The organism is Thiomonas sp. OC7, from assembly GCF_900634595.1.
Classification (GTDB): domain Bacteria; phylum Pseudomonadota; class Gammaproteobacteria; order Burkholderiales; family Burkholderiaceae_C; genus Thiomonas; species Thiomonas arsenitoxydans.
The window spans coordinates 3,638,956-3,692,721 of record NZ_LR131953.1; the positions used below are offsets into that span (position 1 = coordinate 3,638,956).

Annotated in this window: 63 protein-coding genes and 2 pseudogenes (2 of these 65 cut by a window edge); 34 read left to right on the forward strand and 31 right to left on the reverse strand. The window is 63.5% G+C overall.

Features of this window, described 5'->3' with window-relative positions:
- From BIO17B3_RS17550 to BIO17B3_RS17560, 3 genes are all read left to right on the forward strand, one after another.
- Window positions 1-304, forward strand: partial view of a DUF302 domain-containing protein gene (locus BIO17B3_RS17550; RefSeq protein ID WP_013106960.1) — the 3' portion only. 92 nt of this gene lie to the left of the window's left edge; the window shows 304 of its 396 coding nt (coding positions 93-396); its start codon lies off the left edge, out of view; its stop codon occupies window positions 302-304.
- Window positions 305-370: 66 nt separating this feature from the next.
- Window positions 371-622 (forward strand): SHOCT domain-containing protein, encoded by a 252-nt coding sequence (locus BIO17B3_RS17555; RefSeq protein WP_013106959.1) that lies wholly within the window; start codon window positions 371-373, stop codon window positions 620-622.
- Window positions 623-630: 8 nt separating this feature from the next.
- Window positions 631-1,197 carry a hypothetical protein gene (locus tag BIO17B3_RS17560; protein WP_013106958.1) on the forward strand — a complete coding sequence of 189 codons (567 nt, stop codon included), beginning with the start codon at window positions 631-633 and terminating at the stop codon, window positions 1,195-1,197.
- Window positions 1,198-1,252: 55 nt separating this feature from the next.
- Here the strand turns inward: BIO17B3_RS17560 and BIO17B3_RS17565 are convergent, their stop codons facing one another.
- Together BIO17B3_RS17565 and BIO17B3_RS17570 are read right to left on the reverse strand one after the other, a co-directional pair.
- A complete protein-coding gene (locus tag BIO17B3_RS17565; protein WP_013106957.1) occupies window positions 1,253-2,653 on the reverse strand; it encodes a heavy metal sensor histidine kinase in 1,401 nt (466 codons plus the stop codon).
- On the reverse strand, window positions 2,643-3,326 hold the full coding sequence (locus BIO17B3_RS17570) for a heavy metal response regulator transcription factor (RefSeq protein WP_041609312.1): 684 nt from the start codon (window positions 3,324-3,326) through the stop codon (window positions 2,643-2,645). Before BIO17B3_RS17570 ends, BIO17B3_RS17565 begins: the two co-directional genes overlap by 11 nt.
- 177 nt (window positions 3,327-3,503) lie before the next feature.
- On the opposite strand from BIO17B3_RS17570, the gene BIO17B3_RS17575 reads away from it, so the two are divergent.
- From BIO17B3_RS17575 to BIO17B3_RS17590, 4 genes are all read left to right on the forward strand, one after another.
- Window positions 3,504-5,225 (forward strand): copper resistance system multicopper oxidase, encoded by a 1,722-nt coding sequence (locus BIO17B3_RS17575; RefSeq protein ID WP_013106955.1) that lies wholly within the window; start codon window positions 3,504-3,506, stop codon window positions 5,223-5,225.
- Between the two features lie 27 nt (window positions 5,226-5,252).
- Window positions 5,253-6,359: a copper resistance protein B gene (locus BIO17B3_RS17580; protein ID WP_013106954.1), complete on the forward strand. Its 1,107-nt coding sequence runs from the start codon at window positions 5,253-5,255 to the stop codon at window positions 6,357-6,359.
- 57 nt (window positions 6,360-6,416) lie between these two features.
- Entirely contained in the window at window positions 6,417-7,070 is a 654-nt protein-coding gene (locus tag BIO17B3_RS17585; RefSeq protein WP_013106953.1) for a plastocyanin/azurin family copper-binding protein, read from the forward strand.
- A 95-nt stretch (window positions 7,071-7,165) separates the two neighbouring features.
- A complete protein-coding gene (locus tag BIO17B3_RS17590; protein ID WP_156054965.1) occupies window positions 7,166-7,318 on the forward strand; it encodes a hypothetical protein in 153 nt (50 codons plus the stop codon).
- Between the two features lie 22 nt (window positions 7,319-7,340).
- On the opposite strand, the gene BIO17B3_RS17595 is transcribed toward BIO17B3_RS17590, so the two are convergent.
- The 10 genes and pseudogenes from BIO17B3_RS17595 to BIO17B3_RS17640 form a co-directional block, all read right to left on the reverse strand.
- Window positions 7,341-7,502, reverse strand: coding sequence for a peroxiredoxin (locus BIO17B3_RS17595; RefSeq protein WP_232054333.1), 162 nt, complete (start codon window positions 7,500-7,502; stop codon window positions 7,341-7,343).
- Window positions 7,486-7,668 (reverse strand): hypothetical protein, encoded by a 183-nt coding sequence (locus BIO17B3_RS17600; RefSeq protein ID WP_013106952.1) that lies wholly within the window; start codon window positions 7,666-7,668, stop codon window positions 7,486-7,488. The genes BIO17B3_RS17595 and BIO17B3_RS17600 overlap by 17 nt, the downstream gene beginning before the upstream one ends.
- Window positions 7,655-8,230, reverse strand: coding sequence for a hypothetical protein (locus BIO17B3_RS17605; RefSeq protein ID WP_013106951.1), 576 nt, complete (start codon window positions 8,228-8,230; stop codon window positions 7,655-7,657). Before BIO17B3_RS17605 ends, BIO17B3_RS17600 begins: the two co-directional genes overlap by 14 nt.
- A 70-nt stretch (window positions 8,231-8,300) precedes the next feature.
- Entirely contained in the window at window positions 8,301-8,795 is a 495-nt protein-coding gene (locus BIO17B3_RS17610) for a protein-disulfide reductase DsbD N-terminal domain-containing protein (protein ID WP_013106950.1), read from the reverse strand.
- Between the two features lie 10 nt (window positions 8,796-8,805).
- Complete coding sequence (locus tag BIO17B3_RS17615; protein WP_013106949.1) at window positions 8,806-9,978, reverse strand: protein-disulfide reductase DsbD; 1,173 nt, start codon at window positions 9,976-9,978, stop codon at window positions 8,806-8,808.
- 14 nt (window positions 9,979-9,992) lie between these two features.
- Complete coding sequence (locus BIO17B3_RS17620; RefSeq protein WP_013106948.1) at window positions 9,993-10,493, reverse strand: TlpA disulfide reductase family protein; 501 nt, start codon at window positions 10,491-10,493, stop codon at window positions 9,993-9,995.
- A 182-nt stretch (window positions 10,494-10,675) separates the two neighbouring features.
- Entirely contained in the window at window positions 10,676-11,098 is a 423-nt protein-coding gene (locus tag BIO17B3_RS17625) for a hypothetical protein (protein WP_094161296.1), read from the reverse strand.
- 239 nt (window positions 11,099-11,337) lie between these two features.
- Window positions 11,338-11,691, reverse strand: a pseudogene (locus tag BIO17B3_RS17630) (IS5 family transposase); the annotation flags it as partial.
- A gap of 8 nt (window positions 11,692-11,699) precedes the next feature.
- Complete coding sequence (locus BIO17B3_RS17635; RefSeq protein WP_094159374.1) at window positions 11,700-12,734, reverse strand: IS630 family transposase; 1,035 nt, start codon at window positions 12,732-12,734, stop codon at window positions 11,700-11,702.
- 52 nt (window positions 12,735-12,786) lie between these two features.
- Window positions 12,787-13,217: pseudogene (locus tag BIO17B3_RS17640) on the reverse strand (IS5-like element ISThsp20 family transposase); the annotation flags it as partial.
- A 298-nt stretch (window positions 13,218-13,515) separates the two neighbouring features.
- On the opposite strand from BIO17B3_RS17640, the gene BIO17B3_RS17645 reads away from it, so the two are divergent.
- The 15 genes from BIO17B3_RS17645 (at window position 13,516) to BIO17B3_RS17715 (ending at window position 26,045) form a co-directional block, all read left to right on the forward strand.
- Window positions 13,516-13,782 carry a thioredoxin family protein gene (locus tag BIO17B3_RS17645; RefSeq protein ID WP_094161303.1) on the forward strand — a complete coding sequence of 89 codons (267 nt, stop codon included), beginning with the start codon at window positions 13,516-13,518 and terminating at the stop codon, window positions 13,780-13,782.
- A gap of 79 nt (window positions 13,783-13,861) precedes the next feature.
- Entirely contained in the window at window positions 13,862-14,287 is a 426-nt protein-coding gene (locus BIO17B3_RS17650; protein ID WP_094161304.1) for a heavy metal-responsive transcriptional regulator, read from the forward strand.
- A complete protein-coding gene (locus tag BIO17B3_RS17655; RefSeq protein ID WP_094161305.1) occupies window positions 14,287-14,547 on the forward strand; it encodes a thioredoxin family protein in 261 nt (86 codons plus the stop codon). The genes BIO17B3_RS17650 and BIO17B3_RS17655 overlap by 1 nt, the downstream gene beginning before the upstream one ends.
- Window positions 14,548-14,550: 3 nt before the next feature.
- Window positions 14,551-15,246 carry a cytochrome c biogenesis CcdA family protein gene (locus tag BIO17B3_RS17660; RefSeq protein WP_094161306.1) on the forward strand — a complete coding sequence of 232 codons (696 nt, stop codon included), beginning with the start codon at window positions 14,551-14,553 and terminating at the stop codon, window positions 15,244-15,246.
- Between the two features lie 207 nt (window positions 15,247-15,453).
- Window positions 15,454-15,873 (forward strand): Hg(II)-responsive transcriptional regulator, encoded by a 420-nt coding sequence (gene merR / locus BIO17B3_RS17665; RefSeq protein ID WP_013106941.1) that lies wholly within the window; start codon window positions 15,454-15,456, stop codon window positions 15,871-15,873.
- 141 nt (window positions 15,874-16,014) lie between these two features.
- Window positions 16,015-16,371: a mercuric ion transporter MerT gene (merT, locus tag BIO17B3_RS17670; protein WP_013106940.1), complete on the forward strand. Its 357-nt coding sequence runs from the start codon at window positions 16,015-16,017 to the stop codon at window positions 16,369-16,371.
- Between the two features lie 11 nt (window positions 16,372-16,382).
- Window positions 16,383-16,661: a mercury resistance system periplasmic binding protein MerP gene (merP, locus tag BIO17B3_RS17675; RefSeq protein ID WP_013106939.1), complete on the forward strand. Its 279-nt coding sequence runs from the start codon at window positions 16,383-16,385 to the stop codon at window positions 16,659-16,661.
- A 115-nt stretch (window positions 16,662-16,776) separates the two neighbouring features.
- Window positions 16,777-17,187 carry an organomercurial transporter MerC gene (gene merC, locus BIO17B3_RS17680; protein WP_197737930.1) on the forward strand — a complete coding sequence of 137 codons (411 nt, stop codon included), beginning with the start codon at window positions 16,777-16,779 and terminating at the stop codon, window positions 17,185-17,187.
- Window positions 17,188-17,227: 40 nt separating this feature from the next.
- Complete coding sequence (gene merA, locus BIO17B3_RS17685; protein WP_156054966.1) at window positions 17,228-18,892, forward strand: mercury(II) reductase; 1,665 nt, start codon at window positions 17,228-17,230, stop codon at window positions 18,890-18,892.
- A gap of 428 nt (window positions 18,893-19,320) precedes the next feature.
- The gene (ltrA, locus tag BIO17B3_RS17690) at window positions 19,321-20,799 is read left to right on the forward strand and encodes a group II intron reverse transcriptase/maturase (RefSeq protein WP_041609308.1); all 1,479 of its coding nucleotides are present in this window, start codon (window positions 19,321-19,323) and stop codon (window positions 20,797-20,799) included.
- A gap of 101 nt (window positions 20,800-20,900) precedes the next feature.
- On the forward strand, window positions 20,901-21,926 hold the full coding sequence (locus BIO17B3_RS17695; protein ID WP_094161309.1) for an IS30 family transposase: 1,026 nt from the start codon (window positions 20,901-20,903) through the stop codon (window positions 21,924-21,926).
- A 204-nt stretch (window positions 21,927-22,130) separates the two neighbouring features.
- Window positions 22,131-23,171 carry a hypothetical protein gene (locus tag BIO17B3_RS17700; protein ID WP_094161310.1) on the forward strand — a complete coding sequence of 347 codons (1,041 nt, stop codon included), beginning with the start codon at window positions 22,131-22,133 and terminating at the stop codon, window positions 23,169-23,171.
- A 44-nt stretch (window positions 23,172-23,215) separates the two neighbouring features.
- A complete protein-coding gene (locus BIO17B3_RS17705; RefSeq protein ID WP_141202420.1) occupies window positions 23,216-23,671 on the forward strand; it encodes a DUF302 domain-containing protein in 456 nt (151 codons plus the stop codon).
- A 288-nt stretch (window positions 23,672-23,959) separates the two neighbouring features.
- Window positions 23,960-24,355 (forward strand): metalloregulator ArsR/SmtB family transcription factor, encoded by a 396-nt coding sequence (locus BIO17B3_RS17710; protein WP_172978988.1) that lies wholly within the window; start codon window positions 23,960-23,962, stop codon window positions 24,353-24,355.
- A gap of 655 nt (window positions 24,356-25,010) precedes the next feature.
- Window positions 25,011-26,045: an IS630 family transposase gene (locus tag BIO17B3_RS17715; RefSeq protein WP_094159374.1), complete on the forward strand. Its 1,035-nt coding sequence runs from the start codon at window positions 25,011-25,013 to the stop codon at window positions 26,043-26,045.
- A 45-nt stretch (window positions 26,046-26,090) separates the two neighbouring features.
- On the opposite strand, the gene BIO17B3_RS17720 is transcribed toward BIO17B3_RS17715, so the two are convergent.
- Window positions 26,091-26,471 carry a transposase gene (locus tag BIO17B3_RS17720; RefSeq protein ID WP_079668510.1) on the reverse strand — a complete coding sequence of 127 codons (381 nt, stop codon included), beginning with the start codon at window positions 26,469-26,471 and terminating at the stop codon, window positions 26,091-26,093.
- On the opposite strand from BIO17B3_RS17720, the gene BIO17B3_RS19300 reads away from it, so the two are divergent.
- Both BIO17B3_RS19300 and BIO17B3_RS17725 read left to right on the forward strand, forming a co-directional pair.
- Window positions 26,472-26,744 carry a hypothetical protein gene (locus tag BIO17B3_RS19300; protein WP_050985956.1) on the forward strand — a complete coding sequence of 91 codons (273 nt, stop codon included), beginning with the start codon at window positions 26,472-26,474 and terminating at the stop codon, window positions 26,742-26,744.
- Window positions 26,662-27,021 (forward strand): LysR substrate-binding domain-containing protein, encoded by a 360-nt coding sequence (locus tag BIO17B3_RS17725; protein WP_231836537.1) that lies wholly within the window; start codon window positions 26,662-26,664, stop codon window positions 27,019-27,021. Before BIO17B3_RS19300 ends, BIO17B3_RS17725 begins: the two co-directional genes overlap by 83 nt.
- A 189-nt stretch (window positions 27,022-27,210) precedes the next feature.
- Here the strand turns inward: BIO17B3_RS17725 and BIO17B3_RS17730 are convergent, their stop codons facing one another.
- The 3 genes from BIO17B3_RS17730 to BIO17B3_RS17740 all read right to left on the reverse strand — a co-directional run bounded on the left by BIO17B3_RS17730 (window position 27,211) and on the right by BIO17B3_RS17740 (window position 27,989).
- On the reverse strand, window positions 27,211-27,477 hold the full coding sequence (locus tag BIO17B3_RS17730; RefSeq protein ID WP_013106931.1) for an AbrB/MazE/SpoVT family DNA-binding domain-containing protein: 267 nt from the start codon (window positions 27,475-27,477) through the stop codon (window positions 27,211-27,213).
- Window positions 27,477-27,662 carry a hypothetical protein gene (locus BIO17B3_RS17735; protein WP_156054967.1) on the reverse strand — a complete coding sequence of 62 codons (186 nt, stop codon included), beginning with the start codon at window positions 27,660-27,662 and terminating at the stop codon, window positions 27,477-27,479. The genes BIO17B3_RS17730 and BIO17B3_RS17735 overlap by 1 nt, the downstream gene beginning before the upstream one ends.
- Window positions 27,663-27,773: 111 nt before the next feature.
- Window positions 27,774-27,989: a hypothetical protein gene (locus BIO17B3_RS17740; RefSeq protein ID WP_156054968.1), complete on the reverse strand. Its 216-nt coding sequence runs from the start codon at window positions 27,987-27,989 to the stop codon at window positions 27,774-27,776.
- A 315-nt stretch (window positions 27,990-28,304) separates the two neighbouring features.
- Between BIO17B3_RS17740 and BIO17B3_RS17745 the strand changes: the two genes are divergently transcribed.
- Window positions 28,305-29,585 (forward strand): ATP-binding protein, encoded by a 1,281-nt coding sequence (locus BIO17B3_RS17745; RefSeq protein ID WP_156054969.1) that lies wholly within the window; start codon window positions 28,305-28,307, stop codon window positions 29,583-29,585.
- A gap of 42 nt (window positions 29,586-29,627) precedes the next feature.
- Here BIO17B3_RS17745 and BIO17B3_RS17750 read toward each other — a convergent pair whose 3' ends face one another.
- From BIO17B3_RS17750 to BIO17B3_RS17775, 6 genes are all read right to left on the reverse strand, one after another.
- Window positions 29,628-31,796 carry an ATP-binding protein gene (locus BIO17B3_RS17750; protein WP_156054970.1) on the reverse strand — a complete coding sequence of 723 codons (2,169 nt, stop codon included), beginning with the start codon at window positions 31,794-31,796 and terminating at the stop codon, window positions 29,628-29,630.
- Window positions 31,797-31,847: 51 nt separating this feature from the next.
- Window positions 31,848-32,624 (reverse strand): hypothetical protein, encoded by a 777-nt coding sequence (locus BIO17B3_RS17755; RefSeq protein WP_094161316.1) that lies wholly within the window; start codon window positions 32,622-32,624, stop codon window positions 31,848-31,850.
- 248 nt (window positions 32,625-32,872) lie between these two features.
- On the reverse strand, window positions 32,873-33,748 hold the full coding sequence (locus BIO17B3_RS17760; RefSeq protein ID WP_013106927.1) for a nucleotidyl transferase AbiEii/AbiGii toxin family protein: 876 nt from the start codon (window positions 33,746-33,748) through the stop codon (window positions 32,873-32,875).
- A complete protein-coding gene (locus BIO17B3_RS17765) occupies window positions 33,745-34,350 on the reverse strand; it encodes a type IV toxin-antitoxin system AbiEi family antitoxin domain-containing protein (protein ID WP_013106926.1) in 606 nt (201 codons plus the stop codon). The genes BIO17B3_RS17760 and BIO17B3_RS17765 overlap by 4 nt, the downstream gene beginning before the upstream one ends.
- 97 nt (window positions 34,351-34,447) lie before the next feature.
- Entirely contained in the window at window positions 34,448-35,452 is a 1,005-nt protein-coding gene (locus BIO17B3_RS17770; RefSeq protein ID WP_013106925.1) for a site-specific integrase, read from the reverse strand.
- 155 nt (window positions 35,453-35,607) lie between these two features.
- Window positions 35,608-36,000: a lytic transglycosylase domain-containing protein gene (locus tag BIO17B3_RS17775; protein WP_156054971.1), complete on the reverse strand. Its 393-nt coding sequence runs from the start codon at window positions 35,998-36,000 to the stop codon at window positions 35,608-35,610.
- A 91-nt stretch (window positions 36,001-36,091) separates the two neighbouring features.
- Here BIO17B3_RS17775 and BIO17B3_RS17780 point away from each other — a divergent pair, with 91 nt between their 5' ends.
- From BIO17B3_RS17780 to pilO2, 4 genes are read left to right on the forward strand one after another with little or no spacing between them, the layout of a single operon-like run.
- Window positions 36,092-37,159 carry a toxin co-regulated pilus biosynthesis Q family protein gene (locus BIO17B3_RS17780; protein WP_197737912.1) on the forward strand — a complete coding sequence of 356 codons (1,068 nt, stop codon included), beginning with the start codon at window positions 36,092-36,094 and terminating at the stop codon, window positions 37,157-37,159.
- Window position 37,160: 1 nt separating this feature from the next.
- Window positions 37,161-37,589 (forward strand): lytic transglycosylase domain-containing protein, encoded by a 429-nt coding sequence (locus tag BIO17B3_RS17785; protein ID WP_156054972.1) that lies wholly within the window; start codon window positions 37,161-37,163, stop codon window positions 37,587-37,589.
- On the forward strand, window positions 37,586-39,325 hold the full coding sequence (locus tag BIO17B3_RS17790) for a pilus assembly protein PilN (RefSeq protein ID WP_156054973.1): 1,740 nt from the start codon (window positions 37,586-37,588) through the stop codon (window positions 39,323-39,325). Before BIO17B3_RS17785 ends, BIO17B3_RS17790 begins: the two co-directional genes overlap by 4 nt.
- The gene (gene pilO2 / locus BIO17B3_RS17795; RefSeq protein WP_156054974.1) at window positions 39,322-40,404 is read left to right on the forward strand and encodes a type 4b pilus protein PilO2; all 1,083 of its coding nucleotides are present in this window, start codon (window positions 39,322-39,324) and stop codon (window positions 40,402-40,404) included. The genes BIO17B3_RS17790 and pilO2 overlap by 4 nt, the downstream gene beginning before the upstream one ends.
- A 67-nt stretch (window positions 40,405-40,471) precedes the next feature.
- On the opposite strand, the gene istB is transcribed toward pilO2, so the two are convergent.
- The 6 genes from istB to BIO17B3_RS17825 form a co-directional block, all read right to left on the reverse strand.
- A complete protein-coding gene (gene istB / locus BIO17B3_RS17800; RefSeq protein ID WP_156054975.1) occupies window positions 40,472-41,275 on the reverse strand; it encodes an IS21-like element ISThsp10 family helper ATPase IstB in 804 nt (267 codons plus the stop codon).
- Window positions 41,265-42,791: an IS21-like element ISThsp10 family transposase gene (gene istA, locus BIO17B3_RS17805; RefSeq protein WP_156053024.1), complete on the reverse strand. Its 1,527-nt coding sequence runs from the start codon at window positions 42,789-42,791 to the stop codon at window positions 41,265-41,267. Before istA ends, istB begins: the two co-directional genes overlap by 11 nt.
- Before the next feature lie 102 nt (window positions 42,792-42,893).
- Complete coding sequence (locus tag BIO17B3_RS17810; protein WP_197737913.1) at window positions 42,894-43,655, reverse strand: hypothetical protein; 762 nt, start codon at window positions 43,653-43,655, stop codon at window positions 42,894-42,896.
- On the reverse strand, window positions 43,652-44,305 hold the full coding sequence (locus tag BIO17B3_RS17815; RefSeq protein ID WP_156054976.1) for a hypothetical protein: 654 nt from the start codon (window positions 44,303-44,305) through the stop codon (window positions 43,652-43,654). The genes BIO17B3_RS17810 and BIO17B3_RS17815 overlap by 4 nt, the downstream gene beginning before the upstream one ends.
- Window position 44,306: 1 nt before the next feature.
- Window positions 44,307-45,056 carry a hypothetical protein gene (locus BIO17B3_RS17820; protein ID WP_156054977.1) on the reverse strand — a complete coding sequence of 250 codons (750 nt, stop codon included), beginning with the start codon at window positions 45,054-45,056 and terminating at the stop codon, window positions 44,307-44,309.
- An 11-nt stretch (window positions 45,057-45,067) separates the two neighbouring features.
- The gene (locus BIO17B3_RS17825) at window positions 45,068-45,703 is read right to left on the reverse strand and encodes a hypothetical protein (protein WP_156054978.1); all 636 of its coding nucleotides are present in this window, start codon (window positions 45,701-45,703) and stop codon (window positions 45,068-45,070) included.
- Window positions 45,704-46,065: 362 nt separating this feature from the next.
- Between BIO17B3_RS17825 and BIO17B3_RS17830 the strand changes: the two genes are divergently transcribed.
- Window positions 46,066-46,413 (forward strand): hypothetical protein, encoded by a 348-nt coding sequence (locus tag BIO17B3_RS17830; RefSeq protein WP_156054979.1) that lies wholly within the window; start codon window positions 46,066-46,068, stop codon window positions 46,411-46,413.
- Window positions 46,410-48,671: a TraI/MobA(P) family conjugative relaxase gene (gene traI, locus BIO17B3_RS17835; protein WP_156054980.1), complete on the forward strand. Its 2,262-nt coding sequence runs from the start codon at window positions 46,410-46,412 to the stop codon at window positions 48,669-48,671. Before BIO17B3_RS17830 ends, traI begins: the two co-directional genes overlap by 4 nt.
- 471 nt (window positions 48,672-49,142) lie before the next feature.
- Here traI and BIO17B3_RS17840 read toward each other — a convergent pair whose 3' ends face one another.
- Both BIO17B3_RS17840 and BIO17B3_RS17845 read right to left on the reverse strand, forming a co-directional pair.
- A complete protein-coding gene (locus BIO17B3_RS17840) occupies window positions 49,143-49,466 on the reverse strand; it encodes an XRE family transcriptional regulator (RefSeq protein ID WP_156054981.1) in 324 nt (107 codons plus the stop codon).
- An 87-nt stretch (window positions 49,467-49,553) separates the two neighbouring features.
- Window positions 49,554-49,925, reverse strand: coding sequence for a type II toxin-antitoxin system RelE/ParE family toxin (locus BIO17B3_RS17845; RefSeq protein WP_156055324.1), 372 nt, complete (start codon window positions 49,923-49,925; stop codon window positions 49,554-49,556).
- A gap of 335 nt (window positions 49,926-50,260) precedes the next feature.
- Between BIO17B3_RS17845 and BIO17B3_RS17850 the strand changes: the two genes are divergently transcribed.
- The 3 genes from BIO17B3_RS17850 (at window position 50,261) to trbB (ending at window position 52,117) form a co-directional block, all read left to right on the forward strand.
- Window positions 50,261-50,596, forward strand: coding sequence for a hypothetical protein (locus BIO17B3_RS17850; RefSeq protein WP_156054982.1), 336 nt, complete (start codon window positions 50,261-50,263; stop codon window positions 50,594-50,596).
- Between the two features lie 298 nt (window positions 50,597-50,894).
- Window positions 50,895-51,170 (forward strand): hypothetical protein, encoded by a 276-nt coding sequence (locus tag BIO17B3_RS17855; protein ID WP_156054983.1) that lies wholly within the window; start codon window positions 50,895-50,897, stop codon window positions 51,168-51,170.
- Window positions 51,167-52,117, forward strand: a complete 951-nt coding sequence (gene trbB / locus BIO17B3_RS17860; protein ID WP_156054984.1) for a P-type conjugative transfer ATPase TrbB — start codon at window positions 51,167-51,169, stop codon at window positions 52,115-52,117. Before BIO17B3_RS17855 ends, trbB begins: the two co-directional genes overlap by 4 nt.
- Before the next feature lie 279 nt (window positions 52,118-52,396).
- On the opposite strand, the gene BIO17B3_RS17865 is transcribed toward trbB, so the two are convergent.
- Window positions 52,397-53,766 carry the 3' portion of an AAA family ATPase gene (locus BIO17B3_RS17865; RefSeq protein ID WP_232054335.1) on the reverse strand. It continues 1,162 nt past the right edge of the window, so the window shows 1,370 of its 2,532 coding nt (coding positions 1,163-2,532); its start codon lies beyond the right edge, outside the window — the gene reads right to left on this strand; its stop codon occupies window positions 52,397-52,399.

Below are 53,766 nucleotides of genomic sequence, written 5' to 3' on the forward strand. Positions count from 1 at the left end.
TGTGCTGACCACAATCGATGTGGCGGCGACGCTCAAGGCCAAGCTTGGGATCGATGAGCGCCCCTATCGCATCCTGGGCGCCTGCAATCCCCACTATGCCCACCAGGCATTGAAAGTGGAGCCCGACATTGGCGCGCTACTGCCGTGCAATGTCGTCGTGCGAGAGGAACCAGACGGAAAGGTCAGCGTGGTATTCATGGATCCGGCCGCCGTGCTCGGCATGGTCGGGCAGTCTGAAATCGACCGGCTCGGAGGGGAAGTGCGCACCAAACTGCTGCGTGTCGCCCAGTCCCTGCAGTCGTAAGTACAGCGCCGCCAAGTTTTTGGCTCGTTGTGGGGGCTCTCGCATTCGGATTGAAGGAGCGTCATCGTGGGATATGGCTATGGAATGATGGGTGGTTGGGGTGGATTCGGCCTGGGGTGGGTGTTCATGGTGCTGTGGTGGGTCGTGATCCTCGCGCTCGTGGTGGGCTTGATCCGATGGCTGTTTACGGGCCACGCAAACAGTTCAGAGTCACGCCCGGTAGACAAAAAGCACATGGACATCCTCAAGGAACGTTATGCCCGCGGGGATATTGACCGCGAAACCTATGAGCGGATGCGGCGCGAGCTGGAAAGTTGAGGTGCATCATGAGCAAGATTTCAAAGTGGGTGCTCGCGCTTGGCATCGTGCTGTTCGCCTACTACTTGGCGCTGGTTCCAGAATTCGGTCCGTTTCCCTTCTGGGGGCAGCGATGGGAAGTCGGCGTCGCACAGGCGCCGTGGCATGAAAATGGGCCTTGGCCCTACGGCATGGGCATGATGGGTGGTGCCCTCCGGTATTGGGAGCGTCCAGCCCCTCGCGACAGACCGTATGGCGGGTACGGCATGATGGATGGAGCTGCACCATGGGCTGGACGGGCCTGGCAGGCAAATCTGACGCTTGCGCAGCAGGTCCGCATTGGACAGATCCAGGCAAGCGCTCTGCGTCAGGAAGGTGCGTTGCAGGCGCAGCTCTACGCCGCAAGAGCAAATTTGCTGGCCTTGAATTCAGCAGCCAAGCCCGACCCGAAGGCTCAATCTCAGGCAGCGACAAGCGTCGCGGATACGTTACGCCAGCTTGTTCAGATCCGCCTGCAGGCAGAGCAACAGATTCAGACGGTTCTCGCGTATCCTTCGAAACCCCCATCGACAACGGCCTCTGGCACTGCGCCGTAGACTGAAAGCCGCGACGCACTGACCGCGACCTGGATACTTTCGGAGCTGACGGGTTTCACAGAATGTGCCCGGCCGGCAGGTCGACGCTGAAACACGTCATTCCGGATGTAGAGGTGACCGAGACTTTCCCAGCGTGGGCCTCGATGATCGACTTGACGATGGCAAGTCCGAGGCCTGCACCCTCGCCGCGTCGCTGGCGCGAGGGATCCACGCGGTAAAAGCGATCGAACAGATGCGGCAAATGTTCTGATGGAATGCCAATCCCGGGATTACAGACCTCGATCGTGACCCATCGCTGATTCCGCGACAGGCGTACGTCGACGGATTGGTCGCGTTGCGTGTAGCGGACGGCATTGGCGATCAGGTTGCTGAGTGCGCGGCGCAACATCTCTCGATCACCCTCGACTCGACCGACTTGCCCGTTCAGTTCGAGCGAGACCCCACGGTCCTCCGCCCAGGCTTCGAAGTAGTCGAACAGGCTGCGTATTTCCGCATGCAGGTCAATTCCCCCGGCGTCGCGTCGCATCGGCCCCTGCTCGGCTTGCGCCAGGAACAGCATGTCGCTGATCATCGCGCCCATACGCTCGAATTCTTCAAGGTTCGAATACAGGATTTCCCGGTAGGCATCCACGTCCCGGGCCTTTGACAGCGCGACCTGGGTCTGCGTCGTGAGATTGGTCACAGGGGTGCGCAGCTCGTGAGCGATGTCGGCCGAGACGTTACGCAAACGCGCGAAGCCTTGCTCGATCCTGGTCAACATGGCGTTGAAGGCGGCCGCCAGATCCACGAGTTCGACTGGAACGTGCTTTGGATCGAGGCGTGTGTGCAAGCGCTCAGTTGTCATTTCTCGCATGCGCGCGCTGATGCGGCGCAGCGGCGCGTGCCCTTGGCGTACGGCTAAGGCTGCAACAAGAACGCTGATGAGGCTTGCCATCAACGTCCCCGCCCAAAGAGCATTCTGCAATTCCCGCAAATACTGGAGGTGGAAGTCGATCGCAGTGGCGACGACGACCGTTTTGTCGCCACTGCGCAAGACCGCTCCTCGGTAGACGTGGTGATCGGTTCGCCAGATATGGAGCGTATCTAAAGCCAAATGCGTGGTGGCTGGCACCTTTTCGCCCAAGGCATCGAGATCTGGTGCAGTCGTTCCGTACAGCCGCCGGCCATCAGCATCACGGACGACAAAGTACACATCGTGGCCTCCCGCGATCGCGTCGGCGAGCTCGTGGGACTGTGCTGCCCCAGACGAAGAAGCCCCATCTCGACGAAGCGCTGCATCCACCGATGCCCAAGCTGATTGCAGTTCGGCCAGATCCATCCGGGAAAAATGCCGCTCGATCGAATATTCGATGCCCCATGCAGAGAGTACGAATATCGCCGTTGTCACCAAGCCGACCAGACTTGTGACGCGAACCGCCAGCGACATGGGGCGGCGTGTTCGCTTCTCAACGCCCATCGGGGACGTCCAGGGTATAACCCATACCGCGCACGGTCTGGATCAACTTGGGCTCGAAACCATCGTCGACCTTCGCTCGCAGCCGACGAATGGCAACATCAATCACATTCGTGTCACTGTCGAAGTTCATGTCCCAAACCTGGGATGCGATCAGGGACCGAGGCAGCACTTCGCCCTGACGACGGATCAGCAATTCAAGCAAGGCGAACTCCTTGCTGCTGAGGTTGATTCGGGTGCCGGCCCGCGTAGCGCGGCGCCGCGGTAAATCGAGCACCAGATCGGCGACCTCAAGTTGATCGATTTGCGTTGGGGCGCGCCCGCGTCGCAACAGGGTGCGTACCCGTGCAAGCAACTCGGTGAAGACAAATGGTTTGACCAGATAGTCATCGGCCCCGAGTTCAAGGCCCTTGACGCGATCCTCCACCGCGTCACGCGCGGTGAGGAACAGCACCGGCGTATTGTTGCCCGACTCGCGAAGGGATCGGAGGATGCGCCATCCGTCGATGTCGGGAAGCATGACATCGAGCACGATCAGGTCATACGGCGCGATCATCGCGTGATGATGGCCATCGAGGCCGTTGCGCGCCCAATCCACGACGAACCCCGATTCTCTGAGACCCTGCTGTAGATATTCCCCGGTTTTGACTTCGTCTTCGACGATCAGAAGTTTCATCTGCGTTACCTCGCCGGCGCCCCAAGACCGAGGCATGCTCTCAATGTAGTCCGCCGAATCTGCCGCGACCATGACAGGACGATGACATCAATGTAATGCCGTGGTCATCTGCGTGAAAGCACACCCTGTCTACACTTCACATTCAAATTTTTCCATTGAACAGGAGCAGCCGAAACCATGCAACGCAACCTCCTCATCCGACCAGAAGGTGTCCATGTTCAACGGCGGCGCTTCGTGCAAGGGTTCGCTGCTGGCGGCGTCATGCTGGGGCTGGCCCCGTGGGCGGCGCGCGCGCAAACGGCGCCCACCGCAACCGGGACGGCCCCAGATCTGCGGGGTCGCGAATTCGATCTGGTGGTGGCCGAGACACCGGTCAATTTCACCGGAAAACCTCGGGTCGCGACGACGATCAACGGATCGATTCCAGGGCCGACGCTGCGTTGGAAGGAAGGCGACACGGTGACGATTCGTGTGACCAACCGTATGAGCCGCTCGACGTCGATCCACTGGCACGGCATGCTCGTGCCCTTTCAGATGGATGGCGTGCCTGGAATGAGCTTCAAGGGCATCGCGCCCGGCGAGACCTTCGTTTATCACTTCAAGGTTCAGCAGGCCGGCACCTACTGGTACCACTCGCACTCGGGCATGCAGGAGCAAACCGGCATGTACGGCGCCATCATCATCGAGCCCGCGCATGGCAAGACCATACACGCCGAGACCGATCATGTGGTGCTGTTGTCCGACTGGATGGACGAAGACCCGATGCGCGTCCTGGCCAAGCTCAAGGACGACAGCGGTTTTGACAACTACCATGAGCCGACGGCGGTGGACTTCTTTCGCGATGTCTCCCGCGAGGGACTGCGTGCGGCACTCGACAAGCGCGCGATGTGGGAGCAGATGCGCATGAGTCCGAACGACCTCTCGGATCTTTCGGGCGCGACGCTCACCTACCTGATGAACGGCGTCACCCCGGCGGGCAACTGGTCGGCGCCCATCGTGCCGGGCAAGCCCGCCAGGCTGCGCTTCATCAACGGCGCGGGCAACACGTTTTACGACGTGCGCGTCCCTGGCCTGAAGCTCACCGTGGTGGCGGCCGATGGGCAGGATGTGGAACCGGTCAGCGTGGACGAGTTCCGCTTCGGTCCCGGGGAAACCTACGACGTGCTGGTGCGCCCGCAAAACTCGGCCTACATCATCTTCGCACAATCGATGGACCGCACTGGTTATGCGCGCGGCACGCTGGCTGCACGCCCGGGTCTCGCCGCGCCCGTTCCGCCGCTGGACCCCCGCCAGCAACTGACCATGGCCGACATGATGGGCAACGACATGAGCTCGATGCCAGGAATGGACATGGGGGGGATGAGCATGGACACGGGCCCCGCCGTGCGACACGCACAGACCGAGTACGGTCCCGGCGTCGACGCCCGCGTCGATCACCCACGGACCAATCTGGACGATCCCGGTGTGGGCCTGCGCAACAACGGCAGACGCGTGCTGACTCTTGCTGATCTGCACACGATCGGCGGCCCGATCGATCCGCGTGCGCCAGGTCGCACGATCGAGATGCATCTGACGGGCAACATGGAGCGCTACACCTGGTCGTTCGACGGCGTGCCGTTCGGGGAGTCGACACCGGTGCATTTCCGCTATGGCGAGCGCCTGCGCATGGTGTTGGTGAACGACACGATGATGACCCACCCGATGCACATGCACGGCATGTGGAGCGAACTGGAGAGTCCGGATGGCCAATTCCAGGTGCGCCGCCACACCATCCCGGTCCAGCCGGCGCAGCAGGTCAGCTATCGCGTCAGCGCCGACGCGCTGGGGCGTTGGGCCTGGCACTGCCATCTGATGATGCACATGGATGCGGGGATGTTCCGCGAGATTCTGGTGTCGTGACCACCGCGGCAATAGGAGATGAAATCAATGAGACTGCAACACGTCAACAAAGCTCTGGCATTGGCGATCGCCGGACTGGCGATCGCGCCGGTCTGGGCGCAAAGCATGGACATGCCAGGGATGAGCATGCCAGGGATGGGAGCTCCTGCTGCTTCGGCTTCCACCCCGGCCGATCGTCCCACTTCGCCGACGAAGGAACCTCCAATGTCTGGCGACATGGGCGGCATGAACATGCAGGGAATGGATGCAACCACCCCGTCTTCGTCAAAGGCAACTCCCACGCCCTCTTCAAAGCCCGCCGCAGCGCCGAATGACATGAAAGGCATGGACATGCCGGGGATGCAGATGCAAGGGACGGGCGCGGCCACGCAGGCGACGGCTGACGGGAACATGAAAGGGGCGGCTCCCAACCAACCGCGCAGCGCCGATGCGTACTCCGGTGGCTACACGCTGACGACCGGGCCTTTTATCCCGCCTGGAGTCAAGCCGCCGCGCCTTGCGGACCAGGAGAATTTCGGCTCGGTGCTGGTCGATCGCCTAGAGCGCGCCTATACGCGCGACGGCAACTGGACAGCCTATGACGTGCAGGCCTGGTTCGGCCGTGATTTCAACCGCCTGATGATCAAGGCCGAGGGCGACGTCTCACAAGGACGCCTGCAGGACGCCCGAACCGAGCTTCTCTGGGATCACGCGGTTGCCGCGTTCTGGGACACGCAGGTCGGCGTGCGTCACGACAACGGCTCCGGGCCCGACCGCAACTGGCTGGCGTTCGGGGTGCAGGGCCTGGCGCCCTATTGGTTCGATGTCGAGGCCACAGGCTATTTGGGCAACGAGGGACGTAGCGCGCTGCGTCTGGCGACGAGTTACGACTTGTTGATCACACAGCGCGTCGTGCTGCAACCGCGCATCGAAGCCAACCTGTACGGCAAGGATGACCCCGCACGCCAAATCGGAAGTGGGGTCTCGGACGCAACCGCCGGATTGCGTCTTCGCTACGAATTCACGCGCCAGTTTGCGCCCTATGTCGGCGTGGAATGGAGCGGGAAATTTGGCCGCAGCGCGGACTTCGCTCGCATCGCCGGCGAAAGGACACGCCAGACGGCCATCGTCGCTGGTTTGCGGTTCTGGTTCTGACCCGTTGGTTTTCAACGGATTCGCTGCTGTACTTTTAAGGCTGATGAAAGGATCCATATGAAGATGAAGAAAATCCGGCTGTCCATGCTTCTGCTTGGCGCATGGCCTGTAATTGCACTTGCCGCCACGAACGCGTCTGGAGTCGAGAATCGGTCAGACGAGGCCATGCCGAAGAGTGGCGCAAGCGTGTCCTCCGAGGCTGCCGCAATGCCTGGTGCCATGAAGGGCATGAATATGCAAGGTATGAACATGCAAGGCATGGACATGTCAGTGGTTGCCACAAATGCGGCCTCTGCCCCCCACGCATCGGTTCATGCCGACGCGGACGCCGACGCATCTTCCACCGGCAATCCTGGTAAAGCAACGGTCGCCACCCAAAACGTGGAAATCACGATGGACGACTCGATGCGTTTTACGCCGGACGTTATCCATGTGCAGCCAGGACAAACGATTCGGTTTGTTTTGATCAACCGTGGTCAGATCAAGCACGAGATGACGATCGGGAGTATGGCCGAGCTCAAGGAGCACGAAAAGATGATGGCGGCCATGCCTGATATGCCCGATGGAGCCGAGCCCAATATGGTCGCCGTACCGCCTGGAGGCAAGGGTGAGTTGATCTGGCGCTTCGGCAAGCCCGGGACCGTCGACTTCGCCTGCACGATGCCCGGGCATATGGAAGCTGGCATGGTAGGCAAGATTCTGGTGGAGTAAGCGTTCCACACGAAGTGGCAGGGGTAGCACTCTGCAACAGCGGCTTGGCGTTCTCAAAAATCTTGCTCAAGTGTCGACCTCTACCGCACCGTGCCGTGACCCCCGCCGCAAAGCGGAGCCGATTGCCCGCGAAAATCGCCTCCATCCCGACGCTGCGGCCGGATGCCTCCGTCCGGCACATCAGCCTGCAAGGCATGATGGGCTCGATCATCGCGAGCGGCATGATGGGCCAGTTCACCGTGGCCTGAGCGCCCCGGATCCGACGCGCGTTCAGCGCATCAGGGCCTCGATGGTTTGCCGAATCGCGGGGCTGTCGTAATCCCGGCCGCCGACGGCCTGCCGGACGATCAGGCCCTGCTTGTCGATCAGATAGGTCGTCGGAATGTCCATCACGCCGAACGCATGCGCCACCTGGCTATGCTGGTCCAGCAACACCGGGAAGGTGGGCGAGGGGTTGAGCTGCGCCATATACGCGAACACATTGCACCGCGAGCGCATGGTCCTGCACCGGGTCGGCGGCGCGCGCGGCGCTGCCGATGGCCAGCAGCCCGGCGCCGCCGAGCCAGGACAGCATCCGGCGACGTTCAGTGTTGGTCATGTCGGGCTTCTGCTGCGCATTGCGGTCCGGCCAATGTGGCTTGGCGTTGCGTTCCATGCTCTCTCCAGAAATAAACCAGTTTGAACCGCGTGCCGCGCGGCAAGTCGACGGTGGTGAACCCCTGGGCCCAATCCCCGGGCTGCAGGGTTTGCCGCGCCGGCAGGATCGACCAGTCCGAACTCACGCCCCAGGGCTGCCAGCGGCGCAGCCACTGGGTCTTGGTGATCAGCGGGTGCCGCCGGCCATCCGGGGTCACGGCGATCCAGTCCGCCACGTCATACGTGATGGGTGCCTTGGCGTTGTTCCGGATCGAGGTTCCGAACACGCACACCTGGGCGATGGAGGCGATCGCCTTGGGCGGATAGCCCATGTTCTCGTAGAAGGCGCGCACATTGTCGGGGCCGAGCTGCATCAACTGCAGGGTGAAGGCGTGCCTGGCGTTCGTCCACGACGGTTGCGCCGCACTTGCCGCCGCTGCCGGGGTGGCATTCGCGGCCCGGACGCCTGACGAAAGACCGGCACAGGCGAGTGCGACGAGCAAGGGAAAAACACGACCATCCATCGTTCAACTCCGTGAGAAAAACGCGCAACGGGGCCCGTTCTACGGGCGGAAAAGCGCTGAAGCGATGAGATCATTGGGTCGTCGCAACGATCGTCGCCGGTGGAAGGCATAGCCCTTTGTCGGCGCAAGCCTGGATTTGCACCTGTAGGCGGACATCGCGCAGCCTTGACAGACCTGGCAGAGCGATGCGTGTACCGTTCTCGTAGACCCGTATGGTCTTGCCGTTGATATGTAGGCCGATGTCTTGACCGGGTGGATAGAGAGGTTGGATCGCTAACGTACGGCCACTGCGTTGCGCGACCACCGTGACAGGAATCAAGTAGGGCGCCGACGGCGGATTGGCGTAGACATGCCAGCCTCGGTCGATGTGCAGCGTCACCACCGCATTGTGGCCATTGATCGCGGCACTGGCACGAACCTTGGCGGAGGAATCGACCAGATCGCCGGCGGCAGCCGGGGTCAAGCCAGGGTCGGGATGCGCGGCATGGAACAGCAATGCAGCGCCGATCAAGACGGTCAGGGCAATGAGCGAGACGACGGCCATGCGCCGGAGTTTTGGCTTCATCGAAATTCCTTTATGGGTGGATGGCATTCAAACCTCGGACGAGCGCGTCGGCCGAGAACAGTCCGGAAAGATGGCCGATCTCTCGCCCATGTGGATTCAAGATCGCCACGAACGGCAGGCCAGCCCCGCCGTAGGCGGCAAGGAGACTTTGCAGTTCTGGGTTCGGGCGGGTCAGGTCGACCTGCAAGGGAACGACACCGCGGGTGCGCAGGGCTTGCACAACGCGCGCGTCGCCATAGACGGTTTGCTCCAGAAACCTGCAGTTCAGGCACCACTGCGCGGTGAACTCGACCAGCGCAGGGCGATGCAGATTGGCAATCTCGGCGATCTGTGTTGCCTCAAGCGGCTGCCAGGGGATGCCTTGCGCGGATGTCGGCCAGAGTCCTGCACTCAGATAAACCAAAGCCAGTGCGGGCAAGCTCGAAAGTGGCGCGGCCCAGCGTGAGGCGTGATCTGCGGCGCGAAGGCTCGTTGCGAGGACCCACAGCATGACCCCGGCAAGAAATGCGAACCATAGTGTCTTGTCGACGCTGGCGGGAAACAGGCTTTGCGCGAAAAAGATCGCGGCGCCGGCAAGCAGCCAACCGAAGCTTTGACGCACGACATCAGTCCAAGCCCCTCCACGTGGCAGCCGATCGAGACGTCCGGGCTTCAGAAGCAGAATGGCGTAGGGCAGAGCCATGCCAAGACCAATCGCGATGAATATCATCACGATGTCGACGGTTGGCCGGGTGAGGGCAAACACAAGAATCCCACCCAGCAAGGGGCCGGTGCAGGGCGTCGACAAAAGGGCACTGACCAAGCCGGAGATCAGCGGCTCGGCAAAACGCCCGCCGCCCATTTTTGCGATGGCGCTCGGAATCGGCAATCCGCGTCCCGTGAAATTCATCACGGCCAGCACCAGCAGGATGATGACCAAGCCAGTCAGCACGGTCTGCGACTGGAACAGCACGCCCCACTGAAGATGCAAGAGAGCTGTCGCCAGCCCCAGTGGTGCGAAAAATAACAGGGACCCTGCAGCGAAAAGGCCAGCGGACAAAGCACGGGCCGCTGGTTTTTCGCCGGCAGCTCGCAGGATGACTCGAACCTTGATTGGAATGATGGGCAGCACGCATGGCGTCAGGTTGAGCAACACGCCCGCGCCGAGCGCGAGGAGGACTTCGAGGATGAGCGAGATGTCCATGGGGCTTGGTCCTTTCAAGCGTTTTTAGCCAGTTCATGCTGGATCAGTCGATCAAGCTCGGGAAAGTCGGGTTCGCCGAGAATCCGCTTGACGATGTTCCCTTGCTTATCGACCAGAAACGTGGTCGGAGTCAGGCGCACGTCGTAAAACTCGCGAGCCAGACGGCCGTCCACGTCTTTTGCAACCTCGAACGGCAAATGCCGGGTCAAGGTGTAATCGGTGACATAGGGCAGCGGGTCATAGCTCATATCCACCGCGATGAACTCGAAATTCCTTCCCTTGAATCGCTCGTACGTCTTGACCATTTGGGGCATTTCCTTGATGCAGGTGGCGCAGCTCGTGGCCCAGAAATTCACCAGATAGACCTGGCCTCGCAGGGAAGAGGTTGAAAGCGTTCTTCCAGACAGCAGCACAAACGTCGCCTGCGGGACAGTCGACTTCCTGGCCAGGACAAAATAGGCCATGACGGCCATGACGAACGCCACGATGGCGGCAATTGTGAAACGCACACGCATGATTTCACCTCGATCGATGTTTTCAAGAAGACTGTGGCGATCGGTTCGCCCAGTTTCATCGCGGAACGATGCTCTCGGACCGGGTCCGGAGGCTGGTCGTTGGGATGAGCCGGGGACAGAAAGCGACCTCGCAGATTGACCTGCTATTGCAGCGCCGGGCGAATACCGGCTTTGAGGGGTGATCAGACCCTGGGCGGGTGATAAGGGGCGTCCGGCGCCGCACTGGCGACGAGGCGTGTATGAAATTCCGGCATGGGGGCTGAACTCTGCACAATGTGCCAAGCGAGTGACGTGGAGGCCATCGCCAACGCGATACCGCAGGGGACAGGGCAAAGGGCATGCCCAGCTACTGGGTGACTCAGGCGGACATCCGGCGTCATCGACCAACTGCGTTCTAAGGCGTCGAGGTAATGCTGCGGCTTTGCTTGTTGCAGGTCTGCGGCCGACATGCCAGTGCGCGACGCCGCCATCAATGCTTGGCCTTGCTCGTCTGGGCAGTGACCCAGCATGGTCGTGAACGTCGTGGCATCGCCCATAGCGGCCCAGCCTTGCAGCGGCAGCAAAGCCAGCAGGACGGTGAGCAGGACGACACGCAAGGCGTTCATGCAATCAGGCTATTGAGAAAAGCAAGCGGATATAAGCGAGCGTCATCATGCAAATCGCTATAGAGTCCTGCACACCTGCCGAAGTTCCAGAAAAAATTGGTTCTCAGTGTGCATACTGCTACTACGGTGCTGCCCTCGTCCCACAGGCGGCCGCGACCATGCGTGCGACGCACCATAGCGCATACCGATCCTATTTGATTCAGGGATGAATTTCTGTGAAAACTCTTTAGATTGTGTCGTCACGAGATATGCAGCCAGAGGGCGAGACAGCGAATTTGCACGGCGGCAACGAATGAGGCGACGTTTTTCGCGTAGCGCGTGGCGATGCCCCTCCATCGCTTGAGATGTAGGAAGGCGTTCTCGACCAGATGGCGCAGTTTGTAGAGCGCCTTGTCATAGGCCCTGGGTTGCTTGCGGTTCTTGCGCGACGGAATGACGGCTTGCGCACCTTGCTCTTGGGCTTTCGCCACGATGGCATCGCTGTCGTAGCCTTTATCGGCAAGTAGACACTGCATCCTGAATCCATCCATCAACCGCTCAGCCTCTGCGCAATCCGCTCGGGTACCTTCTGTAATATTGACCCGGCATTGAAGCATTGAACTCAAGCCGCATACCGAACCGGAGCATGCTGGAAGTAGCTCTTGATCCGCTCGGGCTGCCGCTGGACGCTGCTGAGGTGTCTGGCAGTGGCCTTGACGAGTTGCAGCTTGGTCCGCGCCGGAGCCAGTTTCGTGACCGCCTGCTTGAGGTCGGCGTTGGCCATCTCGTTGGGGTTGAGCTCGGGGCTGTAACTGGGCAGGTAGAAGACCTCGATCTGGTGCTTGTGCTCGACCAGCCAGTCCTTCACGGGCTTGCTGTGATGCACTCGCAGGTTGTCCAGGATCAGGTAGATCTTGCGGCCCGCGTCCTTGACGAGCCGGCGCAGGAAGTCGATCAGAATGTCCGAGTTCAGAGCCCCGTCGAAGGCCTTCCACCGCATCTGGCCCTTGTTGGTGACGGTGGAGATGACCGACAGGCCGTGGCGCTTGTTGTTCACCCGGATCACCGGCGTCTGGCCTTGGGGTGCGTAGCTGCGGCCGCGCACGTCGTCGCTGCGCAGGCCGGTCTCGTCGCCCCAGTGGATCTCGGCGCCCTCGACCTTGGCGCACGCGGCGATGACCGGGTATTCCTCGTCGAGCCACTTCTTGACCGCCGCCGGCGACTGCTCGTAGGCCTTCTTCATGGGCTTCTGCGGCGTGAAGCCCCAGCGCTCGAGATACAGACCCATCGTGCGCACGGCCAGCTTGATGCCGTAGCGGTCCCGGATGAGCTCGGCGACGGCCTGGCGCGTCCACAGCGCGTAGACCATCTTCAACTGGTCGGGCGTGCGGTCGCGGATCAGTCGCTGAACCTCGCGCTCCTGCTCGGCGTTGAGGGTGCGGCCGCTGCCCACCGGTCTGCCGCCGCGGTCGACGTCGACCGCCTTCCAACCGCCGGCCTCAAAGGCCTTCACCGCCGCGATCACCGTCGTGCGCGACATCTCGCATTGCGCCGCCGTGTCCTTCAGACTCGCGCCGTCCAGCCGCATCTTCACCGCACGTCGGCGGCGCTCGTTGAGCGCATCCACCGGCAGCGTTCGGGAGTCGATCTTTTCCATGCTCGATCTGACTCTACGACCTGCAATAAGTTCAAATGTTTAGTGCCGGATCAATAACCGCTCTGAGCGGCAGACCATGCGCATCCACGGCCAGATGTATCTTGGTGTTGAGCCCCCTTTTGTACGGCTCATGGCCTGATTGCCACCCCGCGCTCCTGCGGCGTGTGGATGGACTTTGCAATGGCTGGCATCCATCATGAGCCATTCGAAATCAGGCTCCACAATGAACTGCTCGAGCAGCGACTCCCAAATGCCCTGGTCACGCCAGCGGCAAAAACGCCGATGGGTGTTTTTCCATCCACCATACGAGGCCGGCAGGTCTCGCCACGGCGCGCCGGTGCGAAGAATCCAGAACACGGCATTGATGAATTGGCGGTTGTCCTGCGCAACCCCACCCCAAACCCCCGCTCGCCCCGGCAGATGGGGCTCGAGCAATTCCCAGTGCCTGTCTGATAGGTCGTGTCGATGAAGCGTCTCTGGCATCTCAATAGCGCGGTTGTTGCGAACAACGCCATCATGCCATATCTCGTGACGATACTATCTAGGGTGGCACGCCTTGACCAAATTGTCGCAACGGGATGACGTCGGCCGAAAAGTTTCCGTCACATCGGTGATGAAAATGAAGGCAGTCATCCCGAAGATGAACAGCACGCCAAAAAATCCCTTGACTCTGGACCTCACTCCAAGGTCTAGAGTGCATCCATCGCGATACGGCAGGTCTTTGTTCACCCGGGGATCATGCCAAGACAGATGGGTGTGTTTCAAAAGAAGGAGTTCTGTGATGGCAACACAACGTCAGGTGGAGGTCTTCAGCGCCGGTTGCGCCGTGTGCGAAGACGTGGTGGCTTTGGTCAAGCGCGTTGCCTGCGCGTCTTGCGGCGTCGTCGTGCATGACATGCACGACATCAAGGCTGCGGCGCGTGCCAAGGCGCTGGGCGTGCGTTCGGTTCCCGCGGTCGCCATCGACGGCCAACTCGCCGGCTGCTGCGCCGGGCGCGGTGTCGACGAAGCCGCGTTGCGCGTGGCCGGTCTCGGTCAGGCGCGCTAGGATTTTGTTTTGCATCGCCTGGTTCTGGGATGATGCCGGGGCCAGGCATGTCCTCCTCCTGAACGGCAGAAAACGATCCATGCTGACCATTGGCAAACTCGCGGAACTGGCGCAGACCACGCCCGACGCCCTGCGCTTCTACGAGCGCGAGGGTCTGATCGCCCCCACGTCCAAGTCCGAAGGGGGCTACAGACTCTATGACGCCGATGCTGCGCGTCGCATCCGGTTCATCAAACAGGCCCAGCATTGCGGTTTCACCCTGGCGGAGATCCACGCGTTGCTCGATATGCGCGCCACGGACGCCGCCTGTTGCGGCGATATGCGCAAGCGGGCGATCGAGAAAAAGCTGCAGCTCGAAAGCCGCATCAAGGCGCTCAGGGCCATGTCCAACGCGCTGGATCGTCTGATCGCCGACTGCAACCAGGAACGCTACCCCCTGGATGCCTGCCCGATTCTGGCCGCGCTCGAAGGCGCTGAACTGACTGCGTCCAAGGGAGCACACTGATGCACGTCGAACTGTTCTACTCCCCCGGCTGCACCCAGTGTGATGGAGCCCGCACCCAACTCAAGGCGGCCGCCCTGCAGCGCTTCCCGCAAGTTCAGTGGCGCGAATGCAATGTGCTGGAGGCACTCGACCGTGCCGTTGAACTGGGCGTCCTGAGCTTGCCGGCGCTGGCCGTCAACGGGGATTTGCTCTTCCCCAAACTGCCGACGCCGCAGCAGCTCTGTGCGGCCCTGGAACCGCTTGCGCGGGACGAGCGCTGACCGATGGACCCATCCCTGTTTCGCACCACCCTGGAACATGCTGGCCCGGCTGCTCTGGGCGTCAGCTTCGTGGCCGGGCTGGCCTTCAGCATCAATCCCGTGGCGCTGGCCGCCATTCCTGTCTCGATGGCCTATGTCACCAAGGCCAGGCAGGCCCGCCAGGCTTGGTCCTTCGGCGCCATGTTCATCCTGGGCATGCTGCTCATCCACGGGCTCTTGGGTTTGATCGCCAGCTTGGGCGGCGCCTGGGTCGAGCATCTGCTGGGGCGCCAATGGGGATTGTTCCTCGGGCCGCTGCTGATTCTGATGGGCCTGCTATGGCCGGGCTGGATCCGCCTGCCCCTGCCGGCCTTGGCCTTGCGTGCGCGCCGCCCCAAAGGGCTATGGGGCGCGTTTGCCCTGGGCATCCCGTTCTCGGTTGCGGTGTGTCCGTTTTGCACTCCCGCGCTGGCTGTGCTGATCGGCGTCGCTGCCGCATCGGGATCACCATGGTTGGGGGTGGGTCTGCTGCTGGCCTTCGCCTTCGGCCGGGCGATTCCGGTGGCCGTGGGTGCGTGGTCGTTGGGGTGGCTCCAGAACCTCCGGCGCTTGGACGCCTACCGACGCCTGTTTGAGGCTGCTGGCGGCATCACGCTGATTCTGTTCGGGGTCTATCTGCTCAACGGTTACTACGCCTGGGTGCCGGCTTTGGCCATCTGAAAGCAACGATGCGGTACAACGGCAGGTATGCATTCGCGGCAAGCTTGTGTCGGCCGATGGGTGCTCAGCGACCACCGAGATCCGATCATCCAACGGGCAGCGTCCCGACCCGAAACGGTCACTGCGCTCGTTCCGCATGACTGCGGTTTCGCGACACCAGATCGCAGTTTGCGTCAAACTTGCGCACTGCGCCTTGAGGGATAAACCATGGACCATGATTCGGATGACTTCACCATCGGCACCGTCGCCCGGGCGGCAGGGGTCAATGTCGAAACCATCCGGTTCTACCAGCGCAAGGGCTTGCTGTGCGAGCCCGAGCGACCGCAGGGCAGCTTCCGCCGCTACGGACCCGATGACGTCGCCCGTCTGCAATTCATCAAATCCGCCCAGCGCCTGGGCTTCAGCCTCGACGAGATCGCCGGCTTGCTGCAACTCGACGACGGCATGCACTGCGACCAAGCGCGCGAACTGGGCGAACGCAAGCTCATGGATGTTCGCGTCAAGATAGCCGGTCTGCACCGCATCGAAGCGGCTCTGGCCAGGATGGTGCGCGACTGCGGCTCCAGCCTCGGATCCACGTCTTGCCCCTTGATCGAAGCACTGCATGCCCGTGTTCGCGACACTTGAGCACGGCGATCTCACGCGTCCTTGATGCGTCGGGGCGGGGCAAGGCCACAAGACCTTGTCAACCATGGCGCAGCGCCGCTTGACTCCGGACTTTGGTACGGCCCTACAGTGCCACCATCGTCAACCGAACGGAGTTCGTGCATGCCTCAACCGACCCGACCCCATGGGCGTGGCGCCCTGTTCGCCAGCGGGCTCGCGGCCATCCTGGCCTCGACCTGTTGCCTGGGGCCTCTGATTCTTCTGTCGCTGGGCATCAGCGGCGCGTGGATCAGCAATCTGACCCTGCTCGAGCCCTACAGGCCGATCTTCATCGGCGCCGCTCTGGTCGCCTTGTTCTTCGCCTACCGCCGCCTGTTCCGGGCGCCTGCGGCATGCAAGCCCGGCGAGGTCTGCGCCATTCCCCAGGTCAACGCCACCTACAAGTTGCTGTTCTGGGTCGTGGCGGCGCTCGTCGTCGTCGCCCTGGCTTTCCCCCTCGTCGCTCCCCTGTTCTATTGAAAGGAACCCTCATGAACAAGCTCCTGACTGCCATCGCACTCATTTCCGCTTGCACTGCCCCTGCCTGGGCTGGTGTGCAGACCGTCACCCTCGCCGTGCCCGGCATGACCTGCCCGGTGTGTCCGATCACCGTCAACAACGCTTTGCACACCGTACCTGGCGTCGAAAAGGTGGACATCAATTTTGGGAAAAAAATAGCCCAAGTCACCTTCGACGATGCCAAGACCAACGTCAAAGCCCTGATCAAGGCCACCACCGACGCCGGCTACCCCTCGGTGGTCTCCCAGTAAGTCGATGACGCGACAGTTTGACTGTCGCTCCGGCCATGCCGCCGAGGCGGCACGTACCGTCCTTCACCCCCTCGAAACAACGTTGTGCATTGGAGACGCCGTCATGGCCAACCCCTTGCGTTTTCTGACGCGTCTCGGCGACAAAGCCGGCTCCCTCGGCGCGGTGGCTTCAGCCATGGGTTGCGCCGTGTGCTATCCAGCCATCGCCAGCATCGGCGCGGCCATCGGCCTGGGCTTTCTCAGCCAGTGGGAAGGTGTTCTGTTCCATGTCGTGTTGCCGCTGTCCGCCGCGCTCGTCATCCTGGCCAACGGCCTGGGTTGGTTCGCGCACCGCCAATGGCATCGCACGGCACTCGGCATGATCGGTCCGGTGCTGGTGCTGATTGGCCGCTACAGCCTCATCCGAGGCATCGTGTATCTGGGGCTGGCGGTCATGCTGGCCGTGGCGATCTGGGATCTCGTTTCGCCCGCCCATCGCCGCTGCAGCGTTGATGGCGGCACCTTGGCGGACCAAGCCGGACGTTGATCTTCCCCGAACCGAAACCATCCACCCCAAGGACAAACCCATGCAAACCCTGAGCATCAGCGGTATGACCTGCGACACCTGTGCCATGCATGTCAAGGACGTCTTGGAACAATTGCCCGGCGTGAAGTGCGCGCAGGTCTCGTACCCGCAGGGGACGGCCGAGGTCGTCGCCGATGCCGGCGTCTCGTTTGACGCGATGGCTGCGGCCGTGGCCAAGGCCGGCTACTCGGCGAAACAGGCGACCCGCTCGCCCGAGAGATCGAGCGGCCAGCCCGGCGACGCCGCCGGCCCTGCCCGGCGTGGCGAGGGCGGCCTGCGCATCGCCGTCATCGGCAGCGGCGGGGCGGCCATGGCCGCAGCGATCAAGGCGGCCGGCAGCGGCGCCCAGGTCACGCTGATCGAGCGCGGCGTGATCGGCGGCACCTGCGTCAACGTCGGCTGCGTGCCGTCCAAGATCATGATCCGTGCCGCGCACATCGCCCATCTGCGCCGCCACAGTCCGTTCGACGCCGGCATCGAGCCCGCCGCCCCGGCCATCCTGCGCGACAAGCTGCTCGCGCAGCAGCAAGCGCGTGTGGACGAGCTACGCCACGCCAAGTATGAAAGCATTCTCGAAGGCCAGCCGGCCATCACCACCCTGCGCGGCAAGGCACGGTTCAAAGACGCTCGGACGCTGGTCGTGACGCTGCACGACGGCAGCGAGCGCATGGTCGGTTTCGACCGCTGCCTGATCGCCACCGGCGCCAGTCCGTCCATTCCATCCATTGCGGGCTTGAAGGCCACGCCGTACTGGACTTCGACTGAGGCGCTGGAAAGCGACACGATTCCGCCGCGCCTGGCGGTCATCGGCTCTTCCGTCGTGGCGCTGGAACTGGCCCAGGCCTTCGCCCGCCTGGGCAGCCAGGTCACCGTCCTGGCGCGCCACACGCTGTTCTCGCAGGAAGATCCGGCCATCGGCGAAGCCGTTGCCGCCGCGTTCCGCGAGGAGGGCATCACCGTCCTGACCCACACCCAGGCCAGCGCGGTGGCTCATGCCGGCGGCAGCTTCGCGCTGACCACGAACCGTGGCGAGATTCGGGCCGAGCGCCTGCTGGTGGCGACGGGCCGCGCGCCCAACACGGCGGCGCTCAATCTGCAGGCCGCCGGGGTGGAGTGCGACGCGCGCGGCGCCATTGCGGTGGACGACCATCTGCGCACCAACGTGCCCCACATCTATGCCGCCGGGGACTGTACCGATCAACCCCAGTTCGTCTATGTGGCCGCAGCCGGGGGCACGCGTGCGGCCATCAACATGACCGGAGGCGATGCGACACTCGACCTCTCGGCCATGCCGGCCGTGGTGTTCACCGATCCGCAGGTGGCCACGGTGGGCCTGACCGAGGCCGAGGCGCAGCGCCAAAACATCGAGACCGCCAGCCGCACGCTGAGCCTGGAGAACGTGCCCAGGGCGCTGGCCAACTTCGACACGCGCGGCTTCATCAAGCTGGTCGCTGATGCCGGCTCCGGACGCCTGCTCGGCGTGCAGGCGGTGGCCGCCGAGGCCGGCGAACTCATCCAGACGGCAACACTCGCCATTCGCAACCGCATGACGGTGCAGGAACTGGCCGATCAGTTGTTCCCCTACCTGACCATGGTGGAAGGCCTGAAGCTGACCGCCCAGACCTTCACCAAGGATGTGACGCAACTGTCGTGTTGCGCGGGGTGACGTGATCACGGCGCCATCACCCCAAGCGGCGGTAGCACGCGGATACATGGCGGCCTCAAATCTGAAGTGGTGCGCCGGGAGACCGGCAAGGAGTAGGTGGTGCAAGTCCACTGCGATGAAGGAATAGCGAACCGCATCGACCCCGAGCCGTGCGCAGGCATCCGTGAGGATGTCGGCGAAGCGTCGGCAGGGGGACGTACAGGCCAGCCATTGAGCCGCGATAGGATTTCTATTCCGGGTGCCGACACCGTCACTTCTGTGGAAGGCAACATCGACGGGTGCGTCAACGCAAGCGCCCGCTGGACCCGGCGTGGTCGTAGAACCTGGCATGTACGCACGCTCCTGGCACGGGAACCGGGAGATCTCGGGTCTGACCAGCCGCTGTACGGGCTGGCCCGCATTGGGAAGGCGAGGAGCCGAAGCCAATGATGAACGGACCCGAGAAGTCAGACTCGGTCGTAGTAGCTGTGAAGCCCGCGAACAAGGCCGGTCCGCCGGTTGCGGAGTGGGTGGAGCGAAGGACCGGGACCAAGGGGAACACGGAACAGCCGCACACGCGACGGACACAGAGCCGCGATAGCGTGTCACAGGAGCTGGACTGTGTACGGAAAGCTGCAAGGCAGCGGAAGAAGGAGAAGTTCACCGCGCTGCTGCACCACGTCAGTGTTGACCTGCTGAGGGAATCGTTCCTGGCGCTCAAGCGCCGTGCCGCTCCCGGGGTTGATGGTCTGACATGGCAGGACTACGAGGCGGGTCTGGAGGTCAACCTCCTCGACCTGCATGCACGGGTTCATAGCGGAGGGTATCGGGCGCTGCCCGTCAGGCGACGGTTCATACCCAAGTCTGGCACCGACAAGCAGCGACCGCTGGGTATCGCCGCGCTGGAAGACAAGATCGTCCAGCGTGCGCTCGTTGCGGTGCTCAATGCCATCTACGAGGAAGACTTCCTTGGGTTCTCGTACGGGTTTCGGCCTGGGCGGGGTCAGCACGATGCGCTTGATGCACTGTCGGTGGCGATCAGCGGCACCCCGGTGAACTGGATTCTCGACGCGGATATTCGGAGCTTCTTCGATTCGGTCAGCCAGGAATGGCTGCTCCGTTTCCTCGGCCACCGGATCGGCGACGAGCGCGTCATCCGCCTTGTGCGCAAGTGGCTCAAGGCGGGCGTCCTGGACGACGGGGAGTGGAGCGTCAGTGCCGAAGGCACGCCGCAGGGGGCCGTGATCTCACCGCTGCTTGCGAACGTGTACCTGCACGATGTCTTCGACCTGTGGGCCAAGCAGTGGCGAGGGCGGGAGGCAACGGGCAACATGATTGTCGTGCGCTATGCCGACGACATCGTTGTCGGCTTTCAGCACGAAGCCGATGCACGGCGCTTCTGGGACGCGATGCGAACGCGGTTCGAGCAGTTTGGGCTCGAACCGCACGGGGAGAAGACGCGCCTGCTGGAGTTTGGCCGCTACGCGGCTGAGCGCCGCTCGCGGCGCGGTCTGGGCAAACCTGAGACGTTCATGTTCCTGGGTTTCGTCTTCATCTGCGGTCGGTCCCGACGTGGCGCATTCTTGCTCCACCGAAAGACCCGGGGCGATCGGATGCGAGCGAGGCTCAGGGAGATCAAGGCGACGTTGCGTGAGCGCATGCATGCACCGATCCCTTCCCAGGGGCGGTGGCTCGCGTCGGTGCTCAACGGCTATTTCGCCTACCACGCAGTGCCCACGAATTTCCGGGCACTCGGGGCGTTTCGACACCACGTCTTGAATCTCTGGCTGCGAACGCTGCGGCGCCGCAGTCAAAGGCAAAACCTGACGTGGGAGCGCATGACGCGAATCGCAGAAGACTGGCTCCCAATCCCAAGAATCCTTCATCCATGGCCTCAACAGCGCTTTGCCGTCAAGCACCCGAGGTAGGAGCCGTATGCCCGAATCGGGCCCGTACGGATCTGTGCGGGGGGTGGCCGGTAACGGGCATCTCTACCGCGATCAACACCCCAAGCCTGTAAGGTGTTGCGATGCAAAGGACGACGACGTACCGACAGCTTCAACCGGAAGAGCGCATGACGATGGCCAGTTTGATGCAGCAGGGGTGCAGTGTTCGGGCCATGGCCCGAACACTGGGGCGTGCGCCCTCGACCATCAGTCGGGAGCTTGGCCGCAATGGCGAGGACACGAGGCCCTATGCGGCCGCAACGGCGCAGCAGCGCTGTGCGACGCGCCGGGATGCCGCACGCCCGTCTCCCAAGCTGCACCGGGACGGCATCCTCTGGGGCGTGGTCACTGCCTTGCTGGACTGGAAGTATTCGCCCCAGCAGATTGCTGGCACACTGCTGCGGGTGTATCCCGAGCGCCCCGAGCTGCAGGTCTCGCATGAGACCATCTACACCGCCATCTATGCCCATGCCCGCGGGGAGTTGCGACGGCAGTTGATGGCCTGTCTGCGCCACGGCCACAGCAAGCGCATGCCGCGCTCGCGTGGCACCGACCGCCGCGGCCAGATTCCCGAGATGGTCAGCATCCATGTGCGCCCGCCCGAGATTGAAGACCGCTTGATGCCGGGACACTGGGAGGGCGACCTCATCAAGGGGGCTGGCAACAAATCCGCCGTGGGCGTGCTGGTCGAGCGTTCCAGCCGTCTGCTGTTGCTCGTCCAGATGCCCGATGCCACGGCCGCCTCGGCCCTGGCTGGCTTGACGGCCAAGCTGCGGTCGATTGCTGCGCCACTGCGCCAGAGCATGACGTACGACCAGGGTCGAGAGATGACCCGCCATGCCGAGCTCACCGCCAACACCGGCGTGCGCGTGTACTTCTGTGACCCCCACAGCCCCTGGCAGCGCGGCACCTGCGAGAACACCAACGGATTGCTGCGCCAGTATCTGCCCAAGGGCACCGACCTGTCGGTGTACTCCCAGGCTGACCTGGACACCATTGCCGACAGCCTCAATGGCAGACCAAGGGCCACCCATGCATTCCATTCCCCGTTGGAGGTCTTCGCGCAAATGCTGGCCAATACCCACGAAGCTCCCTCCTCAATTCAATAACCAACGGGTGTTGCACTTCACTATTGAAACCGCCCTTTTTCATGCCTATCGCGGTGTCAGGAACTTTAGCCTGTTCCAACCCATCCACTGGGGAGGATGCCACCGATATTCCCCCGCGTCGATTGATTTGCGCTTGCTCGAGGTAACTTGAGTCCATGCAGCCGTCGTTCCCCCCGTCCTCCCAACCCCAAGGAACTTTGCCCGATGAAACCCCGCTTGCGTCTGTCCAGCCTTGCCCTGCTCGCGCTGATGGCTGTGGCGGCACCAGCCGCTCCTGCATATGCCTCCCCGGCGGGCGCATCCGCGTTCTTGGTCGGAGCCTTCCAGGCCCCACCCATGGGGGGAGGCCCGGGCAAAATGGCGGTGGTGCGCTGGCCCGGCAATGCTGCGCATGTGCTGAATTTTGGCCAGGCTGGAACACCCAAGGGGAATAGCTTTTTTGTCGGTGTGAATGCGCAGGACCACCAAGTCTTCATCCCGAGTCTTGCCGGGACCACCGATGTGATCGACCTTCGTACAGACAAACCGGTCGGGCAGTTCAAGAGCATCCCGGGTGGGCGCGTGGCGGTGGTGTCGCCTGACCACCGCCTGGTGTTCGTGCTCTCCGGCAAGGCATTGGCGGCGTACGCAACCCGCGATGATGTGTTGCGCTACGAGATCCCGGTTGGTGGCAATGCGTTGGCGTTCAACGCGGACGCCAGCCACTTGTATGTGGGTGGCAATATGGATACGGCCATCACCGATATCGATCCCTCCACCGGTCAAATCCTGCGGCGGATCCCCATCGGTCATTCCGGGGATCTGGTCTGGGCGCACGGATTGTTGTTCTCGGCAGACATTCAGAGTGGCGTAATGACTGCCTTCAATCCCGTGACCAACCAGATCGTCAACATGAGGACTAGCGAGGTTGACCCCAATTTCGCCTACAACAAAATTCCTGCCGCAACAGCAGGATTCATGCAATTGGCGGTGAGCCCTCGTCAAGACATCGTGTATGCAGCCGGCTTTTCTGGTCACATTTTGCGGTTCTCTACCATCGGGCCGCGCTATCTGGGTGAGGTCAAGGTTGCCGTCGGCAAGGAAGGGCCCAACAAGCTCAGCGGTCTTGCGGTGCTGCCCCATGGAACCAAGGCCATCACGACCATCGAAAACCGTCACGAGTCCGTGGTGGTCGACCTTCGCACTGGCCAAGTGCTCAAGCGTCTGCCAGGCATCGCCAGCAATCGCTGGGTGCTGGCGCGCTAATCCGCACAACCCGTGGTTTGAACCCGAACGACAAGGAGATTGAGATGTCCAAATTCCTGCTGGCCCTTGCTGCCGTATTTGTCCTGGCCCAGGGCGCCTGGGCACAAGCCCCACAAGTAATTGAGGTGCGCAGCACGCACACGGCTGCAGAGACGTTGCAACACTTGGAGCATGCGATCCAGCAACGTCATTTGCAAATCGTTGCCGTGGTGGATCACAGCGGCTCCGCGCACAAGGCGGGGCTGGAACTTCGGCCCACCAAGCTGGTGATCTTCGGCAATCCGGCCTTGGGCACAAAGCTGATGCAGATGAACCAACAGGCAGGGCTTGGGCTACCTTTGAAAATACTGGTCTGGGAGGATGCCAAACATCGCGTTTGGTTGGGCTATACCAACCCTGCGGTGTTCGCGCGGCGCTACGACATCAATCCTTCGGCCAAGCCCATTCTGATCATGAGCAAGGCCCTGCATGCGATCGCTGCCGAGGCGGCCGGGAGCTAGGCTGACCCGGTTATCGGCAATGCGATGACCGGATCTGGGCTGCCGTGATGCGGGTTCGCGCAGTCGGCAAAGTGACTGCAACTGATCGCTGAGCGACCACCAAGGTTCGGCACTCCAGCGGGGCCTGACCGACCCGCATGGACAGTCAGAAGGATGTTTAGCAGATGTGGGTTGCACGAAGGAAGAATCACCCCGTCAACCTTTCGGCCCAACGTTTCTCGTCCGAACGGACAAAGGCCATGCTGCGCTGGACTCACATGGAAACGCGCGGATGGCCTGGCCTTTGACATGACGGCTTCTATGTGCTTCTATGCGCATATGTCTAAAGCGGCCAATTTCTTCAAACTCTTCGCCGATCCAACGCGCTACCGGATTCTCCACTTGTTGACGCTGGATGAATGTTGCGTGTGTGAGCTCGTGGATGCGGTGCAAACTCCACAGTACACAGTCTCACGCCACCTCGCTGGATTGCGCAAGGGAGGATGGGTGGTGGAACGGCGTGATGGAACCTGGATCTACTACCGCCTCGCCCCCGAGCATGCCGCCCTGATCAAGGCGGTGCTGCAAACCGCCCAAGCCCATGACCTGGATGCGCAGTTGCTCACTGCGGATGCAGCTCGACTTCAAACGCGGTTAGACATGCGAACAGCGGGTCGCTGTACGTTGGGCTACGGCATCGTATAACTTTTTTACTTTCTAATATGCTTAATTGTCCATATACGCGCATAGCATGCATGGCGAACGGATCCCATCAACCCCATGCCCTCCTCCATGCGTGCCACAGCTGGCGACCAGCTTCGAAGAACCAAAGCGTCGTCCTGTGCCCAGTTTCGAAGGGGTTGGGGTGGCGCATTGCTGTTCGCTCTGCTGCTCGGCGGCTGTGCGAGTTACCAACCCCAGCCTCTCATCCCAGCGCAGGATGCCGCCGCACTTCAAGCACGAGACGTGAATGCAGCGGGGTTGCGGGCTTTCCTGGCAGCCCATGGCCAAACCGTGACGCCATGGCCACTGCCTTCTTGGGATCTGAGCAGCCTGACTCTGCTGGCTCTGTACGACAACCCCCAATTCAAGGTCGCTCGCGCGCAATGGCAACGGGCTCGCGCTGGAACGGAAACAGCAGCGCAGTTGCCCAACCCATCCCTTCACCTTTTCGAGCAACACCACAGCTTGGCACCGGCAGGCCTCTCGCCTTGGTCCTATGGCCTCGCGCTGGGAATCCCTTGGCAGAGCACAGAGCTGCGTCAAGCGCGTGTCGCCCAAGCCCATGCGTTGGCAGACGCGGCTATTGATCCGGCACTAAACATTTGAACTTATTGCAAGTCGTAGAGTCAGATCGAGCATGGAAAAGATCGACTCCCGAACGCTGCCGGTGGATGCGCTCAACGAGCGCCGCCGACGTGCGGTGAAGATGCGGCTGGACGGCGCGAGTCTGAAGGACACGGCGGCGCAATGCGAGATGTCGCGCACGACGGTGATCGCGGCGGTGAAGGCCTTTGAGGCCGGCGGTTGGAAGGCGGTCGACGTCGACCGCGGCGGCAGACCGGTGGGCAGCGGCCGCACCCTCAACGCCGAGCAGGAGCGCGAGGTTCAGCGACTGATCCGCGACCGCACGCCCGACCAGTTGAAGATGGTCTACGCGCTGTGGACGCGCCAGGCCGTCGCCGAGCTCATCCGGGACCGCTACGGCATCAAGCTGGCCGTGCGCACGATGGGTCTGTATCTCGAGCGCTGGGGCTTCACGCCGCAGAAGCCCATGAAGAAGGCCTACGAGCAGTCGCCGGCGGCGGTCAAGAAGTGGCTCGACGAGGAATACCCGGTCATCGCCGCGTGCGCCAAGGTCGAGGGCGCCGAGATCCACTGGGGCGACGAGACCGGCCTGCGCAGCGACGACGTGCGCGGCCGCAGCTACGCACCCCAAGGCCAGACGCCGGTGATCCGGGTGAACAACAAGCGCCACGGCCTGTCGGTCATCTCCACCGTCACCAACAAGGGCCAGATGCGGTGGAAGGCCTTCGACGGGGCTCTGAACTCGGACATTCTGATCGACTTCCTGCGCCGGCTCGTCAAGGACGCGGGCCGCAAGATCTACCTGATCCTGGACAACCTGCGAGTGCATCACAGCAAGCCCGTGAAGGACTGGCTGGTCGAGCACAAGCACCAGATCGAGGTCTTCTACCTGCCCAGTTACAGCCCCGAGCTCAACCCCAACGAGATGGCCAACGCCGACCTCAAGCAGGCGGTCACGAAACTGGCTCCGGCGCGGACCAAGCTGCAACTCGTCAAGGCCACTGCCAGACACCTCAGCAGCGTCCAGCGGCAGCCCGAGCGGATCAAGAGCTACTTCCAGCATGCTCCGGTTCGGTATGCGGCTTGAGTTCAATGCTTCAATGCCGGGTCAATAGCTCGACCATCGTTTGCGTCACGATGATGGCCGGTAGCACTGGAATAGCACCGGGCACCGCCAGGGCAGGGTGCTCTTGGTCATGCGCGCAGCGTTGGCGCACTCGCACAGGATGTAGCGAATGGCGTTGTTGCCGTGCCGGGTGCGGCCGGACTTGCGCTTGCCTGCGCTCTCGTGGTTGCCGGGGCTCAGCGCGGCCCAGCAGGCCAGGCGCTCAGGCGCGCCGAAGCGGGCCATGTCGTCGTCGATCTCGATGAGGATCAGCGCGGCGGCGGTCTCGTCAATGCCGGGGATGGTCTGCAGCAGGCTGTGAGCCCAGGCGTAGGGCTGCATGGCGCGCATCAGGTAGGCGTCGATGTCGGCCAGTTGGCGCTGCAGCGCGTCGATGCTGTCGCTCAAGTGGCGCAGCACGAACAGATGGCCGAGCTGCAGGTTGAGCTCATCGTCATGGAGAGCACCGGCATCTACTGGAAGAGCGTCTACGCTCACCTGGAGAACGTCGGCATCACCGCCTGGGTGGTCATCCTCGACTCGCTCGAAGCGCGCAACCGCCAAGCCATCGACGGCAAGCTGTGCGTCGCCAGCCTACCTGAAGCGCCAAGGCACGCCATCTGTCCCCGCCGATCTTGCCGACCATGCAACCCTGAGCTTCAGCTATTTATGGGCGGGTGATGAATGGCCTTTCATCGACGTGCAGGGCAAGGTCGCCCGGATCAAGGTCAGTCCCAGCGTGCATGCCACCAATGGCGAGCTGCTGCGCGAACTTGCAGTCGATGGCGCAGGCGTCATCATGCAACCAACGTTCATCGTCGCCTCCGAACTCGCGCAAGGGACGCTTGTGCCCGTTCTGATGGACTACCAAACCCTCGAACTCAATTTATTCGCTGTGTACCTCAGCCGCCGCCACCTCTCGAACAAGGGGTGTGTGTGTTTATCGACGAGATCGTGAGCGCAATCGGCGAGCAACGCGCATGGGAGCGATGGGCACGCTGAAGTGCTCGCCCGACAACAGCCCACGCTTGTCGGCCATCTCCACCGTCGCGTTGAACAACCTGGGGCTTGGATCCGAGGGTTCGCGCGAGGATCGGCGCCTTCACGTCCAGCGTCTTCACCTCCAGCACATCCACCTGCTGGCGCATCACGGACACTCCACCGGCTTCACCGCGCGTTCAGCCCGGCGCACGCGCACCGTCCCGTCCTTGCCGACCTCCCAGGCCAAGGTATCCCCGGCTTCGACCCCGAGAGCCTTGAGGATTTCCGGCGGAATCCCAATCCCGCGGTGCTGGTTGCGGCGCTGGTTCTCCTGCTGCGCCTGCTCCGCCAGGCGCAGCACGAACAGCACGCTCCCCAAGGTGCAGAGTATGGCCACCGCGGCAGTGACATACACCCCCGTCATGAACGACATCATCCTTCTCCTTCAGGTTCGAACGGCAAGTTGGATGCTCTGGTGCTGCAGGGCTGGGATGCGTTCATGCGGTCGTTGTCGTCGTCCGCGGCTCCTGCCATCTGCCATCTGCCATTTGCCATTTGCCATTTGCCATTTGCCATTTGCCATTTGCCATTTGCCACCAAAATCTCCATTGCTTCCATTGCTTTCTCCTCGGATGCCCACCGGGACATCTCCAGAACCATCATCCCGCACGAACGTGGCTTCGCAAGTCGGCAAGACGGGCTTGCCCACTACTCGATAACCGACAGACTTCAGACGCTCGCCACCCAGAGCGTCTTGCCGCTGAGGCGGCATAGAGCGCGGATGCGCCCCTCGCGTTCGAGCTTGACGCCGAGTGTCGCACTGATGGGCAGACGCTGGTGCTCGGCGATCAAGGTGTAGCGGTGGCCGGCGTGATGGGACTCTTCGAGCGTCGCGCCCTGGGCGACGAGCTGGACGAGTAGAGGATAGAGGCGTTCTTCGCGCATGGGAATCTCCTGAAGGCGTTGGACATTGCGGACGCACGAAGGGTGTGCGTGGTTCCAAGCTCGGGACCGCAGGGAGCGGTCGATTCAGGATCTGCGCGGGTGAGAAGGGCCTTTAAAACGTGAAGATGGACGGGAAGAGGCTTGAATCGTACCCGCGTTTGCGGTGTGCGCAAGTCGACGAACATGGTTCAGCATGGATCCTGCCCGCCGGGTTGCCACATTACCGCATCGGGCAACTCGATTCGCCTGAAATCGTTTCGGATAGTCGGTCAATTAATTTTCAATTGGACGCTGATCAATCTACAATCAGCCGACATGCAAGCCTCCGAATATCATCCCCGTTTTGTCCAGCCCCGCTTGATCGAGGCCTTGCGCGATACGCCTGTTGCCCTCATCCATGGGCCGCGGCAGTGCGGCAAGACCACGCTGGCGCGTGCCGTCGGTGCGCAGCACGGCTATGCCTACATCAGCTTTGACGATGACGTGCAGCGTGCTGCGGCCCAAACCGATCCGGTCGGTTTCGTGGCGGATTTGCCCGACAAGGTCATCCTCGACGAAGTGCAGCGCGTGCCCCTGCTGTTCACCACCCTCAAGGCCGCCATTGACCACGATCGCCGCCCCGGGCGGTTCATCCTGACCGGCTCGGCGAATGTCCTGCTGTTGCCCAAGCTGGCCGATTCGCTCGCCGGGCGCATGGAGATCCTGCGCCTGCATCCGCTGGCGCAGGCCGAGTTGGCGGCGGTGCCGACGGACTTGCTGGCCGCCTTGTTCAGCGCCAGCTTCCCACCCCGGGCGCACGTCCGATCCCCCACCCGACCCCATATCCAACCCCACGCCAGGCTGGGCAAGAGGTTGGCCGAACGGGTGGCCGCCGGAGGTTTCCCCGCTGCGCTTGCGCGTGGCACCTCACGGCGTCGCACCGCCTGGTACCGCGACTATGTCGAGACCCTGGTGCAACGCGATGTGCGCGACCTGGCACGCATCGCCGCCCTGGACGCCTTGCCCCGTCTGATGGCCATGGCTGCGGGACAAACGGCGCGTCTGCTCAACGTCACCGACCTCGCCGCGCCGTTCCAGCTCAGCCGCCCCACCATCCGCGAGTATGTGTCCTTGCTGCAGCGCATCTTCCTGTTGGAAGAGCTTCCACCCTGGCACAGCAACCGGCTGAGCCGCCTGGTCAAGACCCCCAAACTGCACCTGGGCGACACGGGTCTGGCTTGTGCCCTGCTCGGTGTCGACGCCCAGGGCTTGTGGGATGATCGTCGACTGTTCGGACAATTGCTCGAAACCTTCGTTTACCAGGAGTTGCGCCGCCAGGCGAGTTGGGCCGGGGAGCGCAGCGCCTTCTTTCACTTCCGCGACAAGGACGGCGTCGAAGTCGACATCGTCGTCGAGCAAGGACAGAAGCTCGTCGGTATCGAGGTCAAGGCCGCATCGACCGTGACGGCAGCCGACTTCAAGGGTTTGCGCAAACTCCAGGACGCCGCTGGCGCACGTTTGATTGCTGGCGTGGTGCTGTATGACGGCGAGGCTGTTCTGCCCTTCGGGCCCGGCCTGCATGCCCTGCCGATCAGCGTCTTGTGGAAGGAGGTTTAGCCCGGCTGGCAACCCGGGCCGAAGCCTCCCTAACAGCCCGCCTCACACAAACCCCATGGTTCCAGCTCCCACCCCACCCGGTTTGAAGCCGCATTCCGTTCGCAGCGCGATGACGAAGTCCTGCGCGCTGCGCAGGGGCTGTAAGCGATGCCGCCGCGCCACCGTGGCGAAGTCCCCCGGCGTCAGCGACGCCAGCGCCCGAAGGTCTTGCCGCAGCCCTTCTTCCGGCACGCCAAGTCCCAGGACCGCGCAATGACTGCCCAGCAAAGCCCAGGCCTGCTCCGGCCGCAAGGCCCGGAACTGCAGCTTCAGATCAAAGCGCCGCAGCGCCGCCGGGTCCAGCCCCTCCAGACGATTCGTCGTGGCGATGAACACGCCGGGGAAGGCCTCCATCTGCGTCAACAACTCGTTCACCAGCGTCACCTCCCAGGCCTGCGCCGCGCCGCGCCGATCCTGCAGCAGGCCATCGATCTCATCGATCAGCAGCACCGCCCCGTCCTCCTGCGCGTCATGGAAGGCCCGCGCCACCAGCCGTTCACTCGCCCCCAGCCACTTGGCGAGCAGGTCCGACGCCCGCCAGAGCTGCAGCGGTCGCCCCAGTTGCTCCGCCAGCCAGCGCGCGTACGCTGACTTGCCCGTGCCGGGCAGGCCGTAGAGACACAGCCTGACGCCCCCGGTGTGGGAGGCGTGGGCGATGCCCTGGGCAATGGCCTGTAAATCCACGTCGGCATGGACCAGCCGCGGATCGTAGGTGCAAGGCAAACGCTGGGGATCGCAGGCCATGACGGCAGTGTGGCCCTGGGCCCGCAGGGTGTGATTGACCAGGGCGAGCAAAGCCGCATCGCGTTGCGCGGGATCCAGCCCTGCGCCGACCTGCCGCACCACATCCGCCGCCCGGGTCAGCACGGCTGGCGCCAGCACCGCGCTGGCCGCCAGGGCCGCCAGGGTCTCGGCCCCCACCAGCGCCCCCACAGTGGCCCGGGCGATGGAGTCGCGCACCTGTCGTGGCGGCACCGGAAGCTCCAGCACCAGATCGAAACGCCGGATCAGCGCGGCGTCCATCTCCCCCACGGCGTTCGTCACCCAGAAGGTGGGCACCGGGTTGGTCTCCAGCGCCCGGTGCAGCCAGCCCTTGCGGTGCTTGCCCGGGTTGGGACTGTGCAGAGCGAACAGGCCCGTGACGTCGCCCTCGGTCTGGCTGGTGAACACATCCTCGATCTCGTCGAACAGGATCAGCGCCCGACGCCGCGCCAGGAAGCGCTGCGCCGCCCGCCAGGCCCGCAGCCGCTGCTCCCCGCCGATCGGATCGCCGTCCTCGTCCGCCGCGCTCACCTCCAGCAACTCACAATCCAGGACCGCGGCCAGCGTGCGGCACAGTTCGGTCTTGCCCGTGCCCGGCGGGCCGTAGAGCAGGACATTGGTGCCACGCTTGCTGCCTCCCGCCGAGTGGTGACCCAGGGCCGACGCCAGATAGGTGCGCAGCAGCGTCCGGCTCAGCCCCAGATGCGGGTAATCGTCCAGGGTGAGGCGCGCCGGAGCACTGGAGGCGACTGCCCCACGCAGCAGCGCCAGCGGCTCGGTGTCCGGCGCCAGCATGGCCTCGGCAAAGGACGCCGAGAACAGTTCCAGCCGGGTGGACAACGTGCCCTGGCCCGCCCGCCTCAGACTCAGCAGTCCACTGTGGGCCAGCACCCCCGCCGGCGCCAGCGCCCGCTTCACCGCGACCTCGGGCAGGTCCAGCAACGTCGCCAGCACCCCGATGGCCTTCGCCGGGGTCAACGGTCCCAGGGTGTCGGCGGCGTCCTCGAACAGCCGCAGCGTCTGCAACAGACAGGCACAGCCCAGCAGCCGGCAGTCCACGGCCGAGAGCTGCACCAGGGCCGCCAGGCGTGCCAGGTTCTCCTCCAGCTCGACCGGCAGCACGAGCGCGTCGGCCTGCGCCTCCAGCGCCTGCCAGTCGGATTCGAGCACGCGGCGGATCGCGACCAAGGCGGCAGCGTCCGTGCCGCCCTCCCGCAGAGCGTGGGGCACGCGCAGCGTGGCGAGCAGACCGGACACGCCCTGGCCGTCATGCAGGAGCTGGCGCAGCCCTCCCAGCGGCAGCAGGATGCGCAGCAGCCACAGGCGCACCAGGGGGACTGGCGGCTCGGGCACAGGCGAGCGCGTGGGGGTGTCGTTCAGGGCGTCGAGCAGGCGTTGATGGCGTGGCATGGTTCAGCGTGGCATTGGAGGGGGATGGATGTGATGGATGAGCGCCTCGAGTCAGCGCGCGGCGTCCGGGGGCGCTTGAACGGCCGCGGCGGCTTCGGCTTCGGCTGTTTCGGTCGCATCCAGGCTCAGGCCCAAGGCCAGGCCCACATGGTGGTCGTAGCGGGTGGGCAGCCACATCGCCAGCCCCAGCGCCGTGCCCAGCAGCCAGGGCAGGGCGCGACAGCCGTGCGCAGGCTGGTGGGCCAGGACCCAGCCCACGCCCCGAGCCAGTCCCCAGGCCAGACCCGCCAGCAGCGCCACCGTCGTCCAGGCCCAGCGCCGGGCGCACCGCCAGTGCCGCAGGACCTCGCCCCCCAGGGCTTCGGGCCGCAGCCGCTTCAGGGTGGAGGCCAGGGGCAGGGCCTGCAGATCATGGCCGCTGGCACGGAACACCGACTTGCGCCAGGCCTCGTCACGGCCGAGGTGCAGGATGCCGCGGCCATACAGCCCGACCAGGGCGAACGCCAGCAGCAGGAATGCCCGGCTCATCCCGGGTGCATGGGAGAGCAGGGTCGCACTGCCCAGGGCCGCAGCCAGGATCAGCCAGGGGGCGAACAAGGTGGTGACGCCCAGGGCGGCGGCAAGACGCAGGCCCGCCATGCGGCGTGCGCCTTGCGGAGATTGGCCACGGTGTGCAAAGCGGCGTTGCAGCCCCAGGCGGACGCGATGACCAGCCGGCGAGTCGGTCCAGAACAGCACGAGCAGGATGTCGCGCAGGGCGGTCAGGCGGCGGCACAGCCGCGATGGGGGTGACGAGGATGCGGGTTGCGCTGAGGGTTGGATGGGCATCGTGGACGCTCCGGGACGAGGATGCAGACCATCTCATCACAGGAAGGCGCGGATGCAAGTCGACGCCAGCCGACGTCAGCGGGGGCGGGACACAGAGTCGGGAGTCAGCCGATGCGTCGGCGACCTGGGCAGGTCATGCGGCTCGCCACCCTCGGAAGGCTTGGGATCTGCCCGGGCTGGGCTCAGCGCGTAGGCTATATATTCGACCGTAGCGATGGACGCGAAGCTGCTGCTCTACGAGTCGGGGTTCAAAGAGCGGCTCGGTTCAACGCAGGTGCCAGGGCGGATCGCAACCGATCCACGATGACAGGCAGGGGCTCGGGGGTAAGCGCGTTCTTCTTGAAGAACGCCAGCCACAGCGACGCCCGCGAGGAATCGAGTGCGAATTCCTCCGACAGCCCAATCGGCAGCGCATCGGGCACAGCCATGCCGCGCCGATCAAAGGTGGCCTTGATCGCTTTGGCCAGCAAATCGATGTCCAGGGTTTCTCGTTCCAGCAGAACCGACAGATCGAAGTAGTCCTTCAGGCGGCTGTTGGTCATGCCCAACAGGGCGATAGCGTGGAGTTTTTCTGCAATGACCGTGTACGTCGGGTAGGCCCGCAGCCGGGGAGCGGGCAGATCGTCCAACAGCACTGGATAGACCGAATCCACCGGAGCGGGCGTGACGACATCGCCGAAGCCGACATCGATCTGCGTCTTGCAGCGCGCCTTGGCCAGCTCGCCAGCGATGATCACCCGGACGCCGCCGTAGCCTGCCTCCTTACGGATTTCCTCGACCGTGACCGAGGTTGGGTCAAATACGATGCCGTCGTCAGCAGCCACGGCGGCGATGTCGCGGAAAGTCTCAGCGACCGAAGCCAGATCGCTCGCGCCGAAACCAAGCAGATCGGCGTCGCGCGTGGCCCGGTGCGGCATGTCGTACCAGAGTGTGAAGAGCAGCGCGCCTTTGAGCAGAAAGCGATCGGCGTGCCGCGATTGAGTCAGGCGGTAGAGGATGCGTTCCAGCGCGAAGCGCACCAGCACCTGATTGAAATCGACGCCCTGCGCTTTGGCGACGTTGAGCAGGCGCGCACGGACGGACGCGGCGACACTCGCCTGATTCGTTGGACGCGCCGGGCTCATGCGACGCTCTCCAGATAGGGCCGCATCACGTTGGCTACGCGGCAGATCTTGGCATAGCGCCAGATGTCATCGACCGATGCCTTGTTGCGGGCCCGCGCGTCCTTCAGGGCCTCCAGCGCCACATCCAGGCCGATCTTGTTGCGGTGCTTGAAGCAGTCCGCCACGGTCTTTGCAATACCGTACACCCGGAGCTTGACGCCATCGCGTTCAATTTCCTCGACGCCTGCCGTGTAAGCGTCGCCCGTGAACTGCACCATCTTGATCGGCGGATGGTCGAACCGTGGGGCATGGCTGCCGCGCGGCATGGCGATCCAGACCTGGCGCGGCAGTTGGGTGGTCAGTTCGTGGAACTGCAGCGCGGTGAGCAGGCAGAACACGGCTTGCGGCACCTTGGTGGCGACGGTCACGAGACTCTCAAATTCCGACCCGTTGGAGTCCGTCAGACGGTACAGGCCACGCCCAATCTTTTCCAGCAGGCCAGCGGCGGTCAGGCGCGTCAGGACGACCCGGGGCGCATCGATGGCGTCCAGATCGCTGGCGCGCAGCATCCCCTTCTGGCTGGCCAGAACGAGGACGCGCTGAGTGTGTGTGTCGGGGAGCATGGCTGGAGTATGTTCCGTTTATTCGTCGAATGCAATCGTTCGACGAAAAATAGGAGCATGCCCGCGATGACGGGCTGGCTCGTCGGCGCAGGCACTTTCAGTCCGCCTTGAGCCGATCCGCCATCGTCTCGGCGCTTTCGTTGTAATAGATTTGCAGCATGCGAAGATCCTTGTGCCCGATCATCCTCGCCAGATCGAGAATGGGGAGTTTCTTGGCTAGCCGGGTGACAGCGGTATGCCGCAGATCGTGGAAATGCAGATCCTCGATCATGGCGAGCTTCTTCGCTTTGCGCCACAGCGAATCAATCTGCGATGTATTCAGATCAAAAACTCTGGCCGTGAGGTCGACCGGATCCGGTTTGAGCCCAGACAACACGGTTTGCGCTACGGGTGAGAGCGGAACACGGCGTGTTGCTGCGGCAGTCTTGCCTGAACGGACCGTCACGACGGTCGGAGCGACGTCGGCCCAGGTCAACTTGGCAATTTCGCCGACACGCATGCCCGTCTCGACAGCGAACACCGCAGCGGCTCCAATGCGCTCCGAAATCGTGGATGGGCGCTGTCCGGGCTGATAGCTGAGCGCAAAGAGGATGCGATCCAGTTCCGCCTCGGTTGCCAAGCGATCTCTTGGCGGGGTTGGGGGAGGGCGCCGCACCCCAGTAAACGGGTTTTCGGCCAGCCAATGCCACTCCTTGACGGCCAGACTGCAGGCGTGCGACAGCAGGTTCCACTCGCGCTGCACCGATGCTGGGCTGACTTGCTTCAATCGCCGGTCTCTCCATGCGGCGACAGCCGGTTGCGCCAGGCGCACCAGCGGAACCTCGGCAATCGCATCTCGCAATGTCAGATTGATGCGCGTGACCTCCCAGCGCTTGCCGCGCTTGTATTCGCTGACATCATCTCGATAGCGTTCGAGCAGTTTGGCAAACGTCGCCCCAGCGGGGGCGGCTGAGCCACCGGTAACACCAGCGCCGATTTCCCGCTCAACTTGTTCGACCCATACATAAGCCGCAGCCTTCGTATCGAAGGTTGCCGACCGGCTCGCGCCATTGCGCCTGACTTGCGCCCGAAAAGTCTTGCCGCGTTTGACGACCGTTCCCATTCCCGTTCCCCTTCCGCTTGGTGCAGCACCTGGTGCAAATTTGGTGCAAATGGTATGGGAAACGGCGACAAACGGTGGCGCTTGATGCCGATTTTCGGCAAGAAAAAAGCCACGCAACTCATTGAATTACGGGGCTTTATGGGGTTAAGCGGTGTTTAATGAAACATGTTCGTGGTGCCGGTGTTGTAAGCCGACAAGGCACCTCGCAGCGACCCGCCTGATTGCGACCAGGCGCCCAGCAGGATGACTTGCGCCGCGCGCAGATTGCTGCACGGGTCGAAGACCTGATCGGCACCCAAGCCCAGCGCGGGGAGATTCCTACTGTTGATCTGAGCCAGACCCAGATCAACCGAGTGCCCCGCCTGGATGAGCGTGCGGGCGAGCCTCGCCGCCTCGGCCAGACTTGCGGGCCGGTACGACTGTCCGGTTGTGTTGTCGTGCAAGGCCAGCGGGTTTCCGCCGCTTTCCTGCTGGACGATGGCCGCCATGGTCACGGCCGCCACCTTCGGTGCGCATTCCTCGATGGCGTTCAGTGTGATGGGCCCCATACCCCGGTTCGCTGCCGTGTTGCGCGTACCCCGTGCAACGCCCAACCGAAAGCCAGTAAGGGTCACGAGACCCCTTACCAAGGACGCTTTCATGCAACGACCTTTGCTCAAACTGGCGGTGGCGACCGCAATCGTCTGCAGTCTGCCGGCTGCCATGGCAGATGTCCTGCCCGGACAGCCCCAGTCTGCGCGGCTGCTGACGGCGTTGGCACTCATCGTGCCGCAGCCGTATGAGATCAACGTCGACAACAGCATTCCCACGGACACGCGGCTCTCGTGGGGAGAGCAGGGCGATTGGGAGCAGCAATTGCGTCAGGCCGCCGAGTCTGCTGGCCTGGGCGTGCGCTTCAACGCGCCCGCGCATGCGCTGCTGATCTTTCGCCTGCCGCGCATTCATCGCGTCACGGTCGGACTTCCCGCTGCGCCGGCGCAGGCGAGCTCGCCTGGGATGGCAGCCGCAGCGGCGCCGGCAACACTGAGCCCGCATGAACCCCGGGAGCCCGCGCAGGGCCCCGCGATGCAACCCTCCGGCAGCAAGGCGGCGGGCGGCGAGGGTTGGTCAATGCCCGCACCCGCGATGGCGGCGCGGGACGTGTACCTGATCGATGCGATTCAGATGCTTATGCCGCCATCCCTTGCGCCGAGCCTGCAACTGGAAGTTCTGGCTGCCAATCTAAACGCGCCTGCGCATTGGGCACCGGGGTCGCGCTGGGGCGCGTTGCAGTCGATGCTGCGCGGGATGGGTCTGCAGGCTCGCCTGGATGGCAAGACGCTGCGCATTGCGCCCGTGACGGAATCGGACTCCAAAGCGGCTGCAGCCCAACCAACTGCTGCGCCGCAACGCCCCATGGGGCTAGCCGCGGCGCCTGCGGCAGTCAAAAGCATCCCCGTGTTCAAACCGATCCCGCTATGGACGCTCAAGGCGAATCAGGCCATCAGTGTCGGTCTGGACGTCTGGGCCCGTGCCTCGGGCTGGAAGGTTGTCTGGAATGTTCCCCAGGACTGGCTGGTGCCCAACACCGTGCAGTTCCAGGGCGATTTCAGGGTGGCGGCGACGCAGGTCATTCAGGCTCTGGCCGCCAACGGCGCCGACATCCGTGCCGATGTCTACACCGCGAACAAGACCCTGGTGGTGCATGCCGCAGGGCAGGGGGTCTGACATGCCGGCCGTCGCGGCTCCTTTTGTTCCGCCAACGGCGCCCACCGTGCAGTGCACGGTGCAGGCGGCGCAGCGCTTCGGTCTGCCGCCCGGGGCGCTGGCAGGCATCCTCATGAACGAGGGCGGAAGGCCCGGCCTGTGGAGCCGCAACGCCAACGGCAGCTACGACCTCGGACCGGCGCAGATCAACACGCTGTGGCTCAGGAAGCTGCGCGCCCACGACATCACTCCGGCCATGGTCGCCAACAACGGCTGCCTCAATGTCACGGTCGCAGCCGGAATCCTGGCGCTGTACCGCCAGCAGGCTGGGGGCGACCTCTGGACGGCCCTCGGTTGGTATCACAGCCACTCCCCCCTGCTGGCCGATCAATACCGCACTCGCATGGTCCGGCGCCTGAGCGCTGCATTGCAGAAGGATCCCTCTCAATGAAACGCACCGTTATTCCCATGTTCCTGCTGGCCATCGCTGTGGCCAGCACGCTTCTGTCCGGCTGCGCCTCGGTCAGCCAGACCCGCGCCACGGCATCCGCCATCCGCACCACGGCGGTGACGAATCTCAATCCGCCGCCATCGCGCCCGGTCGTCGCCGTCCATCAGGGCGCCTGGCTGATGGGCGCGGTCGTGCGACCGACGAAAGCGCCGCCACCGGCGTTGACGCAATCCGTCACGTTCGAGCGCGCCGACGTGTCCGGGATGACGCTGCAGGACTTCGCGGCGTGGATCGTGCAACACACCGGTGTCGCCGTCACGGTGGACGCGTCCGCGCAGCCAGGCGCCAAGGCCGGCGCGTCGGTGCAGCCGTTGGCGGCCCCGGCTGGTGGCTCCACGGCACCCGGGCCCATGGGAGCGCCTGTGGGCATGCCTGGTGCCTTTCCATCGCCCGGGGGCGGACAGGCGGCCCTGGTGGCTTCCGCGCTTGGTGTGCCCACAGTCGGCGCAGCCGGAGATCCTGGCAACCGCACTGCGACCGTCGCCCGGCCCATGCGGTTGTCCTACACCGGCAGCCTCCATGGCTTCCTGGATGTCATCGCCGCGCGCTTTGGCGTGTGGTGGCGCTACGGACTGGACGGCGTGCACATCTTCCACACGGAGACCAGGACCTGGACCCTGCCGGAGTTGCCCAAATCGGCCTCCTCGACGGGGGGTGTCTCCACCGGCGGAACGACGGCGGGGGCCGCAGGCGGCATGACTGGTGGGTCAACCGGGAGCGCCCCGAGCGCGGCGACGGGCGCATCGTCCAGCAGTGGCTCCGGGAGTACCTCGATGAGTGGCACGTTGTCCGTCGATGACTGGGCCGGGCTGCAGAAGGCCGCTGCCACGGTCGCCGGCACCGGCGCCGTTGTCAACGTCGACAAGTCGCTCGGCATCCTGACGGTGACGGCGACTCCGCCACAACTCGAGCGCGTGTCCGACTGGGTCAAGAGCCTCGCCGCCGACATGCAGAAGCAGGTCGTCGTCGACGTGCATGTCTACAACGTGCAGACGGGCCGCGAGGACAATTATGGCGTGGGGCTGAACCTGGCCTACAAGAACGCTTCCGGCCACACCGGAATTTCGGTGGCCGGCGCGCCGGTGCCTTCCGTCACCGGAGGCCAGACACCATTCGCGTTCGGTGCCAACATCCTGTCGGGCCCCCTGACAGGCTCAAGCCTGGCGGTGCAGGCGCTTTCCACCCTGGGCGACGTGTCGCAGGTGGTGTCCCGCTCGGGCGTCACGAGCAACGGCCAGATGCTGGCCATCCAGGCGGCCAAGCAGGTCAATTACCTGGCGGGAAGCACCAGCCTGCTGACCTCGACCAGCGGATCGTCGACCGCCCTGCAATCGGGTACGGTGACGGTGGGTTTCACCGCCACATTCCTGCCCAAGGTGGTCGACGGCAAGATCCTGCTCGACGTCAACATGACCCTGAGTGATCTGCTGGGCATCCAGACGATCACGAGCGGCGGCAGCTCGCTGCAGCTGCCGAGCATCGCACAGACCACGTTCCAGCAGATGGTGTCGCTCAAGTCCGGCCAGACTCTGGTGCTGACCGGCTACCGCCAGCGCGGTGCCTCGGTCACGAACAACGGCGTCGGGTCGCCTGAAATGCCATTGCTGGGTGGCGGCGTGGACGCCTCCAACAGCGACAGCATCCTGGCCGTGGTGATCTCCGCGAGACTGCTGTGAGCGCGGCCCGCGTCATTCAACTGCCGGGCGACAAGCGCAAACTGGTCGTCGGCATGCGCTGGCGGCATGAAGACCGTGCACCTGCGGCCAATGCGCTGCGCGCCGCAGCCAAGGAGCGGGGCCGCTGGGTGTGCCGGCGCCGGACCAGCATGGGCAGCCACCAGACCGGCTTTGCCTCCCTGGAACTGGGGCGCAAGGCCGCGGCGATGCAATCGCTGGGTGCCCTGGTGGCGGACGCCAAACCTGAACCGTGGCTGGGCATCTTCGATCTGGGTGAAGGGATCTACTGGTACATCGCGGTGCGCGATAACCAGGAAATCCTGCCCGATGGCGACGTGATCGGCAACCGCGACGACATCGAGGAGGCGCGGGCACGGCATGCATCCTTCGGGGGATGGGAATACGTCGACGGCGACGCCAGTGCGGTGCTGAGCCTGATCTCGGGCAGCAAGCGCTCATTCCCCGTCGTGGACAGTGAGGCCAGACCCTGGCTGGCCCCTGCCGTCGGTGGCGCCTCCCTTTTGTTGGTTTCCGCAGCAGGGCTCATGCTTTGGCATCGTCACGAGCAAGCCGTGGCCCAGCAGCGGCAGGAAGCGTTGGCGCGCCAGCAGGCTCTGCGGGCCGCCATGGCGGCCAGTGTGCCGAAGGCCGCAGCCATCCTGCCGTGGACGCAACTGGCATCGGCCGCGGATTTTCTGCGGGCCTGTGGCGGGGCATTCGACGCGACACCGTTGGCGCAGGATGGCTGGGTGCTGTCCGCCTGGGATTGCCTCCAGGCCCCGGGTGGACAGACCACCGTCGATCGGACCTGGAGCCGCGTGGGCGGCACTGATCTGCGCACGCCGGCCGGCGTGCTGTCCGCCGATGGGAATACCGTCAGGGCCTCTCTGCCATTGGCACGGCCCCTGCCACACGGGGCCGGAGCCATTCTCGCCGGTGACCCGGCTGAGCGCGCCATCCGCGGCATGGCGCAGACGCTGGACTTTCCGCTGTCGCTCACCAGTGCTTCCTCCCAGAAGCGGCCCGTGGGACTTCCGGGCGCAGCGCCCGTGGCCCCGCAGAAGATCCCTGCTTGTTGATTTCCATGCAAACCTGACCCACTATTTCCATCTCGATCTGACCCACCCTTGTTTGTGAACTTGAAGCTCACGTTGTGGATAAGTTCTTGGGTATCTTCTCCTTCTTGGTCGTCTGTGGGGGTTGCTGTGCAGAGCTGTTTTTGAACCGGAAGCTGTCGTTACCGGTTTCCAGAATATGGCAGTGATGCGTTAGCCGGTCTAGCAGTGCCGTGGTCATTTTGGCATCCCCGAACACGTCGGCCCATTCGCTGAAGCTCAGGTTGGTGGTGATCACGACACTGGTGCGCTCGTACAGCTTGGACAGCAGGTGAAACAGCAAGGCTCCGCCTGAAGCGCTGAACGGCAGGTAACCCAGCTCATCGAGAATCACCAGATCGGCATAGGCCAGCCGGTGGGCCAACTGTCCGGACTTGCCGTTGGCCTTCTCCTGCTCCAATGCATTGACCAGCTCCACCGTGGACAAGAACCGAACCCTGCGGTGATGGTGCTCAATGGCCTGCACACCGAGGGCTGTGGCAATGTGGGTCTTGCCAGTGCCGGGCCCGCCCACGAGGACCACGTTGTTGGCATCCTCCAGGAACGCGCACCGATGCAACTGGCGCACCAGGGCTTCGTTCACTTCGCTGTGCGAGAAGTCAAAGCCTGCCAGGTCCCGATACGCCGGGAATCTTGCCCCCTTCAACTGGTAGGCCACCGAGCGCACTTCTCGCTCGGCGGTCTCCGCTTTGAGTAACTGCGACAGGATCGGCTGGGCTGCCTCGAAAGCGGGAGCACCTTGCTCGGCCAGTTCAGTGACCGCCTGGGCCATGCCGTGCATCTTGAGCTCGCGCAGCATGATCACGATGGAAGCGATGGCAGGGTCATGACGCATAGCGGACCTCCCTCAGTTGGTCATAGCGAAGCACGTTGGCCTGGGGTTCCACAGACAGCTTGAGTGCCTGGGGAGAGGTGACAGGCGCCGGGGCCGGCTTGCCATCGAGCAAGCGGTGCAAGACATTCAGGATGTGGGTCTTGCTGGCGGCTCCGGCCTCCAAGGCCAGTTCCACCGCCGCCAGCACAGCCTGCTCGTCGTGGTGCAGCACCAGCGCCATAACCTCCACCATCTCCCTATCTCCACCCGGCTGTTTCACGAGTGCAGCCTGCAGTCGCTTGAAGGCTCCAGGCAGCTCCAGGAACGGAGCACCGTTGCGCAGGGCCCCGGGCTTGCGCTGCAGCACCGCCAGGTAGTGGCGCCAGTCGTAGACGGTCTGGCCAGCGCCATGGTGGTTGCGCTCGATCAGGCGCTGATGCTCACAGACGATCTGGCCCTCGGCCGCGACAACCAGGCGATCCGCGTAGACCCGCAGGCTCACAGGCCGATTGGCATACGGCGCTGGCACGCTGTAGCGGTTGCGCTCGAAGTGGATCAGGCAGGTGGGCGAGACCCGCTTGGTGTGTTCCACAAAGCCATCGAAGGGCCGTGGCACCGGCATCAAGGCGGCCCGCTCCTGGGCCCAGACGTGAGCTACGGTACCCGGCAGCTTGCCATGCGCAATCTCGCGCCATAGCGCCTGGCAGCGTTGTTCCAGCCAGACGTTGAGCTCGTCGAGGGCCGGGAAGGCCGGCACGACTTGCCACAGCCGGTGGCGCGCATCACGCACATTCTTCTCCACCTGGCCCTTCTCCCAGCCGGAGGCGGGGTTGCAGAACTCGGCCTCGAACAAGAAGTGGCTGGCCATGGCCGCAAAGCGTGCGTTGACATCCCGTTCCTTACCCCTGCGAACCCGATCCACAGCGGTGCGCATGTTGTCATAGATACCCCGGCGCGGCACGCCACCGAACACCGCAAAGGCGTGGTTGTGCGCGTCAAACAGCATCTCGTGGGTCTGCAGCAGATAGGCGCGCAGGTAGAACGCCCGGCTGTGGCTGAGCTTGAAGTGCGCCACCTGCAGCTTGGTGCGCACTCCGGCAATAACCGCCCAGTCCTCACTCCAGTCAAACTGAAAGGCCTCACCTGGGCCGAAGGTCAGGGGCACGAAGGTGCCACGGCCCGTAGTCTGCTGGGCCACCAGGCGCTCCTCGTGCCAAAGCCGGACGAAGGCCGCGACGCGGTTGTAGGAGCCCGGGTAGCCCAGGGTCTGTAGATCCGCGTGCATCTGCTTGACGGTGCGCCGCTGCTTGCGTGATCGGCCAGCCTCGGCCTTGAGCCAGCCAGCGAGTTTGCCAGCGAAAGGATCGAGCTTGCTGGGGCTGACCCGCTTGGCGTAGTGCGGTTCGGACTCGCCTGCGCGCAGGTACTTGCGGATGGTGTTGCGAGAAAGACCGGTGCGGCGGGAGATCTCGCGGATGGACATCTGCTCGCGCAGGGCCCAGCGTCTGATAACACTCAGTGTTGCCACGTCTATCACTCCTGGTCTCCTGCTGCTTAACAAAGCAGCAGGTTAGGGTTAGTACGTGGGTCAGATTTAGATGGAAATCCTGGGGGTTACTGGGTCAGTTCTGGATGGAAATCAACACTCCGGGAAGATCACGACTCGGGCGCCCTTGCCCTGCGCCAGCCCCGCATCAATGATGGACTGGTTGTTCTGGATGGCGCGGAGGACATTTCCCTTGCTGGGGACGATATGGGTCTGGACGCCAACCCAGCCAGGCGGCGTAGATGCCGGCGACGCGAGGACGTTCGCGCCGATTGCCACGATCGCCGCGAAAAGCAACATCGACCGGGAAATGCCGGCGAACAGGCCAGGGCGCCCTTGTCCGGTCAGCGCAGGCAGTGCGGTGTTCATGGCGAGCATGGCTGCTACGGCCACTGCGAGGCCGAGCCAGCCCATCCCAGGAAACAGCATGCCGGCGGCATTGAGGGGCGAGAGCCAGCCAATGACGCCCAGGGGCGGCAAAGCCGTGGCGGCCAGCGCAAAGAGCAGACCGGGCCCGCGTGTTGCTAGTGCCCACGGCACGGCCAGAGCCACGCTGCATGCGGCCCATGCCATCAGACCAACCCCTGCATGTCCGGTCCCCCAGTAACCGGCGACGGCGCCGACGATCGGCCAGCAGCCGGCGGCGTAGTAGCCCAGAGCGGCCGTCAGGCGCTCGACGGGGTTGCGCCCGGTGGCGACGGCTGCCACAAGGAGAATGGAAAGTAGCGGCCCTATTGGGCCTGCGCCGCCAAGGATCCACGCCAGGCCTGGGATGGCGCCAAGAGCGATGAGCAGCAGCAGGTGCGGCGTGCTGGCCGGGATGGTTGGAGGCCGTCCACCGGCATGGGAGCTCATGGCCGCTTGTGTTCGGCTCGACGCGCCGCCCCCGTTGGCTGCGCCCGCAGATCCTTCAGCTGCTGAGTCTGCGCAGCATTCGCTGCCGCCAGGTCGGCGATCTGACGCGTGTCCTGGATGTACATCCGTGTCCAGAACACGGAGACGAAGAGACCGATGCCAATCGCACCAGCGACCCAGGTCCATTTGAAGGCCTTGTGCAGAGCATCCTTGACGGAGTCTCCAACGTGATAGTGCTGTGTCACCTGGGCAGGTGCATGGAGGAACGGCCCCAGGGCTGCGACCAGTTCTTCGGGATTGATCTGTGGCGCGGACGCGGTGGCTGGCTGTGTCGACGTCCGTTCCACGATGGCGTTCAAAGAATCCTGCAGACTCTTGATTGCTTCATCCATATCCTTACGGACATCGTCGAGAGCGGTGTCGACATCCAGCAAACTGCCCCGTAGCAGCGCCAACACATCGGCACGACCGATGCCGCGGACCCAGCCCCAGGCCAGCCAGACTACCTGGACGGCGTTGGACTCATCGTCAACCACACAGCCGGTCCTGGTTGCGGCACCTAGCAATGCGTGGATTTCCTTCCACTCGGGCTCGGTGGGACTGCGCCCCAACACGTCGATGAAGATCTGCTCGGAATTGCTGTAGGCCATTTCAGCACCCGAGCTCTTCGATCTTAGCCATGGCGCTGCCTGCGCGCTTCAACCAGGATTCCAGCGCCAGGCGGTAGCCGAACTGCAGCCCCCGGCCGTCGATCCCGTCTTTCAGGACCTCATGGAAGGGCCGGCGGCCGATCATCACCGCCAGCTGATCGTTGAGTTCCGGCAGCTCAGTTTCAACCCAGGCGCCCTCATCGATGAGTTGCTGCTGCAGTTCGTCGGCCGACCAAAGGGCGAATTTGTCCGACGGACCAAAGAACAGGTTCTTGACGATCAGGCCGGCCTCGTACCGGGCAGGCATGTTGCGCAGGCGGTAGTTCAGCGCCCGGATGCTTTCCTGGGTGCGGCTGAGCAGCCAGACCGGAATTGCATTCGCCTCGCGCAGCACTTCGTTGACGATGTGGATCGAGCCATCGAAGGCTCGGGTGCCGATCTGGGCCGGCATGTTGACGATGATGCGGTAGTCGACCTTCTCGGCAGCCGCGGTGACGGCAGCCACCCGCGTGCCGAAGTCGATCCAGCCGTTCTCGTTCGACAGATCGAGCATGGCCGCCCCCATGATGCCGTTGCCGCTTTTCAAGCCGCCGTCGCCACACACGTCCGGGTTGGACAGATCGGCGTCATAGACGACGATCCGCGGGCGATCAGCTTCGGGCTGAGCCAAGTAGTGGTGGACCAGGGCACGCGCAGCCAGGCTCTTGCCGACCCCGCCTTTGTCGCCGTCGATGATGAAAGTCTTGAGCATGCTGTTCTCCTTCAGGTGTTGTGTTCGCCGATGAATTTGCGTTTGGCCTCGGGAGGCCCTTCGATTTCCTTGCGCATCCGGTAGTCCTCGTCGGACTCGTCGTCGCCCTTGTCCGATCCATCGGCCCATGGCGGCAGCTCCGAACTTGTCGCCATCCGATGCGGTGCATCAGGGCGGGATGTCGCTTGGCGCCCTTTGGGCGGCTCCTTCGCCGGGGGCGTGCCCTTGTTCTTGTTCGGCACAGGCTTGGGTCGTTCGGTCGCCCGGCCCTGCAGCTTCTCCAGCAGCTTCTGCATGGCGAAGTGCAAGTCAGCGCGCGGGATGTTGGGCAGCGCCTCGGCCAGTGCGTTCTCCAGGCTGCGGGCCGAAATGCCTGACGTGATGGCATTGCGGATTCCGGCTTCGCGCGCGGCAACGGCGCGCGTTGCGAATGAACGCGAAGATTCAGCCTCCTGTGCAGCCCGGGCGTTACGCGTGGCGCGGTGCAGAAGCTCGTCGAAGCGCGCCATCCCTTCGAGAGCGGCGTCCCGGTCAAATTCTTGCGCCTTGTCGGGCTTGTCTTGTCCTTCCATGAAACCTCCGAGCGGATCCGGATCGGCAGCGATCCCATGTCTGGATTGCGCAGGGGGTTGCAGGAGGTGCGACAAGGGAACCGCGGAGAACCCCTGCACGGCGCTGATGCGGCATCGCTCGTCGGCGATGCATCGTCGATCGAAACGCGGTGCCCATCGATCAGCGCGTGATGGTGTCGGGTGTCGGGCGGAGCCTGACCAGGATGTTGTCGTGCAGAGACCGTGCGCCAGCAGGGTCGCTGTACGGACAACTCTTATCCTGTACCGAAATGACTACGCAGCCAACGGTTGATCAGTGATCAATTGTGGTTGCGCGACGATCAAAGACCTTCAGAAACCGATCGGCGACGAACGACTTCTGACTGATCGCGAACGACTACTGATCGGTGACGGTTGGATGTTGATCGACCTCATGCAACCAGATACCGAATCTGGTTATGAGCAAGAAGACACCCAACAGAAAGAAGCGCGTCGAGATCCGCTGGGATGCCGACGGTTACCGCCTGGTGCGCGAGTCGGCACAGTCCTGCGATCTCAGTGTCAGCGAATTCGTCCGCAGATGCGCGATGGGACTGAAGATCCTGACGACAGCCGACAAAACGGCCGTCAGTGAAATTCGCAAGATTGCGGGCATGCTCAAGCACTACTACCCGAAGAACTCGAACTGGACGACAGACGAGAAAAGACGCTACTGGGCCGGGTATGAGAAGTTGGTCGGCATTGCCAACCGCATTGAACATGGTCGGACGCCGCCATCGAACGACCTGCCGAAGGATGGCGCGTGATTCCTCACGTCATCAAAATTCGAAAGCAGGGGCCGACCAAGGGCGTTTTTGTTGAGCCTGTGCAATACGCGGCCCGAGATGATCTGGAATCGAAGGCCAAGGGGCTCAAACCTATACCGCTTGAGGACATGGGCTGCGTCAATCTTGACTTCGATCTGGATTCTGAAGAAGAGCGCCTGTGGGCTGCGGACGTCATGTCGACGAGTGCCAGAAGATCCACAAGATTCCAGGGCAACCCCGTTTACCACGTCAGTATCAGCTGGCCTGAAGGAGAACACCCCACGCGCGAGCAGTGCGAGAAGACCGTTCACCACATGATGAAAGGCGTCGGCATGGAGGAGAACGAGGCATTCTGGGCGATCCATCGCGATACCGACAACGATCATCTGCACATGATCGTCAACAAAGTGCATCCCGAGAGGGGCATCGTGACGGGCCCGCCGCGATTCGACTACGCATTGCTGCACAGGCTTGCGCGCGAGGTCGAGCTCGATCAAGGGTGGAGTCACGACGCCGGCGCCTATGTTCTCACGGAGCCGAACCCGGGTGAACCGCAGATCATGCGCCGGGACATCGCCGTGAAGATGGGGCTCTGGAAGGAAGAGGAGATCAGGCGGCCGAACGTCAGCAGCCATGCGCATGCGGCGGCGCAGAGACTCGGGGCCGAACCGTTTCAAGTCTGGATCGCGGGGCCGCCGGCCAAGGATCTCCGCGATGCGATCCACCAATCCGGGGCGACATGGGAGAGCGCTCACCAGGCGTTGGCCAAACATGGACTCCGCATTGAGCCGAAGGGCTCCGGCATGGTGGTGTCGTCAACTCTGGCCGATGGTCAGGTGGTGGCTGCGAAAGCGTCGCAGCTGGGTCGCTGGGCCAGCAAGGCTGGCCTGGAAAAGAAACTCGGGCCCTATCGGCCGCCGTCGGCTCTTGCCGAGAAAGCGGCGCATTCTTATCAGGAGCATGTCGAATCAGCGAAGACACGCTCCGAGCACCGGCATGCTGAAGAACCCGCGACGGACGCCAAAAGAGCCGCACGTCGCGAGGAACGCGCGCGAGCCAGAGAAGACTTGGCCAAGCGCTTCGAGGCAGGGAAGAAGCGATGGAAGGAGTCGCGGACGCAGATGCGGTCCGACCTGCGCGAGCGCCATCAGGGGGAGCGCAAGCAGCTGCAGGTCGACTTGCGCGATGAACGGAAATCAGCCCTTGCAAAAGACAAGGCAGATGGCGTTCCCTTCAAGGTGTCGCAGTCACTTTTCGCCTATCGCGCGGCGCAGCGTCGCGAAGAGTTGCAGAAACGCCAGGCGCTGGAACGTCGCGCAATGGCTGTTGAGATGCGTCGATCACTGGATTGGCGTACCTGGCTTGAGCGTCAGGCCGAGCAGGGCCATGAGGCTGCCAACGCCGCGTTGCGCGGTCTGCGGTACCGGGAACAGCGCAAGAGCAAGAAGTATCAGGAGCAGGATGGCATTGAGGGCGAAGAGCTCGATCCGCTGCGCAAGCTCACCGTGGCCGCCCTGCATGCGGAGATCGACCACAAGCGACAACTGGTGATCTACCGTGGTCAGGACGGACGCGAAAGATTTACCGACACTGGGCCGCGCATCGTCATGCAGGACAAGGGGGACGACACGCTGGAGGCCGCCCTACGTATGGCAGCGCAGAAATTCGGCGGCAAGGTGGATATCACCGGCAGCAGCGAGTTCCGCGAACGCGCCGCCCGCCAGGCGGTGCGACTCGGGATCAAGGTAGCGAACGTGGATTTGCAGGCGATTGTCGCCGATGAGCCGGCGCGGATGCACCAACAAAGAGCGCCGGCACGGGCAACCAAGGAAAGTCGGGACACGGACCAGACTCAGGAGCGGAAACACTCCGAACCAGGGTCATTGGAGAAAACCAGCGACTTGTCCCCAGAACTTGTGGATAAACCGACGCCGCAGAGCCCCCGCCCCCCGTCACGACGGCATTCAGCTGAGTCGCCAGAAAAACAGGCAACTGCGCCTGCACCGATCAGCCCCAAGCGGGCGATGGAGCAAGCGATGGAGCAATGGTTGGACGGCGACCACAGCAGCGGGCCGGTCAAGGCGTTCATCGCTGCACACGACCGCGCCACGCGCCAAGGAGCCAATGGGCACACGCTGATTGCCGAAGTCGTGGATCGAGTCGTCACCCGCCGTGGCGACAGTGTGGACGCCGGCCTCGGCGGTTTCATGGCCTCGATCGAGAGACAGCGCAAGCGGGAGCAAGGGATGGGGCGGTGAACACAGTTCGACGTCGAGCGTGCTGCGGCCCGCTCCTCCCGTCGCCCTTCTGGGGCGCTGGTGGGACCCAAAAAGCGCGGCCCCGCTGGTCGGCTCTACACACTGGACGACGCGCTGCGCTGCGCGCGAACTGCGGCTTGCGGTGGCGCAACCGACGAGCGCGAAAGAAAACAGGGCCAATATCCCGGTAAACGAAACTCGCACTGCGAGTTTCGTTTTCATTTCGACCACCCCGCCAATCCCTTCGCCTGCCCAGCCGCCCATGCCGCAGCACTTGCGCACGTCGCCGGCACCGGTGCGGCCTCGATGGTGTGCACCCGGTCTCGGTAGACGACTTCGACCCGGGCCGCATTCGTAGTGCGCTGGCCGGTCTGCGCCTTGGCTGCAGCGGCGCTGGCGACGCCCGCGCGCCGTAGGAATCTCCGCCCTTCCCGCGCAAGCGGTGGCCGCAGGCCAAGGGCGGGGAGGATGTCAAGCTTCGACCTTGCCGCCTTCGGCGAAATTTCCGATGCGCACGCTTCCTTCTGGGAAGCGCGCAGTGATCTCAAGCTCGCCGCCCATCGCCTTGATGTGACTGCGAAGCGTCGAGATGTACATGTCCGTGCGCTTCTCGAGCTTCGCAATCGCCGGCTGCTGCACATGCAACACCGTCGCAAGCATCTTCTGCGATAGCCCGCGCGCCTGCCGCAGTTCATCTAATGGCATCTCAGCAAGCATCTGGCGCGTTTTGGCCTCTGCTTGCGCTTGTGCTTGCGGCGTCATCGACGCTCGCAGCATTGCGAACTTCTTCGCCATTTCTCTACTCCCGTCGATTTCCTCGCGGCCAATCTGCGTCGGCTCGCAACTCCCTTAAGTGAATTGCTCTATGCGTTCTGGCCGTCTCTAGCCATCAACGCCGCTTTCCTGCTCTCTCTTCAACTCTTCCAGGTGCTCGTCGTACAACGTGTCTGCCTTTGGAACGAACTCCTCGTACCACGCATCGTCCCCGGTCTTATCCGCCCCAATCAGCAAAATTGCCGTCCTGCGTGGATCGAAGGCGTACAGCGTTCGGTATGGCCTCCCATCGTGCTGTGTTCTCAGCTCTCGCATGTGTCCATGCCTCGAACTCTGGATGCCACTGCTGTGAGGCATGCGCAAGTTAGGTCCTCGATCTTCAAGCAACCCGACCGACGCCGCGACTGAGGACTGCTCAGCCTCGCTGAGCGATACCCACCAAGCCTCGAACTCGTCCGTGTACTCGATTTCCCATGCCATGGACGGAATGTTGGCACCGCAAAGACATTCCGTCAAGGGAATTTTCTCAGCGAGCCGGCGTTTTGGGAGCAGCGCACCGCGCTGGAGCTTGATCTTCTTTGGCGCCTTGAGATCGCCGTGCATGCCGTCGAAGTGGCCGAGGTTGAGACCCAGCGCCTGGTGGACGCGGTACTGGGAGTGCAGGCGTCAAGGGTCGCCGCCCGCCACTCTTTGCAAGCTGGGGTTGGTTGCGGGGGGGAGCCACCGCCTACGGCGGTGGGGGGCTGGTAAGCCCCCAGGAAGGCAAGTCCGCGCCGGCCCCGACCCAAGCCGCACCAGAGCAGGCGCGGCCTGCGTTGCCCGAAAAACAGGCAACAGCGCCTGCACCGATCAGCCCCACGCAAGCGATGGAGCAATGGTTGGACGGCGACCACAGCAGCGGGCCGGTCAAGGCGTTCATCGCTGCACACGACCGCGCAACGCGCCAACCCGCCGCGGCGCCGGTGTGGACGCCGACCTCGGTGGTTTCATGGTCTCGATCGAGAGGCAGCGCAAGCGGGAGCAAGGGATGGGGCGGTGAACTCAGTTCGACGTCGATCGAGCAGAGATCGTTTGCAGCCAAACAGAAGCCGTTCGTCGCCGATCGGTTTCTGACTGGCTTTGATCGTCACGCAACCACAATTGATCACTGATCGACCGTCGGCTGCGTGGTCATTTCGGTACAGGATAAGAGTTGTCCGTACAGCGACCCTGCTGGCGCACGGTCTCTGTACGACAACATCCTGGTCAGGCTCCGCCCGACACCCGACACCCGACACCATCACGCGCTGATCGCTGGCCACCGCGTTCCGATCGACGATGCATCGCCGACGAACGGTTCCGCATCAGAGCCGTGCAGGGGTTCTCCGCGGTTCCCTTGTCGCACCTCCGGCAACCTCCGCCGCAATCCAGGTGTGGGCGTCTTGCCCATGACCCATTGCAGGAGGTTTCATGGCCAAAGCCACAAAGCAGGTTCTCCCGAAGCTCTACGTTGTGAACTTCGGCGAGAAGGAACATCTGGTCCGCGCGTACACCCAAAGCGGCGCGGCTACCGGCCTGGTTCGATCCATGATGGATGCGGCCAGGGCAAACACGCGCTTGGCCAGCCAGGATGACCTGTTCGAGATGGCGGGGCGAGGCGTGAAGCCCATCGACGTCACCGCATCGGACAAAGAAGGCGGTGAGGGGGAAGCCACTGGTGCGGTGAGCGAGGCCAGCGGCGGATGAGCGGCGTCCGGCAAGTCCACGACCGCCAGAGCGAGGCTCTGCGCCGGGCCATGGGCAGTGAAATCCTCGATCCTCTGGGTGATCCTCAGGTGGTCGAAATCATGCTCAATCCCGACGGGTCGCTCTGGGTTGACCGACTCGGGGCGGGCATGGAACGCGTCGCCACCATTGAGCCTGTGCGTGCGCTGACCATTGTCAACACGGTCGCCGCCATGTTGGACACCGTGGTGACGCCAGACCGCCCGATTCTCGAATGCGAGCTGCCATTGGATGGCAGCCGCTTCGAGGCGCTGATTCCTCCCTTGGTCGAGCGTGCGAGCTTTGCGTTGCGCAAGAAGGCGGCGCTGGTCTTTACCTTGGCCGACTATGTCGCCAATGGCATCATGACCCAGGCGCAATGCCAAGCGATCGAAGAGGCTGTGGCCGATCGCCGCAACATTCTGGTCAGCGGCGGCACCGGCACGGGTAAGACCACGTTGGCCAACGCCATTCTGGACGCTGTGGCCAGGCTCAGCCGGGATCACCGCATCGTGGTGATCGAGGACACGCGTGAACTGCAGGTCAATGCCGAGAACGTCGTGTTCCTGCGCACCAGCGACAACACCGACATGACCAGGCTGCTGCGCGCCACCATGCGCCTGCGCCCGGACCGTATCGTGGTGGGCGAGGTGCGTGACGGCAGCGCTTTGGCTCTGCTCAAGGCATGGAACACGGGCCACCCGGGCGGGGTGGGAACGGTGCATGCCAACGACGCCAGCGCGGCGCTGATCCGTGTCGGCCAGCTGATCCAGGAGGCCGGCGTGCCGCCGAACCCGGAATTGATCGCAGAAGCGGTCAATGTGGTCGTGTCGATCAAACGCACTGGAGAGGGACGGCGAGTCGAGGAAGTCTCACTGGTTCGCGGCTGGTCAGCTGGCGGCGGGTTTCATGTCGAGAGGGTTGCTTGATGGACGTCTCGACCGGCGCAAATCCTGGGCGCGGCTGTGGGCAGTGGGTGAAATCGAGCTGCGGGACGCCATTCTGAAAGAGTTCGATGGCCCTCACTGAGCGCCATGCGGCTCATTGCTGACACCCAGGCCGTGCGCCGCCAGCGCGTACTCTCGACCCTTTGCGGAATTTCGGCTGCGTACCGGAAATGACCTCTGTACAGTGGTTGCGGCCGGTCATTCGGGCTGAGCCAGTCGCTGCTCCGACCGGGGGCGGTCTTTCGATGACTGGAATGGGGCTCAGCCGGCAAAAAGGGCTGACCTACTGGCCGTGCCTTTGGCAATGCCGTCCACTCGCTTAGTGAGTGTCTCGCGCCACTTGGCCAAGCGCTCGATATCGTCGCTGAGTTCGTCTGGGTCTGGTATGGGAAGCCTGCCGACGGTCGCCGCGGCGTCGTGCTCGAATTTCGAAGACTTGGTCATGCCGGCGTCGATTTCGCGATAGTCGTCGTCCGTGACCGTCACCCCTTTGAGGCGCTTGGTCGACACGTCCTCGCCGAAGCGCTGCACGGTCCCGTTTAGCAGGACCTCCTCGATGCAGCGTTCCCATGCGAGTCGGAGCTGGCCGTAGCACTTGGCCGTCAGGTGGCGCTGCACGTCCTCGTCGCCTTCCTTCACCGCCTTGCGCACACCGACCAGCATCTGCCTTAGGCGACCCAGGCGGTCCTTCGTGCCCAGCACGTCGAAGGGCAGATCCTCGGAATAGACGCCGTAGCCATCCGCCGTCCTGCGGATGTAGTTCTTGGTCAGCGTTGCGCCGACCTCCTCCGCCTTCTGCTCCAGGATGAGGAGGAAGTAAATGTCGTGTGTGAAGATGATTACCTGCCGGGTCAGCGACTCCTTCGCCAACCGCTCAGCGACCTCCCAGCGGCGCCGATGATCTAACGACGAGACGGGGTCGTCGAGGACGATGCCGCCGAGCCCCTTGCCGAGTCGAATCTCCGCCAGAAAGGACGCGATGGCGATAGCCCGCTGTTCGCCTTCGCTGAGGATGGCCGCCGGCGTACCACCGCCCGGCAATTGCAGGGTGAGCTTGAACTGAGTCTTACCGCCCGGCGACTCAGGCTTCATCACGACGCTGAGGTGCTGGACCTTGAGGAGCTTGAGTTCAGCGTTGAGGGCGTCGGCCAGTTCCTGGCTGGCGGTCGTGCGTGAGAGATCCGTGGATTTCCTGGAAATCCCGCGCGTCTCCATGCCATCGATGCAGATCTGCAGCTTGCGGCAGATCTCGTGCTTGGTGATTGCCTCGAGCACGGCGGCCTTGACTTCGGCCAGCCTGCGGCGAGCGTCGAGTTCTGCCCGTTCTGCGATCATGGCCGCTTTGAGCTTCTCGTCAGCGGTGGCATCAAGTGCCTTGGCCTGTTCCAACGCGCGGTTGATGATCTCGGCTAGGCCGGCCTGCGGGTCGTCGGAGAGTTTGGGGATTTCATCCCAAGCCAGTTTGCCCGCGGCCGCTTGGAGCAGGGCCGGCTGGCGCGCCTTGAGGGTCTGCTGAAGAGCCGTGCAGGCCGCCGCGATTTCCGGCGCGAGCTCGGTCACTTCCTCGACCAACGCGTCGCGGAACATCAGGTCCACGTTCGCCTGCTGAATGGCCCTGAAAGGGATGGCAG

Bases quoted from the DNA above. Each gene is read 5' to 3' on its own strand.
- BIO17B3_RS17750 (WP_156054970.1), bottom strand. From the start codon at position 31,796: ATGCCACGCCATCAACGCCTGCTCGACGCCCTGAACGACACCCCCACG.
- trbB (WP_156054984.1), top strand. From the start codon at position 51,167: ATGAGCGGCGTCCGGCAAGTCCACGACCGCCAGAGCGAGGCTCTGCGC.
- BIO17B3_RS17840 (WP_156054981.1), bottom strand. From the start codon at position 49,466: ATGGCGAAGAAGTTCGCAATGCTGCGAGCGTCGATGACGCCGCAAGCA.
- BIO17B3_RS17575 (WP_013106955.1), top strand. From the start codon at position 3,504: ATGCAACGCAACCTCCTCATCCGACCAGAAGGTGTCCATGTTCAACGG.
- istB (WP_156054975.1), bottom strand. From the start codon at position 41,275: ATGCGTCATGACCCTGCCATCGCTTCCATCGTGATCATGCTGCGCGAG.
- BIO17B3_RS17730 (WP_013106931.1), bottom strand. From the start codon at position 27,477: ATGTCGTTCATGACGGGGGTGTATGTCACTGCCGCGGTGGCCATACTC.
- BIO17B3_RS17620 (WP_013106948.1), bottom strand. From the start codon at position 10,493: ATGCGTGTGCGTTTCACAATTGCCGCCATCGTGGCGTTCGTCATGGCC.
- merP (WP_013106939.1), top strand. From the start codon at position 16,383: ATGAACAAGCTCCTGACTGCCATCGCACTCATTTCCGCTTGCACTGCC.
- BIO17B3_RS17755 (WP_094161316.1), bottom strand. From the start codon at position 32,624: ATGCCCATCCAACCCTCAGCGCAACCCGCATCCTCGTCACCCCCATCG.
- BIO17B3_RS17770 (WP_013106925.1), bottom strand. From the start codon at position 35,452: ATGGGAACGGTCGTCAAACGCGGCAAGACTTTTCGGGCGCAAGTCAGG.
- BIO17B3_RS17705 (WP_141202420.1), top strand. From the start codon at position 23,216: ATGTCCAAATTCCTGCTGGCCCTTGCTGCCGTATTTGTCCTGGCCCAG.
- ltrA (WP_041609308.1), top strand. From the start codon at position 19,321: ATGAACGGACCCGAGAAGTCAGACTCGGTCGTAGTAGCTGTGAAGCCC.
- BIO17B3_RS17605 (WP_013106951.1), bottom strand. From the start codon at position 8,230: ATGGATGGTCGTGTTTTTCCCTTGCTCGTCGCACTCGCCTGTGCCGGT.
- BIO17B3_RS17760 (WP_013106927.1), bottom strand. From the start codon at position 33,748: ATGAGCCCGGCGCGTCCAACGAATCAGGCGAGTGTCGCCGCGTCCGTC.
- BIO17B3_RS17610 (WP_013106950.1), bottom strand. From the start codon at position 8,795: ATGAAGCCAAAACTCCGGCGCATGGCCGTCGTCTCGCTCATTGCCCTG.
- BIO17B3_RS17780 (WP_197737912.1), top strand. From the start codon at position 36,092: ATGCAACGACCTTTGCTCAAACTGGCGGTGGCGACCGCAATCGTCTGC.
- BIO17B3_RS17570 (WP_041609312.1), bottom strand. From the start codon at position 3,326: ATGAAACTTCTGATCGTCGAAGACGAAGTCAAAACCGGGGAATATCTA.
- BIO17B3_RS17790 (WP_156054973.1), top strand. From the start codon at position 37,586: ATGAAACGCACCGTTATTCCCATGTTCCTGCTGGCCATCGCTGTGGCC.
- BIO17B3_RS17745 (WP_156054969.1), top strand. From the start codon at position 28,305: ATGCAAGCCTCCGAATATCATCCCCGTTTTGTCCAGCCCCGCTTGATC.
- BIO17B3_RS17600 (WP_013106952.1), bottom strand. From the start codon at position 7,668: ATGACCAACACTGAACGTCGCCGGATGCTGTCCTGGCTCGGCGGCGCC.
- BIO17B3_RS17855 (WP_156054983.1), top strand. From the start codon at position 50,895: ATGGCCAAAGCCACAAAGCAGGTTCTCCCGAAGCTCTACGTTGTGAAC.
- BIO17B3_RS17735 (WP_156054967.1), bottom strand. From the start codon at position 27,662: ATGGAAGCAATGGAGATTTTGGTGGCAAATGGCAAATGGCAAATGGCA.
- merR (WP_013106941.1), top strand. From the start codon at position 15,454: ATGGACCATGATTCGGATGACTTCACCATCGGCACCGTCGCCCGGGCG.
- BIO17B3_RS17565 (WP_013106957.1), bottom strand. From the start codon at position 2,653: ATGGGCGTTGAGAAGCGAACACGCCGCCCCATGTCGCTGGCGGTTCGC.
- merA (WP_156054966.1), top strand. From the start codon at position 17,228: ATGCAAACCCTGAGCATCAGCGGTATGACCTGCGACACCTGTGCCATG.
- BIO17B3_RS17775 (WP_156054971.1), bottom strand. From the start codon at position 36,000: ATGGGGCCCATCACACTGAACGCCATCGAGGAATGCGCACCGAAGGTG.
- BIO17B3_RS17695 (WP_094161309.1), top strand. From the start codon at position 20,901: ATGCAAAGGACGACGACGTACCGACAGCTTCAACCGGAAGAGCGCATG.
- BIO17B3_RS17810 (WP_197737913.1), bottom strand. From the start codon at position 43,655: ATGAGCTCCCATGCCGGTGGACGGCCTCCAACCATCCCGGCCAGCACG.
- BIO17B3_RS17765 (WP_013106926.1), bottom strand. From the start codon at position 34,350: ATGCTCCCCGACACACACACTCAGCGCGTCCTCGTTCTGGCCAGCCAG.
- merT (WP_013106940.1), top strand. From the start codon at position 16,015: ATGCCTCAACCGACCCGACCCCATGGGCGTGGCGCCCTGTTCGCCAGC.
- BIO17B3_RS17650 (WP_094161304.1), top strand. From the start codon at position 13,862: ATGCTGACCATTGGCAAACTCGCGGAACTGGCGCAGACCACGCCCGAC.
- BIO17B3_RS17580 (WP_013106954.1), top strand. From the start codon at position 5,253: ATGAGACTGCAACACGTCAACAAAGCTCTGGCATTGGCGATCGCCGGA.
- BIO17B3_RS17635 (WP_094159374.1), bottom strand. From the start codon at position 12,734: ATGGAAAAGATCGACTCCCGAACGCTGCCGGTGGATGCGCTCAACGAG.
- BIO17B3_RS17815 (WP_156054976.1), bottom strand. From the start codon at position 44,305: ATGGCCTACAGCAATTCCGAGCAGATCTTCATCGACGTGTTGGGGCGC.
- BIO17B3_RS17655 (WP_094161305.1), top strand. From the start codon at position 14,287: ATGCACGTCGAACTGTTCTACTCCCCCGGCTGCACCCAGTGTGATGGA.
- BIO17B3_RS17660 (WP_094161306.1), top strand. From the start codon at position 14,551: ATGGACCCATCCCTGTTTCGCACCACCCTGGAACATGCTGGCCCGGCT.
- BIO17B3_RS17785 (WP_156054972.1), top strand. From the start codon at position 37,161: ATGCCGGCCGTCGCGGCTCCTTTTGTTCCGCCAACGGCGCCCACCGTG.
- BIO17B3_RS17740 (WP_156054968.1), bottom strand. From the start codon at position 27,989: ATGCGCGAAGAACGCCTCTATCCTCTACTCGTCCAGCTCGTCGCCCAG.
- BIO17B3_RS17820 (WP_156054977.1), bottom strand. From the start codon at position 45,056: ATGCTCAAGACTTTCATCATCGACGGCGACAAAGGCGGGGTCGGCAAG.
- BIO17B3_RS17560 (WP_013106958.1), top strand. From the start codon at position 631: ATGAGCAAGATTTCAAAGTGGGTGCTCGCGCTTGGCATCGTGCTGTTC.
- BIO17B3_RS17845 (WP_156055324.1), bottom strand. From the start codon at position 49,925: ATGGCATGGGAAATCGAGTACACGGACGAGTTCGAGGCTTGGTGGGTA.
- BIO17B3_RS17645 (WP_094161303.1), top strand. From the start codon at position 13,516: ATGGCAACACAACGTCAGGTGGAGGTCTTCAGCGCCGGTTGCGCCGTG.
- BIO17B3_RS17615 (WP_013106949.1), bottom strand. From the start codon at position 9,978: ATGGACATCTCGCTCATCCTCGAAGTCCTCCTCGCGCTCGGCGCGGGC.
- BIO17B3_RS17585 (WP_013106953.1), top strand. From the start codon at position 6,417: ATGAAGATGAAGAAAATCCGGCTGTCCATGCTTCTGCTTGGCGCATGG.
- BIO17B3_RS17700 (WP_094161310.1), top strand. From the start codon at position 22,131: ATGAAACCCCGCTTGCGTCTGTCCAGCCTTGCCCTGCTCGCGCTGATG.
- BIO17B3_RS17625 (WP_094161296.1), bottom strand. From the start codon at position 11,098: ATGAACGCCTTGCGTGTCGTCCTGCTCACCGTCCTGCTGGCTTTGCTG.
- BIO17B3_RS17710 (WP_172978988.1), top strand. From the start codon at position 23,960: ATGACGGCTTCTATGTGCTTCTATGCGCATATGTCTAAAGCGGCCAAT.
- BIO17B3_RS17715 (WP_094159374.1), top strand. From the start codon at position 25,011: ATGGAAAAGATCGACTCCCGAACGCTGCCGGTGGATGCGCTCAACGAG.
- BIO17B3_RS17830 (WP_156054979.1), top strand. From the start codon at position 46,066: ATGAGCAAGAAGACACCCAACAGAAAGAAGCGCGTCGAGATCCGCTGG.